General features: G+C 33.3%; 35 protein-coding genes and 1 pseudogene. 21 read left to right on the forward strand and 15 right to left on the reverse strand.

The window, feature by feature from the left end; translation table 11 throughout:
* Both VKJ25_RS17910 and VKJ25_RS24695 read left to right on the forward strand, forming a co-directional pair.
* On the forward strand, nucleotides 1-342 hold a 342-nt coding region (locus tag VKJ25_RS17910; protein ID WP_324238000.1), incomplete at its 5' end, for a phospholipase D-like domain-containing protein.
* A gap of 605 nt (nucleotides 343-947) precedes the next feature.
* Nucleotides 948-1,088: pseudogene (locus VKJ25_RS24695) on the forward strand (type II toxin-antitoxin system RelE/ParE family toxin); the annotation flags it as partial.
* A 319-nt stretch (nucleotides 1,089-1,407) separates the two neighbouring features.
* On the opposite strand, the gene VKJ25_RS17915 reads toward VKJ25_RS24695, so the two are convergent.
* Both VKJ25_RS17915 and VKJ25_RS17920 read right to left on the reverse strand, forming a co-directional pair.
* Nucleotides 1,408-2,601 carry a class I SAM-dependent methyltransferase gene (locus VKJ25_RS17915; protein ID WP_324238001.1) on the reverse strand — a complete coding sequence of 398 codons (1,194 nt, stop codon included), beginning with the start codon at nucleotides 2,599-2,601 and terminating at the stop codon, nucleotides 1,408-1,410.
* Nucleotides 2,602-3,534: 933 nt separating this feature from the next.
* Nucleotides 3,535-5,304, reverse strand: a complete 1,770-nt coding sequence (locus tag VKJ25_RS17920) for an alpha/beta hydrolase (protein WP_324238002.1) — start codon at nucleotides 5,302-5,304, stop codon at nucleotides 3,535-3,537.
* A gap of 989 nt (nucleotides 5,305-6,293) precedes the next feature.
* Between VKJ25_RS17920 and VKJ25_RS17925 the strand changes: the two genes are divergently transcribed.
* The 15 genes from VKJ25_RS17925 (at nucleotide 6,294) to VKJ25_RS17995 (ending at nucleotide 21,643) form a co-directional block, all read left to right on the forward strand.
* Nucleotides 6,294-6,695, forward strand: a complete 402-nt coding sequence (locus tag VKJ25_RS17925; protein WP_324238003.1) for a Fur family transcriptional regulator — start codon at nucleotides 6,294-6,296, stop codon at nucleotides 6,693-6,695.
* 364 nt (nucleotides 6,696-7,059) lie between these two features.
* Entirely contained in the window at nucleotides 7,060-7,449 is a 390-nt protein-coding gene (gloA2, locus tag VKJ25_RS17930) for an SMU1112c/YaeR family gloxylase I-like metalloprotein (RefSeq protein ID WP_324238004.1), read from the forward strand.
* Nucleotides 7,450-8,268: 819 nt separating this feature from the next.
* Nucleotides 8,269-8,928, forward strand: coding sequence for a TVP38/TMEM64 family protein (locus VKJ25_RS17935; protein WP_375340344.1), 660 nt, complete (start codon nucleotides 8,269-8,271; stop codon nucleotides 8,926-8,928).
* A 282-nt stretch (nucleotides 8,929-9,210) separates the two neighbouring features.
* The gene (locus tag VKJ25_RS17940) at nucleotides 9,211-10,113 is read left to right on the forward strand and encodes a class I SAM-dependent methyltransferase (protein WP_324238006.1); all 903 of its coding nucleotides are present in this window, start codon (nucleotides 9,211-9,213) and stop codon (nucleotides 10,111-10,113) included.
* Between the two features lie 207 nt (nucleotides 10,114-10,320).
* Nucleotides 10,321-11,013, forward strand: coding sequence for an HAD family hydrolase (locus tag VKJ25_RS17945; protein ID WP_324238007.1), 693 nt, complete (start codon nucleotides 10,321-10,323; stop codon nucleotides 11,011-11,013).
* 1,282 nt (nucleotides 11,014-12,295) lie between these two features.
* Nucleotides 12,296-12,529: a hypothetical protein gene (locus VKJ25_RS17950; RefSeq protein ID WP_324238008.1), complete on the forward strand. Its 234-nt coding sequence runs from the start codon at nucleotides 12,296-12,298 to the stop codon at nucleotides 12,527-12,529.
* Nucleotides 12,530-12,783: 254 nt separating this feature from the next.
* Nucleotides 12,784-13,854: an amino acid ABC transporter substrate-binding protein gene (locus VKJ25_RS17955; RefSeq protein WP_324238009.1), complete on the forward strand. Its 1,071-nt coding sequence runs from the start codon at nucleotides 12,784-12,786 to the stop codon at nucleotides 13,852-13,854.
* A gap of 604 nt (nucleotides 13,855-14,458) precedes the next feature.
* Nucleotides 14,459-15,625, forward strand: coding sequence for an amino acid ABC transporter permease (locus VKJ25_RS17960; RefSeq protein WP_324238010.1), 1,167 nt, complete (start codon nucleotides 14,459-14,461; stop codon nucleotides 15,623-15,625).
* 699 nt (nucleotides 15,626-16,324) lie between these two features.
* On the forward strand, nucleotides 16,325-17,536 hold the full coding sequence (locus VKJ25_RS17965) for an amino acid ABC transporter permease (protein WP_324238011.1): 1,212 nt from the start codon (nucleotides 16,325-16,327) through the stop codon (nucleotides 17,534-17,536).
* A gap of 359 nt (nucleotides 17,537-17,895) precedes the next feature.
* Nucleotides 17,896-18,753 carry an adenine-specific DNA-methyltransferase gene (gene yhdJ, locus VKJ25_RS17970; RefSeq protein WP_324238012.1) on the forward strand — a complete coding sequence of 286 codons (858 nt, stop codon included), beginning with the start codon at nucleotides 17,896-17,898 and terminating at the stop codon, nucleotides 18,751-18,753.
* Entirely contained in the window at nucleotides 18,754-19,695 is a 942-nt protein-coding gene (locus VKJ25_RS17975) for a restriction endonuclease (RefSeq protein WP_324238013.1), read from the forward strand.
* A gap of 20 nt (nucleotides 19,696-19,715) precedes the next feature.
* The gene (locus VKJ25_RS17980; RefSeq protein ID WP_324238014.1) at nucleotides 19,716-19,853 is read left to right on the forward strand and encodes a hypothetical protein; all 138 of its coding nucleotides are present in this window, start codon (nucleotides 19,716-19,718) and stop codon (nucleotides 19,851-19,853) included.
* 136 nt (nucleotides 19,854-19,989) lie between these two features.
* Nucleotides 19,990-20,769, forward strand: a complete 780-nt coding sequence (locus VKJ25_RS17985) for an amino acid ABC transporter ATP-binding protein (RefSeq protein WP_324238015.1) — start codon at nucleotides 19,990-19,992, stop codon at nucleotides 20,767-20,769.
* Nucleotides 20,770-21,003: 234 nt separating this feature from the next.
* A complete protein-coding gene (locus VKJ25_RS17990; RefSeq protein WP_324238016.1) occupies nucleotides 21,004-21,222 on the forward strand; it encodes a hypothetical protein in 219 nt (72 codons plus the stop codon).
* Complete coding sequence (locus VKJ25_RS17995; protein ID WP_324238017.1) at nucleotides 21,200-21,643, forward strand: Uma2 family endonuclease; 444 nt, start codon at nucleotides 21,200-21,202, stop codon at nucleotides 21,641-21,643. The genes VKJ25_RS17990 and VKJ25_RS17995 overlap by 23 nt, the downstream gene beginning before the upstream one ends.
* A gap of 120 nt (nucleotides 21,644-21,763) precedes the next feature.
* Here the strand turns inward: VKJ25_RS17995 and VKJ25_RS18000 are convergent, their stop codons facing one another.
* Nucleotides 21,764-22,789 (reverse strand): NAD(P)-dependent alcohol dehydrogenase, encoded by a 1,026-nt coding sequence (locus tag VKJ25_RS18000; RefSeq protein WP_324238018.1) that lies wholly within the window; start codon nucleotides 22,787-22,789, stop codon nucleotides 21,764-21,766.
* 779 nt (nucleotides 22,790-23,568) lie between these two features.
* Here VKJ25_RS18000 and VKJ25_RS18005 point away from each other — a divergent pair.
* On the forward strand, nucleotides 23,569-24,858 hold the full coding sequence (locus VKJ25_RS18005; protein ID WP_324238019.1) for an AAA family ATPase: 1,290 nt from the start codon (nucleotides 23,569-23,571) through the stop codon (nucleotides 24,856-24,858).
* Nucleotides 24,851-25,501 carry an RloB family protein gene (locus VKJ25_RS18010; protein ID WP_324238020.1) on the forward strand — a complete coding sequence of 217 codons (651 nt, stop codon included), beginning with the start codon at nucleotides 24,851-24,853 and terminating at the stop codon, nucleotides 25,499-25,501. Before VKJ25_RS18005 ends, VKJ25_RS18010 begins: the two co-directional genes overlap by 8 nt.
* A gap of 913 nt (nucleotides 25,502-26,414) precedes the next feature.
* Here the strand turns inward: VKJ25_RS18010 and VKJ25_RS18015 are convergent.
* The 12 genes from VKJ25_RS18015 to metH all read right to left on the reverse strand — a co-directional run bounded on the left by VKJ25_RS18015 (nucleotide 26,415) and on the right by metH (nucleotide 35,803).
* Complete coding sequence (locus tag VKJ25_RS18015; protein WP_324238021.1) at nucleotides 26,415-26,780, reverse strand: hypothetical protein; 366 nt, start codon at nucleotides 26,778-26,780, stop codon at nucleotides 26,415-26,417.
* The gene (locus VKJ25_RS18020) at nucleotides 26,770-26,949 is read right to left on the reverse strand and encodes a hypothetical protein (protein WP_324238022.1); all 180 of its coding nucleotides are present in this window, start codon (nucleotides 26,947-26,949) and stop codon (nucleotides 26,770-26,772) included. The genes VKJ25_RS18015 and VKJ25_RS18020 overlap by 11 nt, the downstream gene beginning before the upstream one ends.
* A gap of 6 nt (nucleotides 26,950-26,955) precedes the next feature.
* Nucleotides 26,956-27,219 (reverse strand): hypothetical protein, encoded by a 264-nt coding sequence (locus tag VKJ25_RS18025; RefSeq protein WP_324238023.1) that lies wholly within the window; start codon nucleotides 27,217-27,219, stop codon nucleotides 26,956-26,958.
* 418 nt (nucleotides 27,220-27,637) lie between these two features.
* Nucleotides 27,638-27,835 carry a hypothetical protein gene (locus VKJ25_RS18030; RefSeq protein WP_324238024.1) on the reverse strand — a complete coding sequence of 66 codons (198 nt, stop codon included), beginning with the start codon at nucleotides 27,833-27,835 and terminating at the stop codon, nucleotides 27,638-27,640.
* Between the two features lie 67 nt (nucleotides 27,836-27,902).
* Nucleotides 27,903-28,190, reverse strand: a complete 288-nt coding sequence (locus VKJ25_RS18035) for a toxin-antitoxin system TumE family protein (protein WP_324238033.1) — start codon at nucleotides 28,188-28,190, stop codon at nucleotides 27,903-27,905.
* Nucleotides 28,191-28,438: 248 nt separating this feature from the next.
* Nucleotides 28,439-28,564, reverse strand: a complete 126-nt coding sequence (locus tag VKJ25_RS18040) for a hypothetical protein (protein WP_324238025.1) — start codon at nucleotides 28,562-28,564, stop codon at nucleotides 28,439-28,441.
* Nucleotides 28,565-28,951: 387 nt separating this feature from the next.
* Nucleotides 28,952-29,215, reverse strand: coding sequence for a type II toxin-antitoxin system VapC family toxin (locus VKJ25_RS18045; RefSeq protein WP_324238026.1), 264 nt, complete (start codon nucleotides 29,213-29,215; stop codon nucleotides 28,952-28,954).
* Nucleotides 29,216-29,441: 226 nt separating this feature from the next.
* Entirely contained in the window at nucleotides 29,442-29,585 is a 144-nt protein-coding gene (locus VKJ25_RS18050) for a hypothetical protein (protein WP_324238027.1), read from the reverse strand.
* The gene (locus tag VKJ25_RS18055) at nucleotides 29,582-29,794 is read right to left on the reverse strand and encodes a hypothetical protein (protein ID WP_324238028.1); all 213 of its coding nucleotides are present in this window, start codon (nucleotides 29,792-29,794) and stop codon (nucleotides 29,582-29,584) included. The genes VKJ25_RS18050 and VKJ25_RS18055 overlap by 4 nt, the downstream gene beginning before the upstream one ends.
* Nucleotides 29,795-30,046: 252 nt before the next feature.
* Nucleotides 30,047-31,075: a polyprenyl synthetase family protein gene (locus VKJ25_RS18060; protein WP_324238029.1), complete on the reverse strand. Its 1,029-nt coding sequence runs from the start codon at nucleotides 31,073-31,075 to the stop codon at nucleotides 30,047-30,049.
* Complete coding sequence (locus tag VKJ25_RS18065; protein ID WP_324238030.1) at nucleotides 31,072-31,770, reverse strand: class I SAM-dependent methyltransferase; 699 nt, start codon at nucleotides 31,768-31,770, stop codon at nucleotides 31,072-31,074. Before VKJ25_RS18065 ends, VKJ25_RS18060 begins: the two co-directional genes overlap by 4 nt.
* 475 nt (nucleotides 31,771-32,245) lie before the next feature.
* Complete coding sequence (gene metH, locus VKJ25_RS18070; protein ID WP_324238034.1) at nucleotides 32,246-35,803, reverse strand: methionine synthase; 3,558 nt, start codon at nucleotides 35,801-35,803, stop codon at nucleotides 32,246-32,248.
* Nucleotides 35,804-36,826: 1,023 nt separating this feature from the next.
* Here metH and VKJ25_RS18075 point away from each other — a divergent pair.
* Nucleotides 36,827-39,334: a hybrid sensor histidine kinase/response regulator gene (locus VKJ25_RS18075; protein ID WP_324238031.1), complete on the forward strand. Its 2,508-nt coding sequence runs from the start codon at nucleotides 36,827-36,829 to the stop codon at nucleotides 39,332-39,334.
* Between the two features lie 994 nt (nucleotides 39,335-40,328).
* Nucleotides 40,329-41,597: a hybrid sensor histidine kinase/response regulator gene (locus VKJ25_RS18080; RefSeq protein ID WP_324238032.1), complete on the forward strand. Its 1,269-nt coding sequence runs from the start codon at nucleotides 40,329-40,331 to the stop codon at nucleotides 41,595-41,597.
* Nucleotides 41,598-41,782: the final 185 nt, after the last annotated feature.

A 41,782-nucleotide genomic window follows, 5' to 3' on the forward strand; every position in this document is an offset into this window, starting at 1 on the left:
AAAAAAGTTTCTGTTAAGAAAGCAAAAACAAAACCAGTTATTAATTCTACGGTTCCTTATTTAGATATATCTTTAGCTAGAGTTGATAACCAACAACGTTCCAAATTAAATGCTTTTTTTGGCAAAGAAGGAAGATGGAATAGAAAAACAGGTATTGTGATTCTTAGAGACTGGTTTGAAGTAGAAATTCTTGTCGATATAGCAACAACTAGAAATCCTATTTATCCTCAAGGAGATTTTATTGCCTACACTGATGATGGTTTAGTATTTCCCTGTCGAACTCCAGGCGATTATTATAAAAATCTGAGGTCAAGAGATGACTTAAAAATTTTAGGTCATTAGATAAAAGGAAAACTACAAAAAAAAGAAGTTTTAGAAATATTTCAACCAGTCACAAGTCAAACGTTAGAAGAATATGGTAAAGACTATATTCGGATATATAAATTATCAGACTCAGATTATTACTTAGAGTTTTAAATAATAGTAATTTAGGTATATGTTATTGTAGGAGTTTAGTTCCCAAATCGAATTTTTGTAAGATAAATCCTGAATAAAGGATATAATTAAATATAGTTTATTTATTAAATTGAATGATGAATATTATCTTAAGATCCGAACAAGAAAAATTTATTCAATCCCAAATTTCTAAGGGAAAATATACCAATATTCAATAGGCAATAGATGCAGCTTTAATACTATTAGAAAAACAAGAACAAGATTATCAACAATGGCTTGATGAAACTCGCGCTCAGGTTAAAGTAGGTTTAAAACAATTAGAAAGGGGTGAAAAAGTTGATGGAGAAATTGTTATTGCACAATTAAAAGAAAAATTTCAGCGGTTGCGAGAGGAAAATTAAGGTGAATAAATATAGTTTATTTCAAGCAGCTATTCGTGACTTAGATAAGATTTCTGATTGTTTTAGCAACTTTAAGGTGAACGTTTTGTTAAACGTTTTGATGATCAGTGTAAAAACGTAATTAACTTTCCTAGGATAGGGCGGAGTTATGGTCAAATTATGCCTAATTTCAGAGGTTTACCTTTAGATGGTTATATTATTTTTTATCAAGTAACTGAAGTTGAAATATAAATTGTGAAGATAGTTAGTGGGTAAGCATTCAGCTATCAGCAAAAGAAATCTTAAGCTCAAGGAGAATATTAAAATTAATATAGACTTGAAAACTGGCTTTTTTTTATAGTAAAATAAAGTTTCTGATTTTTCGGGAACCGTATAATAAAGCTTATATCAAAAACTAGAAGCACTCTTCTGATGGCTTATAGCTGACAGCTGAATGCTTACGTTAGTGGATATCGTAATTTAGAGTCTTTATTCTTAGACGACGAATAAAATTAATACTCAATCCGATGATCGCCAAAAATAACTTTTGAGGATATTTAACTTCTTAAATTTATCCTATCGGAGGCATACTCAACCCTTTTAAAGTCTGCTTCTTTTCTTCTTCAGTTAAACCTTTACTCTGCACTAATACTCCAAAATTTCCTAACCCTGTTGGGTCTATTAATGAATGTAATACCTCCCTACATCGGAAAACTTCTTCAATAGAAAATTCTTGATTATTTGATAATTCATTTAATCTATCTCCCAAACCTAACGCCATTAAAAATAAACCCTGTTGAGTAAAACCAATATTTTCTAATCCACACAAATTTCCCTGTTTTTCCAAAGCTGTAAAATCAACATGAGCAGTAATATCTTGTCGCCCAATATTCCAATAAGGATTATTATTTCGGTGATGTTGATAATAACATTGTAGAGTTCCTTCTCTTCTCATGGGATTATAATAACGTGGTGCTTGATAACCATAATCAATAGTTAATAAATAACCTTTCAGCAACTTATCACTAACAAATTTTATCCAATCTAAAGCTTCTAAATTTACTTCACTTTGATAACCATCAATATTAGGAAATGAAAGTAAATCTATATCGACTAATTTAAAATATTCAGCAATCTTAGGAGTGGAAACTTTATCGGTTATTTCTACAAATTTTTCCTGGGAGTCGGAGGTGACATAAATTTCTCGAATTTTCTGATTTTCTATCATAAATTTATGCACTGGAAAAGCATCTACCAACTCATTAGAAAAGAAACATCCGGTAATAGAATTATCGGAAATTTCATTCCAGTCACTCCACTGCACTTGATATGAATTTAGTCGTTGTTTTTGTTCTGCTTTTAAAACTTCCGATTTTTCAATAATCAGATATTTAATTGTTGGGAAAAAATCCCAATGTGTTTTTTGGAGATAACCTAAAATTTGCTCCGCTAAAATTCCTTGACCAGCACCCATTTCTACCAGAGTAAAATGATTAGGTTTTTGGAGAATATGCCACATTTGGAGAAATTGTTCTGCTAATAATTCTCCAAAGTCACTACCCCAATGAGGAGAAGTTAAAAAGTCTCCTTGTTTGCCAATATTGACAGGATCGGTTCCATAATAACCATGTTGGGGATGATATAAAACTAAATCCATATATTCAGCAAAAGTAATTTGTTTTTTTTGAGATTTAGAAATGTGTTGATGGATTATTTCACACAAAATTTTGTTATTGTGGTTGATAGTTAGTTGTGGTTGATTCATAAAATTAAGGAATAAAAATAAAATTTTTTCTCTATTATAAATATATATAGCAATCCTATTTGATTTGTGTCAAAATTTTAGTTGCTTTTAACGAACAGATAAAAAGCAACAGGTGGGAGTTTCAGAGTTGATTTCTATTTTTTTAGTTACTTAGGGTTATTATAGCAATCCTAAATAGCTTGTAAAATTTGAATGGGAAAATTGAGTATAAATTAATTATATATTTCTAATTAGGGAAAGAAAAGTTTTCCCAATCCTGACTATTTATTGATAATTTTAACTAGCAAACATCAACATAAAATTAAATGACCAGACGACCGACGACCAATTTGCTAAACAATACCTCGAAAGAATGAGTTTCACCCTGTTGGTAAAGTCAGAATTAATCGAAAAGTTCCTGGAGAAGTTAGACAAATAGATATTTATTTTTCTCCAGCTTCAAAAACTCCTACTTCTAGCCTGAATTTAGGGGTATTAAGTCAAATATTATGCAGTAATTGTTTAATTAAAACATTTATAAATCAACCCAGCTTGATTGAAACAAGAAATTTATAAGTTAATTTTACCTCTCTAATTATATAGATAATAGTTTTCGTAACTATGAATATTTATAGCGTGGATAAATATCTAATTATATAAAATGAAATTGTTGTCAAACTTCATAATAAATGCACTATCCTAAATGCTAAGATTTTCGTCATAAAAAAACATTTTTCGTAGGCAACAAAATCTGAACCTTCCCACAAGTGTAGGCATCAAAACTTTTTAATCTCATATTCCTAAAGTATATCAACTTCAAGTTAAATAACTATGTCTAAAAATGTATTTTAATGGTATGTGATTCAGACATAAAGCATTACATATTTACCAACGTAGAAAGTTTTTTCCTATATTTAGAATGTCAGCATTTCCTGGGCAATAATTACGTGAAAACTATTTCTCTGTAACTGGTTTAGAAAAGCTATCAATTATCTTTTGCATATCCTCTTCTGTAAGAAACTTAAGTAAACTAAAAGTGAATGGTTCTTGATTAAGATATTCAAGATAAGGTTGACTTAAATATAGTAATGATTGAGATTTATTTTGAAGATAAGACTGAAAAAATGCTAAACTTAATGCCTGAAGATAGGGATGAGTCAAATTCGGATCAGGACCAATTAATTCTTTTGGTAGTTCTATAGAACTAGAAGTTTCTTCTTCTTCAGCTATAAATGAAAAATGAGTTGCTGGTTTACTTATGACTAAATATTTTTCTGGAGTAGTTAAATTGATAAACGGATAAATTTGTTCTGGTATTGGTGGGGCAAAAATATCTTCAGTGCTAGAAACAATCATTGTTGGTATTTTTATCTGACTAATACCTTGACTTTTTTCTCCAAATATACTACTACTCACAGGGTTAATTGCTATTGCTGTTGCGATGCGTTTATCTCCTAAATTATTGATAGTTTCTTCTGGTAAAGTTATGGCTTGACACTGCAATAATAGAGATAAATTTAAGATAAATTTAGAGTCTTCACTTTCGCAATCTTTTCGTAGTTGTTGCAAACTTAAAGGAGCCCCCGCAGCACTTAAAGCAGTATATCCACCAAAAGATTGACCTAATATTCCCACTTGTTGTAAATTTAGTTTACCTTGCCACTTAGAATCAGAGCCTATTTTTTTCTCTATTTCATCTAATAAATACTTAATATCTAATGGGCGATTAATAAATTCTGTTCCATCTACAGGTCTGCTAAAACCTGCAAATATTTTTTCAACTTTTTCTGCATTTGAACCAATATGTTCTGGTACTATTACAGCAAAACCATAAGATGCTAAATGTTCAGCAAGATAGACAAAACTATTTCTATCTGAACCTAAACCATGAGAAATAATAACTACAGGAATTAATTTATTTCCGGCAATATGGGGAATATAAATATCTACTGGAGAAGTATCGTCGCGATTTGGATTTCTAAAGGTAAAAGATTTTTTTTTCCATCTTGTATTGCCTGACTTTCTTAAATCTAGTAAATTATTAAAATTCAGTTTATTGCCAGAAGACTCTAGATTTTTTGCTTGTTGTTGTAGTTCTTTTAAAATCCTATTTTGTTCTACAAATCTTTCTGTTAACTGACGAACTAAATTAACACCTTCTTCAAGTTCTATATAAATATCTCCAGGAAAATTTTTCAGCAAATTAATAATTGTTATAGCACCTGGTTCTTCAATAGTTAATTCAAAGGCTGTTTTAATTGCTAAACTACCATTTTGATTTTTTCCTGTTTGAATAATTTCACCTAAACGTTTTAATATTTCTTCTCCTGCTGGTTCTTCTATGAAAGCTTCTACAATACTAGGGTTTAAGTTAAAAGGCTGTTGTAAAACTTGTTGTAGGTCTTTTTTTTGCTTTATTAAAAGTTGCTGGAGTTCCTCTATTTCATCTTTGAATAATTCTGAATAAAGAATAAACTCATTTGTGTATTCTTCTTCTTTGGCAAAATTTTCGATAGATTCTACAGGTATTTTAATTTCAAAACCTGGCACATAAATTTCGATTGGTTCTTTGATATCAATGTTGATATTAATATCTGGAACAACAATGACAATTTTTTCAGCAGCAATAACAGGAGTAGGAGTAAAAACAGGTGATAATATACCTATTCCCAGGAAAAATATAAATCGTGAAATAGATTTGGTTATGAAGTTCTGAAGTATCATTAATCCCTCCTAAATTATATTAATTAAAATAAATTATAACGTTTTTTAGTCTAATCAGGTAAATCTGTCTTTATTTATTTCCTTTAAACAATCAGCTATTAGTTGTCAGCTATTAGCAATATTTTTAGGCTATCCTCTATAATATACTCCTGAAATCCTGTGGATGGCAAATAGAGGGATGGGGAAAAAGTCTGTAATTAAATATGTTTACTCTCCCGGAATAACCATTGAATAGCAAGTTCATAACTTCTCTCTAATGTCTAAATTTTATGTCAAGAAATATCCTGATCAAGCATAGGTTTTAAGTAGCGAGTTTAAATTAATTATCAAATTTAAAAATTTTGAATAGGTCATTTCAGTTATCAGTTATCAGTTATCAGTAGAGAGTCAAATTTTGACTAAAGTCGGAGGCTTGAAATACTGAGTTAAATATTTCTCTTGGTCGAGAGATGGCGAGGTTTTATTGCCATCTTACCCTTCGGGAAGCTCCGCTGACGACCGCTTTTTCATCCCCGAACCAGGGGAGGTACATACCCTCATTTTTTGGTAATAAATAATAGCAATAGGTATTTAGCTGTCAGCTCTTAGTTATTAATTGCCAAGCAGGTAAAACAACCCTTGAAATTGAGAAACAATAAAAAGTTACCGAATCATTAATAGTTAATAATTAAGAGTTGATAGTTAATAATTATTCATTCAACAATTCATTACTGGAAGCCTCCCCTAGGGCATAAATCAAAAAAATTCGTGATTAGTCAATACCCTTCTTTAAAGAAGGGGTAATTATTAATTATTAATTGTTCATTATTAATTGCTGAATGTCGAAGTTTCTTTCCCAAAACTTAGAAGTAATTATTCATTTTAAGTCAAATATTAACTATTAGCCAAGTTTCAATTATATGTGTTATAATTACTAACTGTTTTAAAATATATATAAAAACTTTACAACTATGAAAAACAACTACTCTAAAACAGAGATTAAGAAAAAAATGCAATCTAAAGGACTAAGAATTACTCCTCAGCGATTTGCAGTTTATACTAATCTTCTGTCTCGTTCAGATCATCCCACTGTTGAAGACATTCTCAATGAAGTGAACCGCGAGTTACCAATTTCTTCTAAAGCAACTATTTATAGTGCTTTAACTGTATTAAGAGAAGTGGGTTTAGTGAAAGAAGTATTACTAGAAGAAGGACTAACTCGTTATGATGCTAATATTAAACCCCATCATCATTTTTGCTGTCAAAACTGTGGCGCAATAGTTGATATAAATTGGGAAATTTTTAGTAATATAAAATTAGATAAATTACCTCAAGGACTTCGTGCAGAAAGCTATGAAGTTATTGTTAAAGGGATATGCGATCACCAAGGTTGTCAACCAAAAGAGAGTTAAGAATTAAGAATTAATAGTTTGTAAGACTTTATCCAACGGGGTTTGCTTTCCAAATCTCTTAAAAGTTGGATTTGGAGACCAAACCCCTACAGTTTTTTCTCACAAATAACTTCTTATGGTTATGTATATTTTTAGCATTGTATTAAGCCCAAATTTATAGAGAAATGGTGTTACATAGACGTAGGTTGGGTTGAGGTACGAAACAAAGGCAAAAATTTTTTCTTCCCTACTCCCTAATGCACTATTTTAGGTGAAACAGTCCAGTAGTGCGGGTATTTTACCCCCGCGAGTGTACTTCATAAAAAGGGAAAGCGCTGTATCAATTATTAATTATCCATTATTCATTATTCAAATAATTTTTATTATGATGAAAATTAAAAGATTTAATCACGTTGCAATTATTTGCTCTAATTATGAAAAATCAAAGCATTTTTATGTGAATATTTTAGGCTGTGAAATTATTCAAGAAACTTGGAGAAAATCCCGTAATTCTTATAAATTAGACTTGCGTGTAGGTGATAATAATCAAATAGAATTATTTTCCTTTCCTGACCCCCCAAAAAGGTTAACTCGCCCCGAAGCTTGTGGTCTAAGACATTTAGCATTAGAAGTAGATAATATTGAGGAGTCTGTTGATTATTTAAAATCTCAAGGTCTAGAAGTAGAAAATATTAGAATTGATGAAATAACTGGTAAGCGCTTTACGTTTTTTCCAGACCCAGATCAATTACCATTAGAAATTTATGAAAGTTAGGGAGTAATTAATAGTTAACAATTAATAATTAAGGTTGACTGAAAAAATCTTTTAGTACGGGAATAGGACTCAGGATAAATGAAAATTACAAAGTAGGTAGTCAGAAGAATATTGGCTTAATTTTCATATCTAATACTACTCCATTGAGGCTCAATTTTTCCGCTTTCTCAACCGAAAAGCTAATACTTTTTCCTATTCTAAAATTTAAGCTGTCAGCTATCATCAATAAGATTTAGGGTTTATATAGCAATCAGTTGTGATTTGCAAGAGTTTGTAATATTTTATGGTAGGGGTTTGGAAACCAAACCCCTACAGTTTTTTCTCACATCTGATTTCTGATTGTTATAGTAAGCTCTAATTTGGTGTAAATTGATAAAAATGTTATCTTAAACCAATTAATCTAGCTCAATTAATAAAGCTTTAAAACTTCAGTCAAAACACAATTCTGAAAATCAGATAATAATCTGAAACTTAGGGAGTAGAGAATAGTAATTTGGCAAATAGAAAAAAAGTCAAACAACTTTACTTCAATAAAAACAATTCTCAAAATTAGATAATAATCTGAAACTTAGGGAGTAGAGAATAGTAATTTGGGAAATAGAAAAAAAGTCAAACAACTTTACTTCAATAAAAACAATTCTGAAAATCAGATAATAATCTGATTAAAATCAACTTAAACTATTGTTTTTATGTCATCAAAATGATTATAATCTCAATCATAACTAAGATATTTTTCAAGGGAGTTAATATATTATGAACGACCTAAAACAAACCCCAAAAAAGCCAAAATTCAACAAACTACTTAAACCACTATTAATTATGTTTGGAGTTGCCACCCTTATAACTATTGCTCAGAAATTTTTTAACGTTCAAGAACTATTAAATAACGCCTTAAACTGGATTAATGAACTTGGTCATTGGGGTCCAATAGCCTTTATTACTATATACATTTTGGCTACAATTTTCTTCCTACCTGGTTCTCTAATAACCCTTGGTGCAGGTGTACTATTTGGTCCTATTTTTGGTTCAATTTATGTTTCTATTGCTTCAACTATCGGTGCAACTTGCGCCTTCTTAGTTGGTCGATATTTAGCAAGAGGTTGGGTTTCCCAACAAATAGAAAGAAATGAACAATTTCAAGCTATAGACAAAGCTGTTGCTGATGAGGGATGGAAAATAGTTGGGCTAACTCGCTTATCCCCCATTTTTCCCTTTAACCTGCTAAACTACGCTTTTGGTGTCACTAAAGTTTCTCTACCAGACTATTTTTTGGCATCTTGGATTGGTATGATGCCAGCTACAGTAATGTATGTATATCTAGGCTCCTTGGCAGGAAGTTTAGCAACTTTAGGTACAGAAGGTCGCGAGCGGACTACAATAGAATGGGTTCTCTACGGAGTTGGTCTAGTTGCCACAGTTGCAGTAACTATTTATGTGACTAAAATTGCCAAACAAGCTTTACAAAAGAAAATATCTTAATTTTTATAGATCAAGACTTACGCAAAGAAACTCGTTTTCTACAGTAAATCATTGTTTTTGATACAAGACTTACACAAAGGTACTATGTATAGAGTTCAAAAACTATTCCGCAATAGTTGTAGACACTATATATAGAGTCTCTGCGTAAGTCCTATGATTATAAACATCTACGCTAGTACCAGGTTTCTGGGTTCCCATAGCTTTAGTTCTGTAGATAACTTCTGCCAGCAAGAAGATTAAGCTTTATACTAAAAGCTGAGAATTTATGGTCAAAAAAATTTAATGGCAGTTAGGAAAGACACAATTTACGAACAATTTCTTTCACCATTGGTCAATAACTTTTTGATTGACCAAGACGCAATAAAACATTTCCGCTATAGTATAGATTGGGAGGCAGAAAGCGATCGCCTCACCAATCCTACTTTGATTTATCCAGAATATTATACCTCCAGCAATTTCCACGGTATTGAAGGAGGTTATCTAACTATAGATGCAGCAGTTACTTACGACCCGATTACCCAATATGCTTTACCTCCCAATGAAACTTGGGTGAGGGAAGCTTTGGTTGATACAATTCAAGTTAAACCGAGACGTATACTAGATTTAGGATGTGGCACAGGTTCTACAACATTGATGCTGAAACAGAAATTTCCCCAAGCAGAAGTTACTGGTGTAGACTTATCACCTTATATGCTTATCTGTGCTGAAACTAAAGCCAAAAAAGCAGGGTTAAATATTCAGTGGCGACATGATAATGCAGAAAAAACAGGATTTCCAGATGCTTCCTTTGATTTAGTAACAATAGCTTTATTATTCCATGAAACTCCACCAAAGGTATCAAAGAATATCTTAAAGGAAGTTTTTCGACTTTTAACAGTAGGTGGTCAAGTTATTATTCTGGATGGCAACCAAAAAACTTTACGACAAACTGAGTGGCTGACAGAAATCTTTGAGGAACCTTATATTAAGTCTTATGCTAAAGGTAATGTCGATGCTTGGTTAGGTGCTGCGGGATTTGGTCTAGTAGAAACCCAGGATATATGGTTGGTACATCAGGTTAGTAGTGGGATTAAGTCAGTGTTAGGTCAAGACTCAGGGGTTATACCAGAAGTTAATTATAATTTATCAAATAATTGGGATAATGATAGTGGTAATTTTCCGGCTCCAGCTTATTATAGGAATTAGCGTTTACAAATACAGCATATTTCGGAGTAGAGTTAAAAAAACTATTGCAACCTAGTTTTAACCACTATATTTAGGGTTGCTGCCTAAGTTCTAAATTATTTAGGTAGAGTTGTTTTTCTTATTTTCTACTCCCTACTCCCTACTCCCTACTCCCTACTCCCTACTCCCTACTCCCTACTCCCTACTCCCTAAAAACTAATAATTGAAATGACTTTGAAAGCTGTTTTATTCGATTTTAATGGTGTAATTATTAACGATGAATTTCTGCATGAAAAATTAATAGAGCAAGTGCTACTTGAAGAAAATTTGTTGCTTAAACCAGGAGAATATCAGAAATTTTGTTTAGGAAAAAATGATCGTACTTGTTTGGAAGATATTTTAATCCAAAGAGGTAGATATGTGAAAGAAGAATACTTAGAACATTTAATTAAACGCAAAACTTTAGCTTATCAAAAACAGTTAGAAAGTCTTGAAGAGTTACCAATTTATTCAGATACCCTAGATTTTATCAATCTGGTTTCTCAAGCTAATTTGAAAATGGCTGTGGTTACTGGTTCTATCCAAAATGAAGTAGAATTAGTTTTAAATAAAGCTAATTTAACTGATTATTTTCAGGTAATAATTGGTGGAGATCATGTCAAAGCTAGTAAACCAGAACCTGATGGTTATTTATTAGCAGTAGATATTTTAAATCAACAATATCCAGATATTAATCTCCAGCCTTCAGAATGTTTAGTAATTGAGGATACTTTTCCAGGTATTGAAGCTGCTAAAAGAGCAGGAATGTCTGTGGTTGGAGTTGCTCATACTTATCCTTTTCATATGCTCCAACGTTTGGCTAATTGGTGTGTTGATTATCTTACTGATTTAGAATTAGACAGAATACAAGAGGATAATTAATAATGGATAATGGATAATAGATAATTAACTGGACAATATAAAGTTCTTCTAAAAAACTATTTCAGTATCTACAGCTCTGACTAGAGAGTGTCTAAATTTAGTATCACTGAAACCGTCATTTTTTCAAGCTTGGTAATTAATAATGGATAATTGATAATAAGAATTATTTTTATTATCATATTATTTGTTAATTTTTTGTATAAAAAACTACTTTTTTTGTGCAAAAATTAGGAAGATTTCTACTGCTTAATTACCTGATAGGCAGATTAAATCTAAAAGTATTTACAAGTAAAGATTTTAGCCTTTTTATAGTCTTTGAAAAGTACCAAATTTTCAATTCACTTAACCCTTAAAAAGTGAGTATTTTGGTGTGATAGCAATTCCCATGCATTATTGCTATACTTGAGGAATACTTCAGTCATCAAATAATTAACACAAACCAAATCATTTTTTGCCAATTTTAGCTAAGTTAATGTGAATTTTTCTGATGTTTACTTCTCCCCCACTCCCTTACTCCCCTACTCCCCTGCTCAATCAAATCTAGAAAACTTTTTGAGAAATGGTATAACTATGGCAGAAAAATCAAGGAACAATGAAATTTTCCCCTACTTTTTCTGTCTTCTCCACTTTCCCCACTCCCCACGCTATAGTTTGCTGAAAAAGCAAACCCTAATTAGGACTTGCTGATTAAATATTAAAGTCTTTCACAATTTTTATCACTACTTCCTCTATAAATCCCTATTCTGCTTAACTCTTCACTACTCCCTACTCCCTACCTTCACAACAAGACTTTTTCAGCAAACCCTAAGTAGGGTTAGCGTATGGAAATATGAAACCATTGACAGATAAAGTTTTTAGCAATTTTATGCCTGGAAAAAGTATCAGCTTTTAGGTCAAAAAGGTGAAAAAAGTTAGGAGAAAAAGTTTAGTAGGACAGAAAAATTAAGAGACAATTATTCCAGCTAATTCCTTTATAACTGCCATTCCTCCTGGATTTCAGCATTGCTGGATTCTGGCTCCTCCCCACTACTAAAAAACTTTTTCAGTAAACTCTAAGTAAAGAAACACATCAATTTGTAAAGATATTCGTAATGATTGTAACTTATTATGTGTAAGTTCCCCTTGTATTAGCAGGTTTAAGTTATTATTGATTGATAAATATAAAAGAATGGTTAAGAAAACTAAAAATTAGGAAAATATGTGTCTAAGGATACGTCCTAATTATCATTCTTGAATAATCCTCTAAATAAAGACGGATATAAAACTTATCATGGAGATTCTTATGACTCCCACAATGTTACGTCAACTTTGGTCTGTAGTAGAAAGCTCTCAAGCTACAACATTAGTATCACTGGATGATGCCACCTTAGTTCAGTGGTTAGTCAAACAGTTGAAAAGAAAAAGTACCCTAAATGGTAGGGAAGCAGATGTAATTAATGAATATATCGAATCTCGGTTATCCCTAATTAGGGATTTAGCTGAGGAACGGTTGGGAAGTGAACCTTTACTGACCTAAGAAACAGATTAAATGGGTCTTAGCAACTCAGAAGTTATGACTTCTGTCCTTTTGGGATGGAACAGATTAAGCTGTTTAAATGCAAAACAGTGAATTAGTATTTTTTACTATTAGGTCTAAATTTAAAATTAAAATCGAAAATCTAAACTATTTAGATAGAGAAGAAAAAAAGTTTTTGCTTGAGAAGTTCTAGCTTAAGACTATGCTAATTTTTAGTAGATCACTTTTTTCAAAATTAATAAAAAGAAAAAACTATGCAGAAATGGGGATCTATTCTAATCGCAGCTATCTTGATGGTACTACCTCTAACAGCTTGCGAAACAGAAAGTACATCAAACCAAGCAGAATCTAGCCAAGAAACTCAAGAAACAACCAGTCGTTTAGATACTGTCAAAAGTCGCGGTAAATTAATCTGTGGTGTAGATGGTGGTATTCCTGGATTCAGTTTTGTGGACCAGAACGGTGAATACTCAGGAATAGACGTAGATGTTTGTAAAGCGGTTGCTGCTGCTTTATTTGACGATCCAAATGCTGTGGAATACCGCAACTTAGACTCAACAGAGCGTTTTACAGCTGTTAGCGGTGGAGAAGTAGATATGCTATCTCGAAACACAACCTGGACTATTAGTCGAGATACCAGTGTTGGCCTAGAATTTGCTCCTACTACATTCTATGATGGCCAAGGAATGATGGTTCGTGCTGATAGTGGGATTGAAAATTTAGAAGGTTTCCAAGGGAAATCAATTTGTGTTGAAGCTGGGACAACTACAGAATTAAACTTAACAGATAATCTTCGGGAAATAAATGTCGAAGCAGAAACATTAACTTTTCAACAAGCAGACCCTGCTTATGCTGCTTATGCAGAGGGACGTTGTGATGGGATGACCTCTGATAAATCTCAATTATTAGGTCGCCGTAGTACCCTACCAAATCCAGAAGAGCATATAATTTTGGGTGTTACTATGTCCAAAGAACCTCTAGGTCCAGTAACGATAAATAATGATTCTGGTTGGTTTGATGTGGTTAAATGGGTGACTTATGCTTTGATAGAAGCAGAAGAGTTAGGTATTACTCAAGCAAATGTAGATGACTTAAAAGCAAATTCTGAGGACCCTACAATCAGACGCTTTTTAGGAGTCGAGGGAGACCTGGGTAAAGGTTTAGGTTTAAGTAATGATTTTGCCTACAGAGTAATTAAGAATGTTGGTAACTACAGTGAAGTTTACAGTCGTAGTTTAGGAGAAGAATCTCAATTTAAGTTACCTCGTGGTATGAATGATTTATGGACTAAGGGTGGATTACTTTATTCTCCTCCTTTCCGTTAATTAGCTATTAGCTTTTAATATTTCTTGACGGAATGCTCCGCAAACAGCCATCAGTATTTTAGCATTTTTGGATTGATTCGACAATTCTATAAATTAGTGCTAACTTGACCATAACTTTATAATAGCAGAGATTTGGGAAAAAATCTATGATTTAATTTCCCAAATCTTGAAAAAATTTAGTTTCATTTATCTAGTCTCTACAAAATTCATAATGGATAATTGATAACGAAAACTATGACAATCTCTAAATAGGTTAGCTGGCAAGATTCATAACACAAATAAAATAGAGCTACTATATCTTGGAATTATCCACTCATTATTAATTATTAATTATCCATTATTAATTAGGCTTTGCGTATGGAAATCTGAAAAATATGACAGATAAAATTTTTAGTATTTTTAGGTTCTGAGAAAATGCAACTTTTTGGATAGCTCTGTTACGGTTCCCGAAAAATCAAAAAGGAGCGTATTTTGGGGAAGAGTTGATCTCAAAAAATACCCCCCATCGCCAATCCCCCTATCTTCTTAAAAAGACTTTTTCAGCAAGTTCTAATTATTAATTATTAATTATCCATTATTAATTATTCCCTACTCTCTAAAAAAAATGATTCACGAGAAAAATCAAAAAATTCCTCTATGGCGAGATGAGAGATTTTGGCGTATTGCCCTGCAAGTTCTTGTCATAGTAATTTTGGTTGGGGTAGCAGCTATAATGATTAGCAACCTCAGCCGTAATTTAGCACAACAAGGTACAAAGTTTGGCTTTAGTTTCCTAAATAATGAAGCAGGATTTAGTATTAGTGAAAGTTTGATTCCTTACGCACCGAAAGACCCTTATAATCAAGTTTTATTAGCAGGTTTAGTTAATTCTCTGCGAGTCATGATTTTAGGAATTTTCTTCACCACAATAGTGGGAATATTAGCAGGAATTGCTAGTTTTTCTGAGAATTGGTTACTCCGAAATTTGAATCTAATTTATGTGGAAGTTGTCAGAAATACTCCTTTATTATTGCAGTTATTTTTCTGGTATTTTGCGGTTTTTTTCACTTTGCCAAGACCACAAGAAAAATTAGAATTACCCGGACCGATATTTATGAGTAAACGAGGAATTGCTATTCCTTGGCCGGAAAATAATTTGAATGTTTGGTTATGGTTAATAGTTTTAGTTATAGGAGCGATCGCTGCAATTTTTATTTGGCAATGGCGGAATAAATTAATGACAGAAAAAGCAGCGTCTGGTCAACCACAAAATATAGCTTTAATTAGTATGGGAATTATTGCCATATTTATTATTATATTTGGATTAGGTTGGCAAGCACCTAGAGTAACAAATGCTGGAGGAACAGAAGGGGGATTAAATTTAACTTTAGAACTTTCAGCTTTATTGGTAGGATTGGTATTTTATACAGGAGCTTTTATTGCCGAAATTGTTCGTTCTGGTATTCAAGCAGTACCGAAAGGGCAATGGGAAGCAGCGAGGTCTTTAGGATTAAAGTCTGGTTTAGTAATGAGATTGGTGATTTTTCCTCAAGCATTACGAGTGATGATTCCACCATTAAATAGTCAATATATGAACTTAGCAAAAAATTCTAGTTTAGCAATAGCTATTGGTTATCCAGATTTGTATGCTGTGGCGAATACTACTTATAATCAATCAGGTCGTCCAATAGAAGTATTTATCATTTTAATGGTAGTTTATCTTACCATCAATTTGATAATTTCATTGTCTATGAATTTCTTGAATAAAACTGTTCAATTAAGAGAAAGATAATATCAGTTATTAGTACCTCCTACTGAACGAACTAGGAGGCTTGAAAATACAGAATATTCTTTTTTTATTCTCTTGAAACTAAAGTTTGAGGCTGAGTTGATAAACTAAAAAATCTTCGGGGTTGGTGAATCAAGCTATGAAAGTTAAACTTAGCTAAATATATAATAACTTTTCTGTTAAGAGTTAGCCGATGAGTATTAATAAACAATTCACAATCATAGCCAAAAACACCAATGCCAAATCTTCTTATCATAGAAGTTAAAGTTAACAATCCTAGGGGCGGGTTTCTCAGTTAAGTTAACGAGCTTTTCACATACATTTAGTTAGATAAGCCCCCCTAATTAGGGTTTACTAAAAAAAACAAAATGTAGGGAGAGTGAGAGCTTTGAAGCCCACCCCTAACCCCTCCCAGGAGGGGAAAACAGAGTCAAGTAGAACGAATAATTTTTCCTAATTTTTTCTGTCTCGTATTATCCCAAAATTATCAATTTTTGAGGGTAAGTTAATTGAAACAGGCACACTTTTTTCAATTATAAAAAGGCTAAAAATTTTATTGAATAGTGCTTTGAGATTTAATCAGTAATTCCTAATTCTTAAGAACTATATTTCATGTACTGAGAATCTACTGTATCTATACATTTTTTCCTTTTTTTTTGAACATTTATTTACTTCTTCCTTCTTCCTTCTTACTTCTATAATATGAAAATAATAAATACAACTAAATCTTCAGCTCCACCATTTGCCGAAACTAATTCTCTAGAATGGCTGAGAAAAAATTTTTTTAGTTCTTGGTACAATACCTTAATCACTTTAATATTATTCAGCGTAATTATTTCGGCAATAACTAACTTTATTTCCTGGGCAACAACTCAAGCAGAATGGCAAGTAATTGATACTAACTTACCATTATTAATGGTAGGTAGATATCCCAGAGATCAATATTGGCGAATCTGGGTAATAGTTGGCATAATTTCTAGTTTCTCTGGTTTTTCTTGGGGAATTATTGCCAGAAAAGCAACTACATTATTTACATTACCAATATTAATTTTTATCGCCTTTTTACCCGCTATTCTATTATTAATCCCTGTAGATATACCATTTAAAATATTGCTAGTGGGAATGGTAATTTTACTTATTGTTGCTGCCTGGATAGGCAAACAATTAGGCAGAAAAAATAATAACTTAGGTAAATATTTATCCTTGGCTTGGTTTATTGCTTTAATATTAATTCTCTGGTTAATTGGAGGTGGATTAGGATTAAAATCTGTATCTACAAATGACTGGGGTGGTTTAATGCTAACTATATTAACTTCTGTAGTTAGCATTTTATTATCTTTTCCATTAGGAGTTTTATTGGCTTTAGGTAGACAAAGCAAATTGCCAGTAATTAGAATATTTTCTATTGGTTATATTGAAATTATTAGGGGATTACCTTTAATTTCAATTCTGTTTATGGGGCAAATAATGATTCCTCTATTCTTGCCAGATGGAATGAGACCCGATAGAATTTTACGAGCAATTTTAGGATTAACTTTGTTTAGTTCCGCTTATTTAGCAGAAAATATTAGGGGTGGTTTACAAGCTGTACCTAGAGGTCAAAGTGAAGCGGCAAAAGCATTAGGTTTAAATACTCCATTGAGTGTGGGATTAATTGTTTTACCTCAAGCTTTAAAAGTAGCTATTCCATCAATTGTTGGTCAATTTATTAGTCTATTTCAAGATACAACTTTATTATCAATTGTCGGATTAGTAGAATTGTTAGGTATTAGTCGTTCGGTTTTAGCTCAACCTCAATTTTTAGGAGATTATGCAGAAGTTTATTTATTTGATGGTGTACTTTTTTGGATTATTTGTTATGCTATGTCAGTCGGTAGTCGGCAGTTAGAGAAAAAGTTAAATACTACTCATTAATTAGGGAATAGGGAACAGTAAAGAAGACAAAAAAACATGAAATACTAGATTTTCATAATAATTAGTAGGTACTCAAAACAATAATTTTTATGAAAAAAATTCAATCTAGATTTACATCTCATTTGAAAATAGTATACTAACTCTAAGGTCAGGATTCAGCAGTCAGCTATTGCTTTTATCTCAAACTAAAAGCTTTATGATACGGTTGCTGATAAATCAGAAATTTTTCTAAGTATAAAATTATGTTTTCTAGCATATATTCGTTTAAATATCCTCCTTAAAGTTGATGTTTTTATTACTGATAGCTGAATGCTTACACTCTAAGTTATTTGTGAAAAAAACTATTTTGTAAAAGTGAAATGAAAGTTAGAAAATTTGCAGAACATAAAATTATTTTGGGAGATATAATTTCTGTTTTGGATGATTGTGTAGAAGACAATAGTATTGACCTAATATTTGCTGACCCTCCCTATAATATTGGTAAAAAATTTAATGGCAAACAAAAAAAATGGGATTCTGATGATGAGTATATAAAATGGTGTTATCAATGGCTAGATTTATGTATGAGGAAATTAAAAAAAACAGGTAGTATTTATATTATGGCAGCAACACAATATATGCCGTATATAGATATTTACTTAAGAGATAAAATTACTATTCTTTCCCGAATTATTTGGTATTATGATAGTTCGGGAGTTCAGGCAAAAAAATATTTTGGTTCTTTATATGAACCAATTTTATTTGGAGTAAAAGATAAAAATAATTACACCTTTAACTCTGAAGAAATAAAGGTTGAAGCTAAAACAGGTGCAGTGCGTAAATTGATTGATTATCGCCAACAAAATCCAACAGTTTATAATTCTCAAAAAGTGCCGGGAAATGTGTGGTATTTTCCTAGAGTGAGATATAAAATGGCTGAGTATAGAAATCATCCAACTCAAAAACCAGAAGCTTTATTAGAAAGAATTATTAAAGCAAGTAGTCATCCTGACGATGTGATTCTAGATTTATTTGCTGGAACTTTTACCACTTCTGTAGTTGCTCAAAGATTGGGAAGGAAATCTATCAGTATAGAAATAGAAGAAGAATATGTAAAATTAGGATTAGAAAGATTGAATTTTGTTTCTGATTTATCGGGAACCGTAAATCAAAGTAATCATGCTATTTTAAACGGTCGAGATATTCAATTAACTTTAAACCTAAATATAGGTGATTAAATGGAACATGAATTTACAAAAGTAATCAAGAATGCTTTGAAAGATACTTATGGAAATAAATCAGAATTAATATACTCAATTTCTCCTATTTTACAATATATTAACCTGAAAACTAGAGCTGCTAATCGAGGCTCAAAAGCTAGAAGTTCTTTTGGAAACCTATATGCTATTTATGTCTTAGTTGAAGATTATCTGCAAAAGGGTTTTGACGACAATGGTAAATATATTTCCTATGAAGGTAGCAAATATTCTCAACTTTTATGCAGACAAAGGAAATTACCTTTTGGTCAAAAATTACAAAATCATGCCTTAAACCATAGACTAAACCAAGAGTTTAAAAAATATTTCCCAACTTGTGATTATGTTCCAGTTATTAGAGAGACTTCAAACAATAGATATTGGTTCAATGAAAATCTACTATTTTGTATAATTGAAGAACAAACTTATAATCTAGCTAAAATCATTATTGAAATAATTGAGATGTATATTTCTACAAAAACAAATGCTTTTGAAGACTTCATTAAATCTTGCCAGCCAATAAGTCAATTAACAGAAGTAAATCCCAATGAAGCTGTTGATTTTATTGTTAAACTTCTACAACCAAATATAGATGCAAGATTGTTTGAAATTGTTAGCTATAGCATTTTGAAATATTATTACTATAAACAGACTGTATTTTTTGGTTTTGATCTACAAGATATACAACAAGAAAACTTGAAATTATACAAAACAGGGCGAACTAATGCCAATGATGGGGGCGTAGATTTTGTAATGAAGTCATTAGGTAGATTTTTTCAAGTTACAGAAACAACGGATTTCAAAAAGTCCTTTTTAGATATTGATAAAATAGAAAAAGATCCCTATATTTCATTAAGTCTACGGAAAGTAAGGATAAATTACTTGAAAAAATTAGAAAAAATTCACAAAAGCAATACTCTGTAAATCTAATAGTTGAGAAATATATGAACTGCATAGAAGAAATCATCAATTTGCCAACCATCATAGAACGTTTTTACCAGAATGTAGAAATAGGATATTTAAGTAATATATTGGAAGAAGTAATTAAGCAGAGCCAAATAGAATTTAACTATGAAGTATAATAATTACCAAAAGTTAATATGAAAAATGATAGAGTAGAAAGAATAATTTTCTAGTTAGGGTGGCTACAAAATATTATAACCTTTTAATATTAATAGCTATTCCCTGTTCCCAGTTAAGTGTTCCCTAAATAAGAAAATGACACAAATAAAAACAGAAAAAACTGATACACTAATAGATGCTAATATCGGAATTATTGCTACAGATGTTCATAAATGGTATAGCAATAATTTTCATGTTCTCCGTGGAGTAAGTCTCACAGTTAAACGTGGAGAAGTAGTAGTAATTATGGGTCCGAGTGGCTCTGGTAAATCAACTTTTATCCGTACCTTTAATGCTCTAGAAGAATTTCAAAAAGGTAGCATTATTATTGATGGTATTAACTTATCCTACGATTTGAAAAATATTGAGACTATTCGACGGGAAGTGGGGATGGTATTTCAACAGTTTAATTTGTTTCCTCATCTCACAGTTTTGCAAAATGTTACCCTCGCTCCCATTTGGGTACGTCGATGGCCGAAAGCTAAGGCCGAAGAAGTGGCAATGCAACTTTTGGAAAGAGTAGGTATTTTGGAACAAGCGAAAAAATTCCCTGGTCAACTTTCCGGAGGTCAACAACAAAGGGTAGCGATCGCTCGTGCTTTAGCAATGCAGCCCAAAATTATGTTATTTGATGAACCGACTTCAGCATTAGACCCGGAGATGGTACGGGAAGTTTTGGATGTGATGCGGGGTTTAGCAGAAGATTCAGGAATGACGATGGTAGTGGTGACTCACGAGGTAGGGTTTGCACGGGAGGTAGCAGATAGAATAGTGTTGATGGCGGATGGGTTATTGGTAGAAGAAGCGACTCCAGATGAATTTTTCCAAAATCCCAAAGAAGAACGTACCCGGAAGTTTTTGTCACAGATATTGTAGAGAAATCTGTGGTTAGTTGAAGATGATTATGACTGGGTGGATAGTCGTCTTTATATCTAGAGAAATTTTTTAGTTTGATGGCGATCGCTTTTTAGGAAATAGGAAAGCGATCGCATGGTTTTTATTACAGCAACTAAACCTGAGTATAGTTGAACTTAGGGGCGATATTAAATAAAGTGCTACAATATTTATTAATTTCAATAATAATGAAGTGTACTGATAACTGAAAAACTAATGAAAAAAACCCAAATACAGATACCCACAGATACTTGGATAACAGCAACCTGGCAAGAATATATCCAAACTATTGACGATCCTAGTTACGAAAAAGCCAAAAGTTATTACCACAACGGACAATTTAGAATCGAAATGCCACCAGCAAACAAGCAAAGTAAAGACCATATAGTTATTACTACCATAGTTAACTTATTTGCAATGGCAAATAAAGATTAAGGTAGATGGCAGAAATGAATGTATTTATCGCAAAACAGGACTTCGAGCAGCTCAACCAGAGGCTTCCTTTTATTTTAGAGAAAATGCAGATGTAGTTTCTTGGGAAGCATCTATTGTTGACTTAGATATTTATCCTCCACAAAATTTAGTTATAGAAGTTGCCAATACTTCCCTTTCTGATGATAAAGGGGAAAAGCGTTTGCTGTATGAAGCCATGAATGTTGCTGAATATTGGATAGTTGAGGTACAGAAGCTAGAAGTTATTGCTTTTGCTATTGCTAATGGAGGTAGCAAAAGAATTAACCAGTCTCAAGTTTTGCCTGGTTTAGCAATTTCTTTATTAGAGAAAGCACTGCAACGTACTCGTCGAGAAAATCAACTGGAAACTTACACTTGGTTATTCAGTCAGTTTCAGTCGTAGAGTTGGCGCTTGGTGGAGCGTTGGCGAAGCAAGTGCGGCAGCTATATCGCTAATTCTGAAATCATACCCTATTTGTAGAGAGCGAATGGAACTCGCCTCTACTGTGCCGAAATGAAAACTCTATTCCGCAGTTAAAACAATCCGATAACGAGCTTTGTTTGCTAATACCTTATCTATTGCTTCATTAATTTGAGAAATAGGCATAGTTTCAATCATTGGTTTAATTTGATGAACTGCTGCAAATTCTAACATTTCTGTCATAAAACTCCGACCACCAACTACACTACCAGCGACTGCTTTTTGCTCGAAAACTAAAGGTAATAAAGGTATATTTAAGGTGGAAACAGGAAGCCCAAGTAAACAGAAAACACCATTCTTAGCTAATAAACCAAAAGCTTTATCCCAATCAACTTCTGATGAAACAGTGCTAAGCAGTAAATCTACACTACTACTAGCTGCTGCGATTTCTTCTTCACTTTTCCAATTACAAAAATGATGCGCTCCAAATTCTTTGGCTTCTGCTTCTTTATCCGGTGAAGTAGAAAAAGCAGTCACCTCTGCTCCCATTGCTCTAGCAAATTTAATGGCTAAATGTCCTAATCCTCCTATTCCTATTACTCCTACTTTTGTGCCAGGATATTTGACATAGGTGCGCAGGGGAGTATAAACTGTGATTCCAGCACAAAGCAATGGTGCTGCACTTGCAGAATCTAAACCATCAGGTATTTTGTAGGCAAAATCAGCAGGAGCGCGTAACTTGTCAGCAAACCCCCCATGATTTCCCACAATTAAACCTGTGTAACCTTTACGACAAACATTTTCTTCTCCTCGTAGACAAGCATCACAGACTCGGCAAGAATTACGAATCCAACCAAAACCGACGCGATCGCCAATTTTCAGAGAGGTTACATCTGCACCTACTTGAGTAACATTTCCGACTACTTCATGGCCAGCAACTAGAGGAAAACTACTCACTTCCCAGTCATTGTCTCTCATGTGAATATCAGTATGGCATAAACCATTATGGGTGACTTGAATTTCTATGTCATTAGCACTTAAAGGCTTAGGTTCATATTCCCATTGTTTGAGTTTTTCACCTACTTTCAAAGATGCGTAGGCTGTAAATGTTTCAGTAGTGGACATCATAAGTTTCCGTGTGAAAAAATTATTACTATTTATATTAACTCTAGATGTTCCCTATCTCCCTAATATCACCTTCTTTAATTAAGGTTTGTTAAAAAAGTCTTTTTGCCCTTGGTAGGGAAGAGTTAGAAATAATGACTATTATACCAAACATTAAACTTTATATCATACTATAAAATAGTGAAAAAATAGCCCCATATTCACCATTCCCTCTATCCACCTAATTTTATAGTTCCCAAAGCGATCGCCAACTTAAATAAATTGACTAGCATCATCAAAAATGGGTGAGTTTAAAAAATGTGTTAAATTTCCTGTTTGGGAATATAATTAGGGTAAATTTGTGAAAAAATTACAGATATACTGCTTTAGCTATTATTGAAGTTTTCTGCTGATTGAATTCAGTGTCGGTAACTATTTATTATTTAAAGAAACTGTCACTTTTTAATTACTGAAAATATTCTTTAATCAGCAAAATTAACTTCTTTTATCAATTAACTCATCAGGATAGAAAAGTACACCCTAATTAAACTATAAGAAACTACTAGGTGCTAAAGTATTCGGAGAAGTTAGTTAAAAACAGCCCAAATATTGTCTAAGATGGATTTGCTATAACCAAAACCCTGAACAGTAGGGCCGAATGACATTTCCTCCTAGTGTAGTCTAGCGAGCTGTAATTAGTTTCTACTTATAAAAAATTTGTTAAATTTGCTATTTAGGAGTATAATTAGGGTAAATTTGTGAAACAAACACAGATATACCACTTTAGCTATTCTTGAACTTTTATGCTGATTGAATTCAGTGTCGGTAACTATTTATCTTTTAAAGAAACTGTCACCTTGAGTATGGTGGCGACAAATGTTAGTGCCAAGAATAAAAGTGTTGATGAAAATAATGTTTTTGATGTTGATGAAGAGTTAAGTTTGCTCAAAAGTGTTGCTGTTTATGGTGCTAATGCTAGTGGCAAAAGTAATTTGATTAAAGCAATGGCTTTTATGCGTTGGTTTGTGCTTAATTCATCAAAAGAAACTCAGATAGAAGATGCTATTAATGTGGAAGAGTTTAAATTAAGTACGGAGACTGAGGGAAAGCCTTCTTATTTTGAAATAGTCTTTATTTTAGAAAATAAATTATATAGATATGGTTTTGAAGTAGATGAAAAACAGGTTATTTCTGAGTGGTTATTTTATGTACCAAAAGTAAGAGAAAGTAAGTTATTTGAACGGGATGAAAATGGTATCAAGATTCCTACTAAGATTTTTCAAGAAGGAAAATTAATCATAGATAAGACGAGAAATAATGCACTTTTTCTTTCTGTAAATGCTCAATTTAACGGCAAAATTTCTACAAGTATTTTGCGATGGTTTATGGATTTGAATATAATTTCAGGATTACATAGTGATTTATATAAAAGAGTTACAGTTCAATATTTTCAACAACATAGTGAATATAAAAACGAGATTATTCAATTTATTAGACAATGGGATTTAGGTATTGATAATATTGAAATTGACACAATAAATATTTTACCAGAACAATTTTCTCAAATTTATTCAGAAGAATTTAGAAAACGTATGAGCGATGTAGGAGTGCAAGCTGATGAAATTCAAACATATCATAAAAGATATGATTCTAAAGGTAAAATAGAATCTATAGTAATATTTGATTTTGAAGAAAATGAGTCAGATGGTACTCAAAAATTATTTGCTTTTGCAGTACCAATTTTGCAGAGTTTAAAAAATGGAGAAATTTTAATAATAGATGAACTTGATGCTAGATTACATCCCATAATTAATCGTACAATAATCGAGCTATTTAACTCTAATCAAACTAATCCTAAAAATGCTCAACTAATTTTTACAAATCATGATACTAACTTACTTAATAGTAAGATGTTCAGATTAGACCAAATATGGTTTACAGAAAAAGATCGGCAAGGAGCAACCGATTTATATTCTTTAGTTGAATATGAAATTAAAAACGAAGAAATTTTTAAAGATGATTATATTAAAGGTAGATATGGAGCAATACCTTTTCTTGGAGATTTAACCGAATTATTTGAAAAAAATGGGTAAAAAAAAAGCATCTGGTAAAAATCATCAAAATTCTCGGAATGAGAAAAGTAAATATGCTCGCTCAAGAAATGAAAAAGTAAAAACACGAAAAGCAAAAGAGCGTTTTTTAATAGTTTGTGAGGGCACAAAAACTGAACCAAATTATTTTAAAAGTTTTCCTGTTCCTAAAGATGTAATTGAAGTTGATGTACTAGGTGTTGGTAAAAATACGATTAATTTAGTTGAAAAAGCTCTAAGAATCAAACAAGAAGATGGTGATTACGATAGAGTTTGGTGTGTATTTGACAAAGATTCGTTTCCACCAAAAAATTTTAATGCAGCAATAAAATATGCCGAAGATAATAATGTTGAAGTCGCATATTCTAATCAAGCTTTTGAAGTTTGGTACTTGTTACATTTTGACGATCCTTATATCCCAAAGTCTCGCAAAGACTATGAAAAACTTTTAACTAAAAGGATGAATCAAAAGTATGAGAAAAATAGCAATGAAATGTACAAAATGTTGCTTGATAGACAACCTCAAGCAATTAAGAATGCAGAGAAGTTATTAAAACAATATAATCCACCTAATCCTGCTAATGATAATCCTTCCACAACAGTACATTTATTAGTTAAAGAACTGAATAGATTTGTTCGTAAATAAGTGTAGCGATCGCCTTTCTCATTATTCTCTCAATTCACTTAACATTTTCATTCTCTGAGAGCTACCTATAAAAAAAATTGGAAAGAAAATAAAGCTTGCATTCTCGAATCAAATCTGATAGTATTATGTTATTGGGGTAAACTCGCCTATATACTAGACTTTTTATTCAACTCAAGAAGTAAGGACGATTTCCCATAGGGAATGCTGCGACCCAATCGCGAATCGCCCCTAGATTTTTACCGTGACTAAATTTGGCAATTTTAATAATGTCCGCTGGCACTACATTTATTAGTTAAAGAACTGAATAGATTTGTTCGTAAATAAGTGTAGCGATCGCCTTTCTCATTATTCTCTCAATTCACTTAACATTTTCATTCTCTGAGAACTACCTATAAAAAAAATCGGAAAGAAAATAAAGCTTGCATTCTCCAACAAAATCTGATAGTATTATGTTATTGGGGTAAACTCGCCTATACACTAGACTTTTTATTCAATAAAAGAAGTAGGGACGATTCGCGATTGGGTAGGAGCATTCCCGTTTGCGAAATCGCCCCTAGATTTTTACCGTGACTAAATTTGGCAATTTTAATAATGTCCGCTGGCACTACATTTATTAGTTCAACAACTGAACAGATTTGTTCGTAAATAAGTTGAGCGATCGCCTTTCTCACTATTCTCTCAATTCACTTAACATTTTCATTCTCTGAGAGCTACCTGTCAAAAAAATCGGAAAGAAAATAAAGCTTGCATTCTCGAATCAAATCTGATAGTATTATGTTATTGGGGAAAACTCGCCTATATGCTAGACTTTTTATTCAACACAAAAAGTAGGGACGTTTCATGGAACGTCCCTACTGTGGTTTATTCAAATGAAAATCGCTATAAGTCATCTAACGATTTATGGCTCAAAATACTATCTAGCTACAGGAAGCAATAATTCGTTGGCGGGAGCGCCCCGTGAAACTTCTTCCCACTGGGGAGCGATGGGAGCGTATTTACAATAACAGATGACGATGCGGGTATCGGTGTCAAAACTGGCAAACTTTTCGACCCGCGTTACTATCCAATCTCCTTCTCTGGCATGAGTAATAGCATCTTGGTCGTCAGTTTTATAGGCACGAGTACGATCGCCTATTTCGGGAATCGTCGGATTTTCTTCAGCGCTCCAGTTTTCTTCTAAAATGTCAGTTAGACTTTGACGAGGCATCAGTATTCGTTCTTCCCATCCATGTTCGCTCATACCTTCTGTTTTATAAACTATCCAGGTTTCAGTTGTCATAGCGGTTATCCTCAAAAGTTGTTTGTTCTCCCTCAAAGACGCAATCGACTTTGAGGATTTTGTCTTTATTTGGGCGGACTTCTACAAGTTTCCAGCCATATTTCTGCTCCATCTCCCGACATTTTGCGGGATCGGTGGCAGAGTGAATATTTTTGCTATTTTTAGACATCAAGCTTTATCCTACAGATAGACTGTGTGTCTGTGATTTTTTGGCGATCGCTTCCTCCTGTAGTAGCTCTTCTAACTTTGCTCTGACTTTATCCTGCCAGTTTGGAATATTTTTGATAGTTGCTAAGTCATTAGAGTCAATTCTCAATGCGAGTAAAGCTTTGTTTGGTTTCTCTGGGTTTTTGGCTTGAAAAGCATACTTAGAAATTCCTGGATTGCCTCCTGGTCTTCCAGGTCGGGAACTCTTTGCTTTGTGTTTAGTCGCGATCATTCTTTGTCCTCAATCATGTCCAATCCTTTGTTCATATTATAGCACGTTAACACGCAAAGAAATATTTTATATTAATGGTTGACATTTATATGTTAACACGCTATGATAATAAACGTATAAATTAAGAGGCCAGCATTCAGCCGTCAGCAGTAATTGACAAAATATCATTAATTTTCATAAGTTTTAGCTATTGATCCTGTTAATAATTTATGGCGCTCGGCTATTGGCAAACGAGCAATTTCTTTGAGAGATAACTGATTTTTAGAATCAACTTCAGATAGTTTCAATTTATGTTGAATAAACTGCAATATTGTCTAGCACTTCCTGTTGTTTTTCAAGTGGTAATAATTTCAGATTATCTATGATTTCTTGTTCAATATTATTGTTTATTATTGCTGTCATAAAAGTAATCTCCCATTCATAAAATGCGGCGATCGCTCACCCCATCTTTTACATCACATTCCCCAGAATTTTTACCTAAATCCCAAATAGAAGGTGTTTTTTTGATGGTGGTAATAATAATTTTCCCATTTTCTTGAATAATGTCAAATTCTTGGTTTTCTCCTAACAATTCTTTAGGTATTAATAAGCCTTCTTCTGTTGCTGTTAATTTCATGTTTAATTACCTCAATTCATTTTGTAAATTAATTCATTAAAATCGCCCTATTTCAGAATGGCAATACTTATCCCAAATTTTCAATTTCCTGTAATACATCTACCAAAGTAGGAGCATTTGAGGAAATAACATTTTCTTGACTTCCATCATCTTTATGGTGGGGAAAATTTGGTAAGTTTAGCTTTTTATGATGTTCAGTATTGTCATAGCGGAAAATCAGATTATTTGAGGCAGTCATATATTGATAGGAATACATATCGCGCTCTATTGTTAATTCTAAATCTACAAATTTTCGCACCATTAAAACAGAATTATCTAGAAACTTTATTTCCCCTCGAATCATACCTTCGCGCATCACTTCTTTGAGAGGTTATAATCTGAAAATTTTGCACTATTTCACAAGCTACTATTAAGTCGTAAAGTTGTTGGAAGTAGTCTTCAAATAACAAATTCAATATCTCCCAATTTTTATATCTTTTCTTCGAGTCGTTTCAACATCAAAGCTTCCCCTATCCATTCATCTAATTCTAATGTTTATTCAAATTCATCATTCTCATATCGAAGCAGAAATTCTTGAGTAGGTAACTGATATTTTTATTCAAATTATAAGAGTCTTTTTTTAGTTTGAGAAATTCCCGATTTCAGGGATTTTATCCTGTCAAACCTCATCTTTTCAATCATGTTTTTTAATGATTCTGGGTCTCGACATTTAATTTTTAGTTCTGGCATATTTATTATCTCCTTTAAAAGTAATTGTAGGTTGGGTTGAGGAACGAAACCCAACAATAGAAATCTCCATAAAAGAGGAAATAGGGAAGAATAATTGATAATTTATGGATAAAAATTGATTCTACTTTTTATTTTTGGAAATTTCTAATAGTAAAGCTTTGTTGGGTTGAACGATAGTGAAACCGAACTTACGGCTGATAACTGATAACTTTTTAGTTAGGTTAGTAACTATATCAATTATCATGGTAACATTTTAAAGCCAGCTTGAAAAAAATGGTTATCTAAAGTTAAAGCTGTAACTATCTTTCGTTGTTTCATAATTATAAATGATAAACAATGAGTTAGAGAATAGGATTTATCTTGATGCTTTTGAAAATATTGCCATCCTTAATTAAATAGATTTTGATCGATATTAATCAATTCTATCTCAGGACTTTCTAATAGTTGATTACCAACTTCCACTGCTTTATAATGAAGGTTTCTACTATTGAAGAAAGTTACAACTTCATCAAAAATATACGTTGTTGTTACTAAAAAAGGCTTAGATTTTACTAAAAAATTCCAATTTTCTAATACTTGTTGATGAGCGTCTTCACTTTTGATTTCTAGAGCCAAAATATAGCTAGTATCCAAAAAATAGATTTCTTTCATTGTTGATTATAAAGATAACGGTCGTGATTAATTGCGCCATCGTTTACATCGCATTCCACAGGTGTTGCTGTTAATTTCACGTTTAATTACCTCAATTAATTTTGTATATTAATTCATTAAATAGAAGCGATCGCCAATTAAAAAATTAAAATAATCGCCAACTGATAACTGATTTTATGGTTCAATCCAGTCTTCACAAGCTGCAATTAAAATATTAGCAACTCGATTATCGAGAGCTTCTTTGAACGCTTCTGTCTTCCGCGTAGCGGTACGATAGTGAAACCCAACCAAACCCTACTGTTGGGTTTCGTTCCTCAACCCAACCTACGGCTAAAGTATAGCTAGTATCCAAAAAATAGACTTCTTTCATTGTTGATTATACAGATAACGGTTGCGATCGCTAACCCCATCTTTTACATTAAATTCCACAGGATTTTTACCTAAATCCCAAATAGAAAGTGTTTTTTTGATGCTGGTAATAATAATTTTTCCATTTTCTTGAATAATCTCAAACTCTTGGCTTTCTCCTAATAATTCTTTAGGTATTAATAAGCCTTGTTCTGTTGCTGTTAATTTCATATTTAATTACCTCAATTAATTTTGTAGATTAATAGACATCTCCAGAAAAGAGGGAACGCTTAACACAACCGCGCTTAACTGGGAAGAAGAATTGATAATTTATAGATAATAATTGATTTTACTTTTTATTTTTGGAGATGTCTAATTCATTAAAATTACTATATTTCAAAATTGCCATGCTTATGCTATCTTTAAACACTATAGATTGGGCGCTGCGTTACACTCCGTTAACGCATCCTAGTGGGCTGAAAACTACGAAACAGAAGAACACCTGCTAACTTCAATATTCTTCCTGAGTTGCGACAGGAACTTATTTGAGGTAATTCTCACTAGAATTGAAGCGATCGTATCTCGATGCAGTGTCTTTTCCTTCGAGTAAAGCATCTGCTTACACGTTTTGTGTTCTTGCTTGAGGTACGCCAGACAATCAGCGTAAACCCCCTTGTTTACCATTATGTCTAGAATTTCGCGATATTTACTGTCGTCAATAGCTTCCAGTCTCAATTCTTCGAGTCGTTTCCTCTCTTGCTCATTACATCTTTGAGTCATTAAATAAACTGCCAACGTGAGTTTTCCATTTATAAAGTCTGAAAATTGATCCTGATATGGTTTTTCCAGCTTTGATAAATTCTCAACTGGCAGTGCAAAATCACCGAAATCATTTGCAGCTTGAGTAGCGGCTCCATAGATAGCCCCCATTTCATAAAGTAGTTCGTCAGGCTTTCCTGCCACAATCGAGCCTGCAAAAAAACAACTCCCGTAAAATACACCAGAAAGCAGTCTACACCGCAGTTGATAAGCCTCTAGAAAATTATCGTAGTCTTGATATTCACTTATTCTAGAAACCTGTAGGTCTCGAATATCCATCATCTGACCAAGATAAACTTGGTGGTTTATTTGACTCAGAAGTGGTAAAACTGATGTCAGACTATGCTCTTCTAGAATTTGTTGGGCAATTTCTCTAAGTTGAAACCCAGATATAACTAGCTTTCGTTTATTTTCAGGGCTATCATACCCATGCTTTTCATCAAGAAACCAGTTAATCACATAAGTTGAGCAGTTTAGGACCTCAAAACTTGCACAAACTGGAAGAATCTCCTTCCAGTTTTGACCTCCGTTAATTTCATAACCTGTTCTGATCTGGAGATCCCGTAATCGAGGGTGGCCATGTCGCTTCATCGGAAGTAGCTTCACTTCCGGACTCAACTTGTCCATATAGTGTTTGATAAGTATATCTGTTGCTTGTGACGTCTCTTCCATGAGATTGAAATACTGGCTCATTTGTCACCCCCTTTCTGATAAATTCGGTATTGATCGTTTTGGTAAGAAATTAGTTGGAAGCCTGCTGAACTCAACATACCTTCTACATAATCGAGTTCGAGTAATCGCATTTGTACTCTTTGATGTTCCGTAATACTCTCATGTTTGTGACACACATAATCAATAATGAGATATTGCTCCCCATCAACCCAATTTTTGCTAACGGTTCTTTCAAACGACATTTCCCCATCAAACTTATCTAATTTACTGTGATTAGCATTTGATGTGGTAATAATTAAATACCCTCCGTCATATAAGTGTGCAGCAACCCGTTCAAAACTTTGTTGAATAGCATCTATATCCTGGATATGGCTAGCAAGTAAAAAGGTATCACTATCACGAATAAAAGCCCAAGCACCACCACGGGAATAGGCAGCATCAAATGTCTGATCGAGTTCAAGATTACATACATCTTGACAATAGAGTTCTACTTGAGAACCCAAGCAAGTCTGAGCTTGAGCAAGTAGCGACGTGCTTGTATCTATCCCAGTGATTTGGAGTAGAGGTTTCAACTGAATAAGTTGTTCTGCTAGCAAACCAGTTCCGATTCCTATATCCAAGATTTTTTGCCGATTTCCCAAAATCTCTAGCAGTTCGGTTGCAATTGCTCTATAATCTCGGTTCCTTCCAATGAAAGCATTATAGAAATTGGACATACCTTTGTATAGATCGGCATCACGGGATTCGAACTTGGCTATCACCTGTTTTATATCAGAGTTGTTCATACTCCAAGAAATTCCTAAAACTTTGGCTGTTTTTTCTAACTATAACAGAACTTGTGTAAAGATACTATATAGTCTTAATATAAAATCCGTCAGAATTCAGAATTTCCTCCGGAATACTCCGCAAACAGAATTCAGAATCCAGAAGGGAAAAGAACTCAGAATTATTTCTGCTCTGGGTGGGGTTAGGTTTTTCACCCCAAACTACAGTTTTCAGTTATCAGTGAACCCAGAAACCGGGTTTCTTTGCGTAAGTCGGATATTTTCCCCTTTTCTTATCCCCCCTTTCAAAGGGGGGTTAGGGGGGATAAACACCTTACTATTGTTCGGTTTCGGTTCCATGCTACGCAATGCTAGCGCCAACAACAAAAGCTACGCGCTATTGTTGGGTTTCGTTCCTCAACCCAACCTACGCACTAAAATATTTCGCCACAGGATGATAAGTAACGATCGCCGTAGTAGACTGTTCAGGATAAAGCTGTTCGCTCTCATCCATATACATATCAATCCTCTTAGTATCCAACAAGTCTAACTGTTTGAACTGATCTTGCATATTCGGACAAGCAGGATAACCGAAACTATAACGGGAACCCTGATAACGCTGTCTCAGAATATCCTTAATATTATCTGCATCCCCTGCACCGAAACCTAACTCTCGACGAATCCGAGCGTGTAACCATTCTGCCATTGCTTCGGCAGTTTGTACCGCCATCCCGTGGAAATACAAATAATTTGTATATTCGTTTTCAGCAAACAATTTCTGAGCAAACTCGGTTGCTATTTCTCCTACTGTTACAGCGTGCATTGGGAACACATCAATAATTCCCGAATCCTTGGGAGCAAAGAAGTCTGCAATACACAACCGTCGTCCTGACTTTTGCCGAGGAAACTCAAAACTGTTCACAACTTTTGTTGCTTTTCCAGTCTGAGTCACTTCCTCTGAGTCATAGATTAAAAGTGTATTTCCTTCTGCTTGACAAGGGAAATAACCATATATTGCTTGGGGATGTAGTAACTTGTCTTCAACTACCCGTGACTTCCAAGTTTCCAGAATCGGATAAACTTTCTCAGCTAAAAACTCATTGTATTCTTCCCGTGGTTGTCCTTGGGGTTTGCGGAACTGCCATTGCCCTGCCATCAACGCTTGCAAATCTAAATACCAGAATAATTCCTCAAATGGCATATCTTCTGGTTGCAATAACTTGGTTCCCCAGAATGGAGGAGTCGGGCGATCGATATCTACTGGTACATCATCGGAACGTCGAGTATCTACGACAACTGGTTCAGCAGGTTGAGTTTCTTCTTTTTCTTGAGATTTAACTTTCGTAGCAACTTTACCATTACCCTTACCGTTTTCTTCTGCAAACTCACCCAAGAAACCTTTAATATCATCCCACTTATTTTCTGATTTTGCTGGCATCAATTTATCCATGAAATTTAAGTCAGAAAACGCATCTTTACCATAAACGACTTTACCTTTGTAGGTATTTTGGCAATCTTCATTCACGAATTTCGGAGTAAGAGCAGCACCACCTAAAATCACCGGAACTGTAATACCTTCTGCGTTAAATGTTTCCAAGTTATCTTTCATAAATGCAGTTGACTTCACCAATAAACCACTCATGGCGATACAGTCAGCATTATGTTCTCGGTACGCAGCAATAATATTATCAACTGGTTGTTTAATTCCTAAATTAATTACCCGATAACCATTGTTGGAAAGAATGATATCTACCAGATTTTTACCAATATCGTGAACATCTCCTTTTACAGTAGCAATCAAGAATGTTCCCTTAGAATTATCCTCACCAGCTTCCTCTGATTCCATGAAAGGTTGTAGATAAGCAACCGCTGCTTTCATAGTTTGAGCAGACTGCAATACAAATGGTAATTGCATTTGCCCGGAACCGAATAATTCTCCCACTACTTTCATGCCATCTAATAAATAGACATTGATGATATCTAAGGGCGGATATTTTTCTAAAGCTTTTGCTAAAGCATCCTCTAAACCGATACGTTCCCCATCAATAATATGTTGTTTTAAACGTTCTTCAATTGGTAAATTTTGGGTAGCCGAACGGTCTTTTTTAGTTGTTTTACCCTGGAACATTTTTGTTAGTTCAGTCAGAGGATCATAAATACAAATATCCCCATCAAATTCCCGTTGGTCATATATTAGCTTCCGACAAACTTCTTGATGTTCTGGTTCAATTTTTGCTAGGGGTAAAATCTTACTAGCACTAACAATAGAACCATCTAAACCTACTGCCATTGCTTCATGCAAAAATACCGAGTTCAACACTTGTCTAGCTGCCGGATTTAAACCAAATGAAATGTTAGAAACCCCAAGCATTATATGACAACCTGGTAATTCTTCCCGAATCCTTTTAATAGATTCAATAGTGGCTTTTCCATTTTCCCTATCCTCCTCGATACCTGTAGAAACGGGCAAAGCTAAAGTATCAAAGAACAATTCATGGGCAGGAATCCCATATTCTATTGCTGCATCATAAGCTCGTTTAGCTATTTCAAATTTCTTATCCGCCGTTCGAGCCATTCCATCTTCATCAATAGTTCCAACTACCACACCAGCACCATATTTTTTGGCTAATTCTAATACTTTATAAAAACGAGGTTCTCCATCTTCATAGTTAGTAGAATTGAGCAAACATTTACCACCGACAACCTTTAAACCAGCCTCCATTTTTTCCCATTCAGTGGAGTCTAACATTAGAGGTAAATTAACATTTGTCACTAAACGAGATGCTAATTCTTTCATATCTCGGACCCCATCACGCCCCACATAATCAACGTTAACATCAAGAATATGTGCCCCTTCTTTTACCTGAGATTTTGCTAAAGCAACTAAACCATCCCAATCTTCTTTTTCTAGTAAAGTTCGACATTTTTTAGAACCACTAGCATTCAATCTTTCTCCCACAATTAAAAAGGAGTTATCTTGTTCGTAAGTTTCTGAAGAATAGATGGAAGCTGCTGAAGGAATAAATTTATATTCTCGTTGTTTTGGTTGGAGAGTTTCAGTAATTTCAGCTAATGCTTGAATATGGTCTGGACGAGTACCACAACAACCACCAATAACTTGCACTCCCAGGTCTTCAATAAAGTGCATTAATGCCATTTTTAACTCTAAAGGAGTTAATTTGTAGTGAGCTTGTCCGCCGATATTTTCTGGCAAACCAGCATTAGGAACACAAGAAACAACAAAAGGAGAATTTTCTGATAAATAACGAATATGTTCCTTCATTAAATCAGGACCAGTAGCGCAATTTAATCCTAAAATATCAATCGAATAAGGTTCTAAAATTGTTAGGGCAGCATTAATTTCTGAACCAACTAACATAGTGCCAAAAGATTCCATAGTTACTGACACCATGATCGGGCGACGTTCACCTTTTTTAGCAAAGGTTTCTTCTATACCATTTAAAGCAGCTTTTATTTGCAAAACATCCTGACAAGTTTCCACAATAAATAAGTCTACTCCCCCATCCCAAAGACCTTCTGCTTGTTCCGTAAAGCCATCTTTTAAGGTGTCAAAATCAATATGTCCGAGGGTAGGTAATTTAGTTCCTGGTCCCATCGAACCAGCCACAAATCTAGGTTTTTCTGGGGTAGAAAATTCGGCAGTAACAGACTTTGCTAATTCCGCTGCTTTTTTATTTAGATAGTAAGCTTGGTCTGCTAAATCGTATTCTGCCAAGACAATTTTTGTCCCACCAAATGTGTCAGTTTCTATCACATCCGCACCTGCTGCCAGGAAGTCTCGGTGGACTTTAGCTACAGCTTCTGGCTTAGTATGGACAAGATATTCGTTACAACCTTCATATTCTGCACCACCGAAGTCTTCTGCTGTAAGGTTTTGCACTTGTAGATTAGTACCCATTGCCCCATCAAAAACTATGACTGGGCGTTCTGGACTATGCAGACGATTTAAAAAAGGACTGTTCATCATGGTGTATTTAATATTTTTTTTAGCTTTCAGTAATTATACTACTTTTTTGAAAGTTGGAAAGCAACTTGTTTTCTAAATGATAATATAGATTATAGGGCTTAAGTTAGCAACTATAAACAAATATCAAATATAACCATTTAACCGTGAGCGATTAGCTTTAAGTTATTAACTTATTTATCACACCAAAAAGGTAATTAGCCTTTAAAAATAACAGGACTTACGTAAAATAGCAAATTATACACCAGGTGTAGGAGTGTTTCATGTCGCGCCAGGGATACGGCCGTTTGCTTCCCATACTTCGTAACCTCCCTACTAGATATAGTGGTTCTGGGTAAGTCCTGAAGAATTAAAAGTTATTTTTGTGCAATATTCCGCAGGAAATGCTGAATGCTAATAATGCTTACTATCAAACTTAAAAAATAGGTCAGCATTCAGATATTAGCTGTCAGCTATCCTCCTGGGTCGGAGCTGCGCTAACAGCAATAAAAAACTCAGTTTTCAGGAGGATATTTGAACGAATAAAAAAAGTGAAAAATGAACTTTGTAGTCAGAAAAATATCTGATTTATCACGCCCACTGTATCATAAATCTTTTTTCTCAAAATAAAATCAACACCTAAGTGCTGAATGTTTACAAAAACAGGTTTTATTTAAGAAAAATTATCTATAATTAGTAATTATTCATTACTTCTAAGCCTTAGGAATAGGACTGGGAAAGTAACTTTTTTATTCTTTCTCAATTTCAAGGGTTGTTTTTACTTTAATAACGGAATGCTCACTAACAAAGAATAACTAAAATTAATGTAAGCATTCACCTATTAGCTGTGATTCCTCAACAAAAAGAGGCAGTTTAAATGCCATATAAAATTTTGGTAGTTAAGATTTAATTCTTACAGAATCAGCTATTGATTTTAGTTAAGAGAAAAGCACTCTTCTGGTTGCCGATAGCTTACGGCTATTTGCGCACCATGACCTAGGAAATGCTGACAAATTAACTTAATAAATATAGAATAATAAACCTATGTTCAGGATTGAACAATTACCACAAATTAAAATTTCTCAAAAGTTACAACTTTGGTGGCAAAACAACCGAAAAAAGAACAAATCATCCCGCAGTTTTATGTTGAATTTCCTGGTTGGAAGTACAACTGTAATAGTGAGTATTTCTGCTGTTTATAGTTATAGAGTTGTTCGGTATTTGATTCTAGATAATTTAAAAGAAAATGCTTTGTTGGAGGTAAAAGTAGGAGCTAATAATATTGATAAATGGTTGGCTAGTAGAAAAATTGAGATACTAACTACAAGCAATACTCCTACTTTCCGAACTATGGATTGGTCAATAGTTGAACCTTTATTAAAATATAAACAATTGCGATCGCCAGATTTTTTATTCTTTTCGATGATTAATCTGGATGGTTCTTTTTATACTAGCAAAGTAGGTAAAGCTAAAGCCAATCTGAAAGATTTCAAGTACATTAAACGGGCTATTGCTGGTGATGTAAATGTTTCCGATCCACTCAATTCTTCTACGGTTAATAGACTCATGGTTTTTATTGCTGCCCCTGTTTCCTCAGATTCTTCTAACATGAAAGAACCAATAGGAGTTATAACAGGTGCAATCCCCATCAACCGGATGACAGAAGTAGTCAATAGTTTACAATATGGTCCTAATAGTTATGCTTTTGCTCTTAATTCCCAAGGAAAGTCAATATTTTGCCCTGAGTCAAAAATCAAAGGCAAGGGGAACAAACCTAATATCAATTTTTTAGCGTCGGAAAACCCCAACATCAAAAATATTACTAGAAAAATGGTCGCTAAGGAGAAGGGGATAGAATTAGTCGAAATAAATAAACAAAAAGTTTATCTTGCTTACATTCCCATAGAAGAAGCAGATTGGTCTTTGGGTTTAATCATTCCTAGAGAAAATATTGAATCCCAACTCAAAGCACTAAATCTGATGGCTTTAGTAGTTCTGAGTTTAACCATGACGATGATTATAGTATTGTGGAAGGTGCAATCATTTGAACAAAATCAACTCAAAAAGACAAAAGAAGCTGCTGAGACTGCTAACGAAGCTAAAAGCGAGTTTCTGGCAAATATGAGTCACGAGTTACGCACCCCTCTTAACGGGATTCTTGGTTACGCTCAAATTATGAATAATTCTCAGTCTTGGGGAGAAAAAGAACAGAAAGGGATTAGAGTTATTGCTCAATGTGGTTCTCACTTATTAACTCTGATTGATGATATTCTAGATATTTCTAAAATAGAAGCTCAGAAACTGGATTTAGAACCCCATGATTTTCATTTTCCTGCTTTTCTGCAAGGAGTTGTTGAAGTTATTCGGATTAAAGCAGAGCAAAAAAGAATTGAATTGGTTTATCAAGCAGACTCCAATCTACCTATTGGTATAATTGCAGATGAAAAACGCTTGCGCCAAGTTTTAATAAATTTATTAGGTAATGCGGTCAAATTTACTGATACTGGTAAAGTCGTTTTTAGAGTCAAAAATTCCCCAGAGCAGTCAAGTCAGAGTCTAGAATTATCCGAGAATCAAACTCAAGTAACACCTGATTCTAACTCCCATCCATCTAAAACAATTAAATTTACAGTTCAAGATACAGGAGTTGGGATTCCAGAAGACAAAATTGAGACTATTTTTGCTCCTTTTGAACAAGTAGGAGCGCCAGCGAAGAAGTCTCAAGGAACAGGATTAGGGTTAGCTATTAGTAGTCAAATGGTTAAACTTATGGGTTCAGAGATTAAAGTAAAAAGTCAGTTGGGTGTAGGTAGTACATTTTCCTTTGCAGTTAAATTTCCTCTTAGTTATGATTTGGTGCAATCATCTTCTCATCTAGATGGAAAACAGATTATTGGTTATGAAGGAGGAGAAAAAACTATTCTCGTTATTGACGATCGCTGGGAAAATCGCTCTGTACTGATTAATTTACTGAAACCACTTGGTTTTACTACTGTGGAAGCGGAAAATGGTTCTGAAGGTTTAGCTAAAATAGAACAACTGAAACCAGATTTAGTTGTTACAGATTTATATATGCCAACAGAGGATGGTTTTGAGATGCTTAAGGAACTGCGGACTTCAGATGAACTCAAAGATTTGCGGGTGATTGTTTCTTCAGCTTCCGTATCAAATATAGATCGCCAATACGGTCTTGATGCTGGTGGGGATGATTTTTTGCCTAAACCTGTTAATGCACAAGAGTTGTTTAAAATGTTGGAAACACATTTAGAAATTGAATGGAAATATTCTCAAATAGAAAATCTGGAAATAAGTTCGCGATCGCCCGTTTTAAGTACAGTTATTGACAAATCTCAAGTCTTAGCTCCACCAGTTGAGGAGTTAGAAATATTACTCGATTTAGTACGGAGAGGAAATCTGCAAAAATTAATTGAAAAAGCTGAACAACTTCAGCAGTTAGACTCGAAATATACTTCTTTTATTGAACCAATTTTACAATGGGCAGATAATTTTCAAGCAGATGAAATAGAAGATTTTATTATGAGTTTTTGTTAGGGTTAAAAGAGGAAGTAGGAAGTAAAAAGTAGGAGAAAAGAATTGATGATTTATGTTAGATAATTTTTGCAGTTCCAGCATCCTGCTTGTTATAGGATGGAAGTCTGAAATGCAAAGATAGAGATTAATCATTAAATATACCTCACTTTCCTCAAAAGTGCTGTAAATCACCGATTTCTATAGCAAGTCCTGTTAATATGGTAATCCTAAATAGGTTGTAAATAATTAACAATTAACAATTAATAATTAATAATTACCTTTTCTTGATTAGAAAAGGATTGGTTAAAAGGAATTTTTTTTCTATGAAGGGAGTAAAAGTAGGAGAAAAGAATTGATGATTTATGTTAGATAATTTTTGCAGTTCCAGCATCCTGTTTGTTATAGGATGGAAGTCTGAAATGCAAAGATAGAGATTAATCATTAAATATACCTCACTTTCCTCAAAATTGCTGTAAATCACCGGTTTCTATAGTAAGTATTCAGCAGTCAGCTATTGTGACTGGAAAAGAGTATAATTTAGTTATGACTGACGTAAACCAACCAAGAAACTGGGTTTATTGCCATGATATTGTTGTTCAAACCAAGAAATTTCCTTGATCAACCCGGTTTCTGCGTAAGTCCTGCTAATATAGCAATCCTAAATAGGTTGTAAATAATTAATAATTAACAATTAATAATTACCTTTTCTTGAGCAGAAGAGGATTAGTTAAAAGCAATTTTTTGATTTTTTTTGTATGAATAGAGAGACTTTATACCTTAATCATTCGGTAAAATTTGATTGTAGGGGTTTGGTCTCCAAATCCCTTAGTGTTTCCCTTTGGAGACCAAACCCCTCAAGTTTTTTCTAACGAATGATTTCATATTGCTATAGTAACTTTAATTTTCCTTGAAAAATATTTTTTCTTCCAAGAGAATCAGATAATGATTTAATAAATTATAACTGACGGATTAATGCTTAGGATTTTTTTAGAAAAAAAAAAGGAATAGTAAATTAATGACAAGTAAACTTAGTTCAGAATACATTTTAGTTGTAGATGATACTCTAACTAATCTTAAAGTAATGGTTCAAACTTTAAGTGAAGAAGGATATGAAGTTCGCACAGCAACTAGCGGTGAACGAGCAATCAAACAAATTTCTTATGATTCACCACATTTAATTTTGCTAGATATACAAATGCCTGGTATTGATGGATTTGAAACTTGTAAAAAATTAAAAGAAAACCCAGAAACAAAAGAAATTCCAGTAATTTTTATGACTGCTCTTTCAGACCCTAAAAGCATAGTTAAAGGTTTTAAATTAGGAGCCGTAGATTATATTACTAAACCATTTCAAGCAGTTGAAGTTTTGGCTAGGGTAAAAACTCACATACATTTACAACAATTAAGAAACAATCTAGAAAAAGAAGTAGCTAAAAAAACTAATGAACTTACTGAAGCTTTAGATCAATTAAAAACATCTCAAGCAAAACTAATTCAAACGGAAAAAATGTCGGCATTAGGAGAATTAATGACTGGAGTAGCTAATGAATTAAATCATCCTATTGGGACAATTTATAGTAATTCTTATCATATAGAAACCTATATTAAAAATCTCTTCTATCACTTATCTCTTTATCAAAAAAATTATCCTCATCCTGTGGCAGAAATTATTAAAAATGCTGAAGAAATAGATCTAAATTTCTTGATTGAAGATTTCCCTAAAATGGTTATTTCTATGAAGGCAAGTTCGGAAAGAATTAAATACCTAAGCACCTCTTTACAAAAATTTGATAAAAAAACTATTTTGAAAATTCATGACAGTATTGATAGCACTCTATTAATTATGAAGCATCGCCTGCAAGCTAATCATGATCGTCCAGCTATTAAAGTAGTCAAAAAATATGGAGATGTACTCAAAATTGAATGTTTTCGCGGACAATTAAATCAGGTATTTGTGAATCTAATTTCTCATGCTATTCATCGAATTAATAAGTTGGGTAAAAAAATAGGTTTTTCTAACTGGCAAGTCGAACCTCAAATTGTAATTCAGACTGAAATGAATGAGGATAGAACCAAAGTAATTATTAAAATTAAAGACAACGGTGTGGAAATGTCAGAAGAAGTTAATGCAAAAATTTTCGATCCGGTTGCTAATATTAAAGAAACGGGTTTAAGTCTGTCTATTACTCATCAAATTGTGGTAGAAAATCATAATGGCAAAGTTTATTTTGAGTCAAGTTTAAATCATGGTTCAGAATTTATTTTGGAATTACCAATAGAGTAAATTCAAAAGTTAAAAGTCAAAAGTCAAAAGTTAGAAATTAGTAGATATAATAAATTCCCAAGTAGGTTGGGTTGAGGAAACGAAACCCAACAAAAATACTTCCTCTACTCCCCTATTCCCTAAAAAAAACATTATGGATTTTGATAGAGTAGATATATTTGCTGAAACTAAATATCCTGGTAATT

Source organism: Okeania sp. (genome assembly GCF_035285525.1).
In the GTDB taxonomy this organism is placed as follows: Bacteria; Cyanobacteriota; Cyanobacteriia; order Cyanobacteriales; family Microcoleaceae; genus Trichodesmium.

Excerpts from the sequence above, each read along its gene's own strand:
- VKJ25_RS17980 (WP_324238014.1), top strand. The coding sequence starts at position 19,716 with ATGAACTGCATAGAAGAAATCATCAATTTGCCAACCATCATAGAACGT.
- VKJ25_RS17985 (WP_324238015.1), top strand. The coding sequence starts at position 19,990 with ATGACACAAATAAAAACAGAAAAAACTGATACACTAATAGATGCTAAT.
- VKJ25_RS17940 (WP_324238006.1), top strand. The coding sequence starts at position 9,211 with ATGGCAGTTAGGAAAGACACAATTTACGAACAATTTCTTTCACCATTG.
- VKJ25_RS18025 (WP_324238023.1), bottom strand. The coding sequence starts at position 27,219 with ATGATCGCGACTAAACACAAAGCAAAGAGTTCCCGACCTGGAAGACCA.
- VKJ25_RS18015 (WP_324238021.1), bottom strand. The coding sequence starts at position 26,780 with ATGACAACTGAAACCTGGATAGTTTATAAAACAGAAGGTATGAGCGAA.
- VKJ25_RS17915 (WP_324238001.1), bottom strand. The coding sequence starts at position 2,601 with ATGAATCAACCACAACTAACTATCAACCACAATAACAAAATTTTGTGT.
- VKJ25_RS18020 (WP_324238022.1), bottom strand. The coding sequence starts at position 26,949 with ATGTCTAAAAATAGCAAAAATATTCACTCTGCCACCGATCCCGCAAAA.
- VKJ25_RS18040 (WP_324238025.1), bottom strand. The coding sequence starts at position 28,564 with ATGCCAGAACTAAAAATTAAATGTCGAGACCCAGAATCATTAAAAAAC.
- yhdJ (WP_324238012.1), top strand. The coding sequence starts at position 17,896 with ATGAAAGTTAGAAAATTTGCAGAACATAAAATTATTTTGGGAGATATA.
- VKJ25_RS17960 (WP_324238010.1), top strand. The coding sequence starts at position 14,459 with ATGATTCACGAGAAAAATCAAAAAATTCCTCTATGGCGAGATGAGAGA.
- VKJ25_RS17925 (WP_324238003.1), top strand. The coding sequence starts at position 6,294 with ATGCAATCTAAAGGACTAAGAATTACTCCTCAGCGATTTGCAGTTTAT.
- VKJ25_RS17945 (WP_324238007.1), top strand. The coding sequence starts at position 10,321 with ATGACTTTGAAAGCTGTTTTATTCGATTTTAATGGTGTAATTATTAAC.
- VKJ25_RS17955 (WP_324238009.1), top strand. The coding sequence starts at position 12,784 with ATGCAGAAATGGGGATCTATTCTAATCGCAGCTATCTTGATGGTACTA.
- VKJ25_RS18065 (WP_324238030.1), bottom strand. The coding sequence starts at position 31,770 with ATGTCCAATTTCTATAATGCTTTCATTGGAAGGAACCGAGATTATAGA.
- VKJ25_RS17965 (WP_324238011.1), top strand. The coding sequence starts at position 16,325 with ATGAAAATAATAAATACAACTAAATCTTCAGCTCCACCATTTGCCGAA.
- VKJ25_RS17950 (WP_324238008.1), top strand. The coding sequence starts at position 12,296 with ATGACTCCCACAATGTTACGTCAACTTTGGTCTGTAGTAGAAAGCTCT.
- VKJ25_RS18045 (WP_324238026.1), bottom strand. The coding sequence starts at position 29,215 with ATGAAAGAAATCTATTTTTTGGATACTAGCTATATTTTGGCTCTAGAA.
- VKJ25_RS18030 (WP_324238024.1), bottom strand. The coding sequence starts at position 27,835 with ATGAAATTAACAGCAACAGAAGAAGGCTTATTAATACCTAAAGAATTG.
- VKJ25_RS18060 (WP_324238029.1), bottom strand. The coding sequence starts at position 31,075 with ATGAGCCAGTATTTCAATCTCATGGAAGAGACGTCACAAGCAACAGAT.
- VKJ25_RS18010 (WP_324238020.1), top strand. The coding sequence starts at position 24,851 with ATGGGTAAAAAAAAAGCATCTGGTAAAAATCATCAAAATTCTCGGAAT.
- VKJ25_RS18005 (WP_324238019.1), top strand. The coding sequence starts at position 23,569 with ATGCTGATTGAATTCAGTGTCGGTAACTATTTATCTTTTAAAGAAACT.
- metH (WP_324238034.1), bottom strand. The coding sequence starts at position 35,803 with ATGAACAGTCCTTTTTTAAATCGTCTGCATAGTCCAGAACGCCCAGTC.
- VKJ25_RS17920 (WP_324238002.1), bottom strand. The coding sequence starts at position 5,304 with ATGATACTTCAGAACTTCATAACCAAATCTATTTCACGATTTATATTT.
- VKJ25_RS18035 (WP_324238033.1), bottom strand. The coding sequence starts at position 28,190 with ATGCGCGAAGGTATGATTCGAGGGGAAATAAAGTTTCTAGATAATTCT.
- VKJ25_RS18050 (WP_324238027.1), bottom strand. The coding sequence starts at position 29,585 with ATGAAAGAAGTCTATTTTTTGGATACTAGCTATACTTTAGCCGTAGGT.
- VKJ25_RS17975 (WP_324238013.1), top strand. The coding sequence starts at position 18,754 with ATGGAACATGAATTTACAAAAGTAATCAAGAATGCTTTGAAAGATACT.
- gloA2 (WP_324238004.1), top strand. The coding sequence starts at position 7,060 with ATGATGAAAATTAAAAGATTTAATCACGTTGCAATTATTTGCTCTAAT.
- VKJ25_RS18055 (WP_324238028.1), bottom strand. The coding sequence starts at position 29,794 with ATGAAATTAACAGCAACAGAACAAGGCTTATTAATACCTAAAGAATTA.
- VKJ25_RS18075 (WP_324238031.1), top strand. The coding sequence starts at position 36,827 with ATGTTCAGGATTGAACAATTACCACAAATTAAAATTTCTCAAAAGTTA.
- VKJ25_RS18080 (WP_324238032.1), top strand. The coding sequence starts at position 40,329 with ATGACAAGTAAACTTAGTTCAGAATACATTTTAGTTGTAGATGATACT.
- VKJ25_RS18000 (WP_324238018.1), bottom strand. The coding sequence starts at position 22,789 with ATGATGTCCACTACTGAAACATTTACAGCCTACGCATCTTTGAAAGTA.
- VKJ25_RS17935 (WP_375340344.1), top strand. The coding sequence starts at position 8,269 with ATGTTTGGAGTTGCCACCCTTATAACTATTGCTCAGAAATTTTTTAAC.
- VKJ25_RS17990 (WP_324238016.1), top strand. The coding sequence starts at position 21,004 with ATGAAAAAAACCCAAATACAGATACCCACAGATACTTGGATAACAGCA.